We start from the raw sequence: 55,476 nt of genomic DNA on the forward strand, positions 1-55,476 counted from the left end.
GGCATCGTCAGCCGCCGCGACCTCATCGCGATCCTCGCCCGCGGCGACGCCCGCATCCGCGACGACGTGCTCGCCGCGATCGACGAGTACGGGCCGGGCGGGCGCCGCTGGGACGTCGCGGTCCGGGACGGCGCCGTCGAGCTGCGCGGCGGCGCGGACGAGCCCGCCCGCCGGATCGCCGGCATCCTCGCCCGGACCGTCCCCGGCGTCACCCACGTCTCGATCCAGGAAACCACCCGGGGGCAGTCCTGATGCGCGTCATATCCGAGTCGCACCTCGCCACCGTCCTCGGGAGCCTGCCGGGGCGGCCGCGCGTCGTGGCCGGCGGCAACTTCGCCACCCCCCGCCGCGCCCTCGCCGTCCTGGACGGGGCCGCCCCCGAGTACCGGCTGTTCATGCTCAACGCCCAGGGCGACCTGCCGGACCGCGACGGCGTGGAGCTGGAGACGCCGTTCGTCGGGGCGGGCATGCGGCGCCGGGCGCACCTGCGCTACTTCCCGTCGCGGCTGTCGCTCGTCCCGAACCTGCTGAAGGGGTCGCTGCCGCCCGACGTCGTGATCGTCCAGACGTCCGCGCCGCGGCACGGGACGGTGTCGCTCGGCATCGAGGTCAACATCCTGCCCGCCGCCGTCGAGGCGGTGCGCGCCCGCGGCGGGCTGGTGATCGCCCAGCTCAACCCGCGCATGCCGCACACCTTCGGGGACGCCGTCATGGCGGTGGACGAGATCGACTACGCGATCGAGTCCGACGAGCCGCTCGCGAGCCCCGTCCCGCGCCCGCCCGGGGACGTCGCCCGCGAGATCGGCGGCCGGGTCGCGGGGCTCGTCCCCGAACGGGCGACGCTGCAACTCGGCATCGGCGCCGTCCCCGACGCGGTGCTCGCCTCGCTGCTCGACCGGCGGGGCCTCGGCATCTGGTCGGAGATGTTCAGCGACGGGGTCCTCGCGCTGGAGAAGGCCGGGGTGCTCGACCCGGACACGCCGATCACCGCCTCGTTCGCGTTCGGCGGCGAGGAGCTCTACGACTGGGCCGACCGCAACGAGCGCGTCCGGATGCTGCGCACCGAGAAGACCAACGACCCGAGCCTGATCGCGCGGCGGCCCCGGCTGGTGTCGGTGAACTCCGCGCTCCAGATCGACCTCTACGCGCAGGCCAACGCCAGCCGCGTGCGCGGGGTGATCTACTCGGGGTTCGGCGGGCAGACCGACTTCGTGGTCGGCGCGCTGCACTCCCCCGGCGGCCGGGCGATCATCGCGCTGCCGTCCTGGCACCCGCGGGCGGACGTGTCGACGGTGATCCCGCGGCTGTCCGGGCCGGTCACCTCGTTCCAGCACAGCTTCATCGTCAGCGAACAGGGCACCGCCACGATCTGGGGCCGCGACTCGGCGTCGCAGGCCCAGCAGATCGTGGACCAGGTGGCGCACCCGTCCGCCCGCGACGACCTGCGCGTGCAGGGACGCGAACTGGGATTCCCGCTGCACTGACCCCGGCCGGGCCCGCCTACTTGGCGGCCTTGGCCCGGGCCTTCGCCTTCCCCGCCTTCTTCTTCCCGTTCTTCGGGCCCTTCGCGTCCTTGCCGCTCTTCACGCCCTTCACGCTCTTCACGGTCTTGGCGGCCTTCGCGGTCTTCGAGTCCTTCGCGGGCGGCGGCGCGGCGACCGCCTTCGCCTTCCCGGACGGCTTCTTCGCCGCGGCGTCCTTCTTGGGCTTCTTTCCGTTCTTGCCGTTCTTGGGCTTGTCCGGGGCGGGCGCTCCGGCCGGAACCGTCACCGCCGCCACGGCCTCGGCGGCGGCCTCGGCGGCGGGCTCGGCCGCCGCAGGGGCGCTTCCACCGACCCGGTTCCGGAACGTCTGCCCGGACCGGAACCGCGGCACCTGCGCGGCGGGCACCTCGACCGGCTGGCCGGTGCGCGGGTTGCGGGCGCTGCGGGCCGGGCGGGCGAAGCTGTCGAACGTCCCGAACCCGGTCACGATGACGCGCTCCCCGGCGGACACCCGGTCCATCACGGTGTCGAACACGGCGTCCACGTGCCGGCGGGCGTCGGACTCGTCGCTCCCCGCGCGTTCCGCCACGGTCCTGACCAGTTCACTGCGGTTCATGCGCCATGCCCTTCACTGTGGCGATAAGTGCTGCTCAGCGTAGTCCGGCACGGCCGCCGGGACCCGGCAATCGGCATGCCGCCCCGTGCTCCCTCCCCTCACTTGCCGATGAACCCCTTGGACTGGAGCCACGTCTCGGCGACTTCCGCCGGCTCCTTGCCCTTGATGTCGACCTCGCCGTTGAGTTCCTGGAGGACGGAGTCCGTCAGCGCCGCCGCGATCGGGTCGGCGATCTTCCCGATGGCGGGGTGGTCCCGGTAGACGGAGTCCCGGACGGTGAGGGCCGGGTTGTAGACGGGGAAGAACCTCTTGTCGTCCGGGACGGGCGTCAGGCCCAGCGCCCTGATGCGCCCGTCGGTGGTGGCGACCTCGCCGAAGTCGCACGGCTCGCCCTTGCCGACGGCGTCGTAGATCGCGCCTTCGGCCAGTGTCGCGACGGACGACTTGGGCAGCGTGAACCCGTAGGACTTCTGCAGGCCGGGCCACCCGTCGCTACGTCCGGCGAACTCGCTGGCGACGCACGTGGACGCCTTGGCCGGGTCGCGCTTCGCCAGGGCCGCGTAGCCGGAGAGGTCCTTGATCCCGAGTTCCCGCATGGTCGTCGTCTTCACCGCGATGGCGTAGGTGTTGTTCGCGGGCGCCGCCGCGAGCCATTTCACCTTGTTCTTCGCGAGGTCCTGCTCGGCGACCGCCTTGTACTGCGCGGCCGGGTCGCCGATCGGCTCCGTCTCCTTGAGGTAGTTGATCCAGGCCGTCCCCGTGTACTCCCAGTACATGTCGACGCTGCCGGACGTCAGCGCCGCGCGCGTGGTGTTGCTCCCCTGGAGGCCGCACTTCTCGCGGACGGTCGCGCCCGCCGAACGGAGCGCGAGCGCGGTGACCTGGCAGAGGACGAGCTGCTCGGTGAACTCCTTGGACCCGACGGTGAGGGTGGCGCCGTCCAGCGAGTTGCCCTCGGCCAGGCTGCCCGCCTCGGCGTCGGTGCCGGCGGAGCTGAAGCAGCCCGCGGTCAGCGCGGCGGCGGCGAGGCAGGCGGTGACGCGCGACGTGCCGGTGGGGGTCAGGCGCATGGTGACTCTCCTCAGGGTTCAGACGCCGCGGGGGCGCAGGACGTGGTCGACGAGTCCGATGAGCCAGTCGGCGGCCATGGCGAGCACCGCCGTCAGCACGCTGCCGGTGAGCAGGATCGGCGTCCGGTTCAGCGCGATGCCGGTGTTGATCAGCTCGCCGAGGCCGCCCGCGTTGGTGAACGCCGCGAGCGTCGCGCTGCCCACGTTGAGGATCACCGCGACGCGGACGCTGGCCAGGATCACCGGGACGGCGAGCGGCAGCTCGACGCGGAACAGCACCGCCGTCCGGGACAGCCCGATGCCGCGCCCGGCGTCGATCAGCGACCGGTCGACGCCCTGGAGCCCGACCATCGTGTTGCGCAGCACCGGCAGCGCGGACACGAGGATGAGCGCGATCACCGCCTTCTGGAACCCGATGCCGACCGTGACGGCGAGCAGGACCAGCACCCCGATGGACGGGACCGCCTGCCCCACGTTGGCGAGCGCGAGGAACGGGGCGGACAGCCCGCGCAGCCGCGGCCGGGTCAGCAGCACGCCGAGCGGGATCGCGATCGCGAGGACGAGCGCCGTGGACACCGCGACCAGGGCGATGTGCTCGCCGAACTGGCGGACGATCTCGGACCGGTCGATGGACCGGCGCTCGATCGGGTCCAGGTCCAGCCCGCGCAGGTAGGCGTACAGCGCCGCGCACACCGCGAGCAGGAAGACCGGTGTGACGAGGAGGCCGGTGCGGCCGCGGGCCTCCTCCCCCTGGCCGGCGCGTTCCGGCACGGCGGTGACGGTCACCGGCCACCGCCCGGCGCCGGGGTCTCCCGGACGATCGTGGACCACGAGACCGTGCCGGCGGGGCGTCCGTCGTCGTCCAGGACGGTCGCGGTCTCCGCACCGGCCCGCAGCATCGCGTCCAGCGCATCGTAGAGGGACTGGCCGGACCGGACGGTCGCGCCGCCCGCCCGGCCGGGTCCGGCGGGGGGCAGCGCGAGGGAGCCCACCTCGACCAGCCGGAGCCGGCGCATCGCCGCGCCCGTCCCGACGAACGACGCGACGAACTCGTCGGCCGGCTCGGCGAGGATCGCCGCGGGCGTGTCGTACTGGACGAGCCGCGCCCGCCGCCCGAGCATCGCGATCCGGTCGCCGAGCTTGAGCGCCTCGGTGAGGTCGTGGGTGACGAGCACGATCGTCTTGCCGATCCGGGCCTGGAGCTCCAGGAAGGCGTCCTGCAGCCGTTCCCGCGTGATGGGGTCGATGGCGCCGAACGGCTCGTCCATCAGCATCGCGGGCGGGTCGGCGGCGAGCGCGCGGGCCACGCCGACGCGCTGCTGCTCGCCGCCCGACAGCTCCTTCGGGTAGCGGCCCCGGTACGCGCCGGGGTCGAGCCCGATCATGTCGAGCAGTTCGTCGACGCGTTCCCGCACCTGATTCCTGGGCCGGCCGAGCGTCCGCGGGATGAGCCCGATGTTCGCGGCGACCGTCATGTGCGGGAAAAGCCCGACCTGCTGGATGACGTAGCCGATGCGGCGGCGCAGCTCGTCCGGGTCGGCCCGGGTGACGTCCTCGCCGCCGAGCAGGATGCGGCCCGCGGTCGGCTCGATCAGCCGGTTGATCAGCCGCAGCGTGGTGGTCTTGCCGCAGCCGGACGGCCCCAGCAGCACCACGATCTCCCCCTCGCGGACGCCGAGCGTGAGGTCGTCGACCGCCGGCGCGTCCTGACCGGGGTACCGCTTGCTCACCCCCTCCAGGCGGATCATCTCCCGGCGTTCCGGGACCTCGGCCTCGGTGGTGCCGGCGGCGGATTCGGTCATCGCAGCCCCTTGGCGGTGGTGAGACGAGACAGCACGACGAACAGCAGGTCCAGGACGAGGGCGAGGACGGCGACGCCGAGCGTCCCGGCGAGGGTGTCGTTCAGCGCGTTCGCCCCGCCCATCCGGGCCAGCCCGCCGAAGATCAGCTCGCCGAGGCCGGGCCCCGCGACGGCGGCGGCGATCGCCGCGATCGCGACCGTCATGATCGTGGCGACCCGGACGCCGGTGAGCACGACCGGCCAGGCCAGCGGCAGCCTGATCCGCAGCAGGCGGCCGAGCGGGCTCATCCCCATCCCGCGGGCCGCCTCCTCCACCGCGCCCGGCACACCGTCCAGCCCGGTGATCGTGTTGCGCAGGATCGGGAACACCGCGTACAGCACCAGCGCGGTGATCGTCGGCGCGAGGCCCAGCCCGAACAGCGGGATGAGCAGCCCGAACAGCGCCAGCGACGGGATGGTCAGCATGGTGCCCGTCACGCCGAGCGCGAGCCCCCGCGCCCGCGGGCGCCCCTCGACGGCGACGCCGAGCCCGATCCCGATCACGGCCGCGAGGGCGACGGCGATCAGGACGATCTCGGCGTGCTCGGCGGCCAGCCGGGCGATCGTGGGCCAGCGGTCGGACAGGTAGTCGGAGAAGCTCATGGCCGCCCCCCGCGCGGGACGGCCGGAGACCGGGCGAGGACGGTACGGCTCGCGTCTGCCATACCTCAGAATCTGCCTACGGATGATCAGTCTGGCAAGAACACCCGGCCCCCCGATCCATCCCCACCCCGAACCACCCGCCCCGCCACCCGCGACGCAACAGCCGAGAACTCCTCAGCCCGAGGCGCGCCAGTCCCGGACCCGTCAGCCCGAGGCGCACCAGGCCGGGGGCAGCCTTGGGAGTGTCAGTGCGGGGTGTCGCGGAGGTGGCGTAGGAGCAGTGCCAGGTCGAGGCGGCGCCGCCCGCCCGGGACGGAGAGCGAGAAGCCGAGCCGCTGCTCGGCGTGCGCGAGCCGCGCGGCGATCGTGCTGTGGTGGCGGTGGACCCGGGCGGCCGCCCGGCGGGCGGACCCCGTCGCGCAGAACGCGGCCAGGACGGCCAGCGTGCCGGCCCCGTTCGGTTCGGCGGCGAGCCCGTCGAGCGCGGCCACGTCCGCGACGCCGGCGATGTCCTCGTCCCGCATCCGTGCGGCGATCACCGCGAGCGCGCCGAGCCCGGTGTAGTGGACGACGTGCTCGCCGAGGCCGGTGAAGCGCAGCGCGGTGCGGGCGTTCCGCCATGACGTGGGCGCTTCGACGGCGGGCAGTGCGGGACCGACACCGGCCCGGAGCCCGGGCGGGAACCGCTCCGGCAGCGTCCCGGCGAGGACGGCGTGGACGCGTCCGAGCGACACCGTGTGCGCGCCCGTCTCCCTGACGACGTCGTCGGCCGTGTCGCCTTCGATGGCCAGGACGTGCACCCGGTCGACCGGTTCGACGCGCAGAAGGCGAAGCGCCCGGCACCGTTCGAGCTCTCCCGCGTCCGCGGAGAGGACCAGCTCGACGAGCCCGGCGCTCTCCGGCCGCGGCGCCGCCCCGAGGAGCAGCTCGGCGGCGATGGCGAACCGCTCCAGGACGATCTCGTCGAGCGGGAGCGGCTCGTCCCTGCCCAGCCACACGCGCCCCGTCCCCGAGATCTCCCTGACCATCCCGACCCCGGAACCGCTGGGAACGGGCGCGTCGCCGGGACCCGCGCGCAGGGACAGGCCGGACGCGGTGTCGGCGAGGCCGGCCGGGCATTCGGCGAGCCGCGCGGTCTCCCGGACGAGGGTCCGCGGGCTCACCTTCGCCGCGATCAGCGCGTCGAAGAAGCCGATCACCCGGACGGCGGTCTCCGCATCGGCGTCCAGCGCCGAGAGCCGCAGGAGCAGGCCCTTCATGAGGGCAGGGTACGGCACCCGACGATCGGCGGATTCCGGGACGTTCTCCCCGGCGGATGGCGGCTGGGCAGGGCGCCCGGGACGGCCGAGACTGGTGATCGCCGGCCGCGCGAGAGGAGCCCGTGGTGACCTACGCCTACGATCCCGAACTCGTCCCGTGGATCTCGATGATCCCGCACTTGCTGATCACCGACGTCGAGAAGGTCCGCCGGGAGGAGGCCGCGATGTTCGGGGCGGCGCCGGCGTACGAGCCGCCGGTCCCGGTCGAGATCCGCGACGTCACCGTGCCGGGCCCGCAGGACGCGCCCGGCGTCCCGGTCCGGGTCTTCAGGCCGGCGGAGCACGACGGCCTCCTGCCCGGTCTCGTCCACATCCATGGCGGCGGGTTCGCCCTCGGCGGCGTCGACCAGTACCAGGACGACGCGACCGGCATCGCGGCCGAGGTCGGCGCCGTGGTCGTGTCGGTCGAGTACCGGCTCGCCCCCGAACACCCCTTCCCCGCCGGCCTGGACGACTGCTACGCGGCGCTGACCTGGACCGCCTCGCACGCCGCCGAACTCGGCCTCGACCCGCGCCGGCTCGCCGTCGGCGGGGAGAGCGCCGGCGGCGGCCTGTCCGCGGCCGTCGCGCTGCTGGCCCGCGACCGCGGCGGCCCGGCGCTGTGCTTCCAGCTGCTCGGCATCCCGGAACTGGACGACCGGCTCGACACGCCGTCCATGCGCGCCTACACCGACACGCCGATCTGGCACCGCGGCAACGCGGAGCTGAGCTGGGACTACTACCTCGGCGCAGGGGTCCGCGGCACCGCCGGCGTCTCCCCGTACGCGGCGCCCGCCCGCGCCGGGGACCTGTCCGGGCTGCCGCCCGCCTACGTCACGACCTGCGAGTTCGACCCGCTGCGCGACGAGGGCCTCGGCTACGGCCAGCGGCTGGTCCAGGCGGGCGTCCCGACCGAGATCCACCACTATCCGGGCACCTTCCACGGCTCCACCCTCGTCACGGGCGCGGCCGTCACGAAGCGCATGAACGCCGACCGCCTCGGCGCCCTCCGCCGCGCCCTCCACCCCGCCGGCTAGAGCTCCAGGACGAGGCGGGGCCCGCGGGCCCGGGACACGCAGATCATCATGAACCCCCCGTCCGCGCGCTCCGCCTCGGTCAGCACCGAGTCGCGGTGCTCGGGCTCGCCGTCGAGGACGGGCGTCTCGCACGTCCCGCACGTCCCCTCCCGGCAGGACGACAGGACGCCGACCCCCGCCTTCTCCACCGTCTCCAGGATCGAGCGACCGGACTCGACCCGCAGCGTGCGGCCGCTCAGGCTCAACTCGACCTCGAACGCCTCGTCCGTCCCTTCGACCGGCTTCGGGGAGAAGCGCTCGGTGCGCAGCGCACCCGGCGGGCACCGCTCCTCGACCGCCGCGAGCATCGGCTCCGGCCCGCAGCAGTAGACGAGCGCGTCCGCCGCCTCCGCCAGAATGCCGTCGAGGTCGAGCAGGCCGCACTCGTCCTGCGGATGTACGCGGACCCGCTCGCCGTATCGCGACAGCTCGCCCAGGAACGCCATGGCGGGACGGCTCCGCCCCCCGTAGTGCAGCCGCCAGTCGGCGCCCGCGGCGTCGGCGGCGGCCACCATCGGCATGATCGGCGTGATGCCGATGCCGCCGGCGAGGAACACGTAGCGCGGCACGTCCTCCAGCACGAAGTTGTTGCGCGGCCCGCGCACGGTGAGCCGGTCCCCCACCCGCACCCGCTCGTGGACGACGCCGGACCCCGGCCCCTCCTTGAGGACGCCGATCCGCCACACGCGGGAATCACCGGGATCCCCGCACAGCGAGTACTGCCGCACGAGGCCGTCCCCGAGGACCACATCGACATGCGCCCCAGGCCGCCACGACGGCAGATCACCGCCGGCCGCCGCACGCAACGTCAACCCGACAACGCCCTCGGCAAGGACGGCCTTGTCCTCAACAACGACCTCGGTCACCGTCCCCACAGACACGCCCTTTCCCTCCGAACCCACGATCAGGACCCCGACTCACCCGCAAGGGCGACGTCCCTGCCGTCCGCAGACCGGCCACCGAGCACGACCGCCCGCACGGCTCACGATTAGCTCGCCCCTGGGGAGCCCGCCTCCCCCGTGCAGCACCGCTCGCCAGCGCCGCCGCAAAGGGCCTTCGTCCTCACGACCTTCGCCGCCGGAGCCGCCGCTGCACCAGTGGCCCTTCCACCGAACGGAAGCCCGCTCCGCCGGTCGCGTGCCTTCTCGATGTCCGACGCGCCGCTTACGATGCCGAGCAGGCTCGTCACGGGAAGGGAGCGCAGATGAGCGATGTGGACGTACCGACGAGGATCCGGGAGATCTGCCTGTCACTGCCGGAGGCGGCGGAGAAGCCGTTCGGCGGTCATACAGCGCCCTCCTTCCGTGTTCGCGACAAGCTGTTCGTGATGACCAGCGAGGACGGGCTCTCGATGATGTTCAAGGCCGGGCCCGGCGTGCAGGAGGCTCTCGTGGCGGAGAACCCCGAGGTCTTCTTCGTCCCGAAGTACGTGGGCGGCAAGGGCTGGGTCGGCGCCCGCCTCGACGTCGACCACGACTGGGACGAGATAGCGGAGCTCATCGAAGACAGCTACCGCCTCATCGCCCCGAAGCGCCTGGCGAAACTCCTCGACAACCCCTGAGGCGCCCACCGCCGCCCCGCAGATCTCCGGGTCCAGCAAGCCGGTGACACATCGCGGACGTGATCCGCTACGGAGGGCATTAGTACGGAGGGCATTAGTACGGTAAAGGTGGTCGGGGTTTAGCGGGGGCGGCGGTTCAGGGTTCTCAGGCGGGTGGCTATTTTGTCCATGGTCGCGTTGTCGGGGTTCCATCCTCGGTGGAGCAGGGCGGTCAGGAGGGCCTCCAGGTAGGGGGCCGGGCGGGTGAGGAAGGTCTTGGTCACCGGAATGATCTCCCAGTGCATCTCCTTGGCCAGCCAGCGGCGGCGCGAGGTGTCGTGGGCGCGGGCCCGGGGGCCGGCGTGGTGGCGTTCGCCGTCGTATTCGAGGCCGACCCGGAATTCGGGGTAGCCGAGGTCGATGTAGAGGTGCCCGTTCCGCGGGCCCATCACCGGTATCTGGGTACGGGGGCGCGGGAAGCCCGTGCTCACGACGGCGACGCGGATCCAGGTCTCGCCGGGGGAGGCCGCGCCGCGGTCGGCGAGGCGGATGATCTCGCGCAGCCGTTTGTTGCCGCGGTAGCCGGGCAGTGCGCGGCCCATCGTGGTGATCTCTTCGGCGCCGGCGCCCTGCCGGAGGAACTGGTCGAGTGCGGCGACCGCTTCGAAGCGGGGAAGCCAGCGGGCGCAGTCCAGGGCGGTGCGTGCCGGGGACGTGAGGCGTACATCGGACTTCTCCAAGACGTGGTCGGACGGAAGTTCCACGGTGTCGGCGGTGATCGGGTCGGAGTCGGACGTTCTGGGAGTGATGAGTTCGACGCCCCAGCCGGCCTCGTTCACTCCCGGGGGTAAGACGTCCAAGCCCCATATCCAGGCGGCGGTGCGGCGGGCCACGACCGCCTCACGCGGGAGGAGGCTGCTCAGCGCGGCGGCCCGGGAGGCGAGGGACGCGCCCTCGTCCGGGACGAAGTAGACGCCGGGGCCGACGGGGACGATCGAGTCGGCGGCCGTGCGCTTCCAGGTGAGGCTGAACCCGTCCATGAGGCGATGATGCCCGGCCCGCAAGGACCGCGGAGGCTCCCGCGAAAATGTGGATAACGTCGGGAAGGGCGACGCCGACGCCGCCCGTCTCGCCGAGGTCGGCCGCTACCTGGGCGGCCTCCCCGCAGACCGCTACCCGGACCTCGTCGACGTGGCGGACGAGCTGCTGGCGCCCCGCCTCACCGACCGGTTCGAATCCGGCCTGCACAGCCTCATCGAGGGCCTGGCCAGGACGGGCTCAGCCTGAGACCGCGCCGATCGCCCACTTCCCGATGCGGTCGATCAGTTCTGGTGTGGCGGCCACTTCGGCATGGCCGAACGCGGGCTCGATCCACAGTTCCCTCGGGTCGGACGCCGCCTCGTACAGCTGACGGGCATGCTCAAGCGGGAAGAACGCGTCCGCGTCGCCGTGGACGACCAGCAGCGGCGCGGGAGCGATGCGCCCGGCGACCTCGTGGGGCGCCGCCGGCACCGGGTCCCAGCCCGCCGGCGCAATGCGGGTGCCGCGCGCCATCCGGACGGCCAGCCGGCCGAGCCGCCGTTCGATCACCCAGTGCACGCGCCGCATCGGCACCGTCCCGCGGTAGTACCAGCGGGCGGGGGCGCTGACCGACACCACCGCGTCGACCCCGCCGTGCAGCGCCGCGTGCCGGACGGCGACGGCGCCGCCCATGGAGAAGCCCGCGACGACGACGCGCCGGTATCCCCTGCGGCGTGCGGCCGCGACGGCCGCCGCGACGTCAAGGACCTCGCGGTCGCCGACGGTGGAGTGCCCGCCCGACCGTCCGTGGCCGCGGAAGTCGAGGCCGATGACGCCGCCGTGCGGACGGAGGGCCCCGGCGATCCGGCGCAGCGCGGGCTGCCGCCAGGAGCAGGTGAACCCGTGCGCGAGGACGAAGCACGCGTCGCCCCCTCCCCGCAGGTGGCCCGCGTCGATCCGCACGCCGTCGGCGGTGTAGAGGGTGAGCGGTTCCGGAGGTGTCACGTCCTCCATGATCGGTCATCCCCGGGCCGCGCCCTCCGTTCGCCCCGGGCGGGGCTGAAGGGACGCGTTGCTGGGTAGGTAGTGGTCGTGTCTGGAGGGCTGGCTGGCCGGCGGGGTCGGGCGTCGGGCCGGCGGGTATGGGCAGCGAAGACCGCGCGCTCCAGGTGAGGGCGCGGGAGAACGGCCGGGAGGGCGGCAGCCGCCCGGCCGCGCGGCCGGACGTCCCGGAACCCGGCGGCGCGACCGCGGCGCGCAAGCGGGAGACCGACGATTACGCGTGCCAGGCGATGGTGTCCTCGGCGCGCGCGCACGAGCGGGCCGCGGCGCTGCTGGAGCGGATGGCCGCCGCCCATCCCGAGGAGGCGGAGCTGCATCTGCCGTCGGCCGCCCGGCACCGCAGGTGGGCCGCGAACGACCGCGACCTCGCGCGTAGGTACGCGCCTCCGGCCGGCGACCCGGACGCCGGGTGAGCTCGCCCGCCGTGCTGCGCGAACGCGCCCGCCGTGCGGGGGCGCACCTTACGGAGGTCGGGACATGACCGTCGATCCGCTGTGAAGGACCTCTACAAGGACGGCAGCGGGGCCGGTCTGGACGAGCCCTACGCGTACGCGAGCCCGTGGGAACCGCGCCAAGGGGCGTTCTGGAACGCCTCCTTCGGGGCCGCCCGGCCGCTGCGCGAGCTGCCCGGCACCACGGCGCTGTTCGGCTTCTTCACGGAGGCCGGGGACCGCGCCGCGCACGACCGCCCGCGGCGTCCCCGCTGAGACCCGTGCCGGGTCGCGGGGCTCACGCGGCACATGTGTAAAGATCGAATTACACGGATCTAGGAGGTCGCTGTGCGGATTGGTGTTCTGCTGAGCGAGCGCGCCGGAGTGGCTGCGCTCGGCAGGCTGGCGGACGACGTGCGGCGCGCCGCCGACGACGGGTTCCCCTCGGCCTGGCTCTCGCAGATCTTCGGGGTCGACGCGCTCACCGCGCTCGCCGTGGCGGGACGGGGAGTCCCGGGGATCGAGCTCGGCACCGCGGTGGTGCCGACGTACCCGCGCCATCCGGCGGTCCTGGCGCAGCAGGCGCGGACGACCGCGCTGGCCCTTGAGGGACGGCTGACGCTCGGCGTCGGCCTCTCCCACAAGATCGTCATCGAGGAGATGTACGGGTACGACTTCGGCCGGCCCGTCCGGCACATGGACGAGTACCTGTCCGTCCTGCTCCCGCTGCTGAACGGGGAGAACGCGTCCTTCAAGGGCGAGACGCTGCGGGGCGACATCGGGTTGAGCGTGCCGAACGAGGGCCGCGTGCCCCTGCTGCTGGCGGCGCTCGGCCCGAAGATGCTGAAACTGGCGGGCGAGAGGGCGGACGGCACCGTCCTGTGGATGACCGGCCCCAGGACCGTCCGGGAGCACATCGCTCCCACCATCGCGGCGGCGGCCAAGGCGGCCGGACGCAGCGAACCACGCGTGGTCTGCGTCCTGCCCACGTGCGTCACGAGTGACGCAGAGCGCGCGCGGGAGCAGGCGGCCGAGACGTTCGCGATGTACGGGAGCCTGCCGTCCTACCGGGCGATGATGGACCGGGAGGGCGTGGAAGGCCCCGCCGGCCTGGCCGTCATCGGCGACGAGGACACGGTCCAAGCCAAGCTGGAGGAGCTCGCCGAGGCGGGTGTCACCGACTTCATCGCCGCCGAGTACATGCCCGGCGACGACCGGGCGCGCACCCGGGCGTTCCTCAAGGGCGCGCTGGCGCGATGAGCTCGTAGAGGTTGCCGCTGGAGTCGGAGAAGTAGAGGCCCCGCCCGCCGAGCGGGTGGGCCTCGTCCACCCGCCCGCTGTCGGCGTGCGCGGGCTCGTCGCCGTACGGGATCTCGCGTGCGTCGAGGCGGTCGACGACCGCGTCGAACGTGTCGGCGTCCACGTCGAAGGCCAGGTGGTGGCCCTGCGGGTGCGCGACCGTCAGGAAGTCGAGGGTGAGGCCCTCGGTCACGCGGATCGGGACGAAGTGCCGCGCGTGCGGGTGCGGGCCGGTGCACTCCAGGCCCATGACGCTCGCGAAGAAGCGGGCGGCCTCGTCGTTGTCGGCGGCGGTCACGATCATGTGGTTGAGGCTGATCGTCATTCGGGGGGTCCTTCCTTGAGGGCTCCGTGCAGGAAGACGTCCAGGTACTCCGCCATGGACGGGCTGGACGCGGCGGGCCCGGCGGGCGGCCGGGCGCGGGTGAACGCCAGGCCCATGAACAGGCCCGCGATCTGCTCGGCGGGCAGGCGGAGCCGGTCGCGTTCGGGCTCGAGCAGTTCGGCGATGGCGTCGCGGGTCCGGTTCATGGCGGCGTCGCGGTCGGCTCCGCCTCCCGCGTGCCCGCCGCCCTCCGGCGCGCTCCCCTCGTCCCCGCCGCCGGGACCCCCGCCGCCGGGGCGCGGCATGCCGCGGCCGAGCCGGCGGCCGGTGGCCTGCAGCGCGCCGAGGACCATGCCCATCCGGACGAGGTAGGCCTCGATCGCGGCGCTCGCCTCGGCGAGCCGGTCGGCCAGCGGCTGGTCGAGCGGGATCTCGGCGATCACCGCCACGACGTGGTCGTTGCGCAGCGCCTCGGCGACGCACGCGTCGAGCAGTTCGTCCTTGTCGGCGAACACGCGGAAGATCGTCGCCTCGCCGATGCCGGCGGCGCGGGCGATCTGCCCGGTGGTCACGGCCGTCCCGTGCTCGGCGACGAGCGGCAGCGCGGTCCGCACGATCATCTCGCGGCGCCGCTGCGGGGTCATGCCCGGCGCGCGGCGGCGGTTCCCGGTCACCATGCCCGCCACCGTACGGAGTGAGGACTCACACCGTCAAGCCGGAGTGAGGACTCACACCGAACACCCGGACAGATCGGGATACCGCGGCTGATACCGTTGCGGTGCTGCGCGCCCAGGAGCGAAGTCCGGTGTGAATCCGGCGCTGTCCCGCAACTGTGATGCCCCTTCTCGAAGTGGCCGAGCCAGGTCGCCTCCTCGCGCGCCGACGATTCTCGACCTCGTGGAAGGGCGATCCGTCATGAGCGGGCCGTGGCTTCCCGGCAGCCTGGAGGCTCCTGTGAGACCCGTACGTACCTTCGGCGCGGTGATGGCGATCGGCATCGCCATGGTCACGGCCGCATGCGGCGGCGACGGCGGCAACGCCGAGAACGGGGCGAACGGCGCGGGGTCCGTCACCGTCCAGGCGGGGAACGGCGCGGTCACCGTTCCCGCCCGGCCGAAGCGGATCATCTCGCTCTCCCCCACCCACACCGAGACGCTGTTCGCCATCGGCGCCGGCCCGCAGGTGGTCGCGGTCAGCGACTACTCCAACCACCCGGCCGAGGCGCCGCGCACCAAACTGTCCGGCTTCAAGCCGAACGCCGAGGCGATCATCGCCTACAGGCCCGACCTCGTCGTCGTGTCCGACGACCTGAACGGCGTCGTCAAGGCGCTGGAGAAGGTGAAGATCCCCGTCCTGCTGGAGCCCGCGGCGGCCAGGCTGGACGACGCCTACGACGAGATCGACGACCTCGGCCGGGCCACCGGCCACGCCGCCGAGGCCGCGAAGCTCACCGACGGCATGAAGGCGGAGATCCAGAAGACGGTCGCCGCGTCGTCGGGCGCCGCGTCCAAGGGCAAGGGCCTCACCTACTACCACGAGCTCGACAACCAGCTGCACTCGGTGACGTCCACCACGTTCGTCGGCCAGGTGTACGGGCTGTTCGGCCTGCGGAACGTCGCCGACAAGGCCGACAAGGCGGCCGGCGGATACCCGCAGCTGTCCCGCGAGTACCTGCTCAAGCAGGACCCGGACCTCGTGTTCCTGGCCGACACCAAGTGCTGCGGCCAGAACACCGCCGCCCTGGCGAAGCGCCCCGGCTGGTCCGACCTGGACGCGGTGAAGAACGGGAACGTCGTCGAACTGGACGACGACATCGCCTCCCGCTGGGGGCCCCGCCTGCCCGAGTTCGTCAAGGCGATCGGCGCCGCCGTCCAGAAGGTGCAGTGACCGCGGCCGCCGGGGACGCCCGCTCATGAACGGAAGGCGCCGTCCCCGCTCCGGGACCGTTCCGGCCGGCCCCGCCGGGACGGCCCCGGACGTCCGCGTCCGGGAGACCGACCCGCCGGGGAAGGAGAAGGCGCCCCCCGAGGACGCCGCCGCGCCGAAGGGGCGCGCGGGACGTTCCCAGGCCAGGCTGCGGGCGCTGCCGCTCGCGGCGGCGGTCGCGCTGCTCGCCGCGACCCTGCTGGCCGGTGTGCTGGTGGGCGCCGCCGGGCTGCCCGCCGGAGGGGTGCTGAAGGCGCTCGCCGACAAGATCCCGTTCGTGCACGTCGACTCCGGGTTCGGGCCGATCGACGAGAGCGTCCTGTTCGAGCTGCGGGTCCCGCGCGCCCTGATGGCGGCGCTGGTCGGCGGGATGCTCGCCATGGCCGGGGCCGGCTACCAGGGCGTGTTCCGCAACCCGCTCGCCGACCCGTACCTGCTCGGCGCGGCGTCCGGGGCCGGGGTCGGCGCGACGCTGGTGATCGCCCTGGTGCCCGGCGACCCCGGCTACGGCGTCCCGCTCGCCGCCTTCGTCGGCGCCGTCTGCGGGGTCGCCCTGGCGTACGGGCTCGGCCGGTCGGCGGGCGGCAACGAGGCCGCGACGCTGGTGCTCGCGGGCGTCGCGGTGTCGCTGTTCCTCGCGGCGGTGCAGACGTTCATCCAGCAGATGAACGCCGAGGAGCTGCAGCGCATCTTCTCCTGGATCCTCGGCGGGGTCGGCTCGGCGGACTGGCGCCAGCTCGCGCTGGTCGCCCCGTACGCGGTCGTGTCCACCGTCGTCCTGCTGGCGCACGGCCGCCTGCTGGACGTGCTGAGCGTCGGCGACGAGGAGGCGGCGAGCCTCGGGCTGTCGGCGGCGCGGGTGCGGCTGACCGTGCTGGTCGCGGCGTCGCTGGCGACCGCGTCGGCGGTGGCGGTGAGCGGACTGATCGGGTTCGTCGGCATCGTCGTGCCGCACGTGGTGCGGCGGCTGGCGGGCGGCTCGTACCGGGTGGTCCTTCCGCTGTCGCTGCTCGGCGGGGCGGCGTTCCTGGAGGTGGTGGACCTGGTGGCGCGGACCGTCACCAGCCCCGGGGAGCTGCCGCTCGGCGTCGTGACGGCGTTCGTCGGCGGCCCGTTCTTCGTGGCGGTGCTGCGCGCGTCCCGCAGGCAGGTGGACGCGTGACCGTGCGGGTGCGGGACCTGGACGTGTCGCTCGGCGGCCGGCCGGTGCTGAAGGGCGTGTCGCTCGACGTCCCGGCCGGCTCCTGGACGGCGGTCATCGGCCCGAACGGCGCCGGGAAGTCGACGCTGCTGCGCGCCGTCCTGGGCCTCGTGGCCTCGGACGGCGAGATCCGCGTGGCGGGCGAGGACGTCCAGCGGCTCAAGCCGCGGCAGCGGGCCCGGATGGTCGCCTACGCGGCGCAGAGCCCGAACCTCCCCGCCGGGATGACGGTGTTCGACTACACCCTCCTCGGGCGCTCCCCGTACGTCCCGCATCTCGGACGCGAGAGCGCCCGCGACCGGGCCGTCACCGGGGAGGTCCTCGACCGCCTCGACCTCGCCTCGTTCGCGGCCCGCCCCCTGGACCACCTCTCCGGAGGGGAGCGGCAGCGAGTCGTGCTGGCGCGGGCGCTGGCGCAGCAGACGTCCGTCCTCCTGCTGGACGAGCCGACGACCGCGCTCGACATCGGCCACCAGCAGCAGGTGATGGAACTGGTCGACCAGCTGCGGCTGTCCGACGAGCTGACCGTCGTCACCACGATCCACGACCTGACCCTCGCCGGGCAGTACGCCGACGCCCTGGTCCTCATCTCCGAGGGGCGCGTCGCCGCGGCGGGGACGCCCGCGCAGGTCCTCACGCGGCCCGTCGTCGAGCGGCACTTCGACGCGCGCGTGCACGTCAGCACCGGCCCCGGCGGCCGGCCGATCCTGGCACTGGAGCGTCCGTGAACATCGAGACGGTGTGGCGCGAGGAGGACGGCAAGCGCCTGGCGGCGACGGTGTGGCGGGCCGGCGGCGGGCACCGGGCGATCTCGTCGGCGATGCTGGGCGGCGGCATCGGCCCGGCCCGGTGGGTGCTGAACGCGCAGGTCGCGGGCGCCTACTCGCGCACGGACCCGGCCGTCCACCTGGCCGAGCTGGCCGCCTCGTACGGGCTGGACGGGCCGGGCGTCGGGATGCTCACGGCCGCCTCCGTCTCCCGCACGGTCCGGCGCGGCGACGAGGGCGTGCACGTGTCGGCGACGGTCGGGCTGCGCGTCCCGACCTGGGCCGCGGCCCCCGCCGGGGCGCCGGACCCGGAGCTGGCGCCGCTCGACGGGACGTCCCGGGCCGCCTGGACGCCCGGCACCGTCAACATCGTCGTCGCCGTGCCCGTGCCGCTGGACGACGCGGCGCTGGTGAACGCCGTCGTCACCGCCACGGAGGCCAAGACGCAGGCGCTGCTGGAGGCGGGCTTCCCGTGCACGGGCACCGCGTCCGACGCGATCTGCGTGGCGGCCGCGGCCGGCGGGGAGCCGGAGGTCTTCGCGGGGCCCCGCTCGACCTGGGGCGCGCGGATCGCCCGCGCCGTCCACGCCGCCGTCCGCGCCGGAGCCCTCGACTACGCCCGCTACCTGGAGGCCCGCGACTAGTACCGGCCGCCGTACCACCCCGGTGCGGTACGGCGGCCGGTTCAGGGCCAGTGCAGTGTGGGGGTCGGCCTCACCTCCTACCGGTGCGTCGCTTCGCCGGCATGACGGTCAGCCGGCGTGGGGAAGGCGTTGTCCGTTGCGGTTCGGCGGCCCGTTGCGGTTCGGCGGCCCGTGCTGATCGAGCGGCCCGTTGCGGCTCAGCGGGCCGATCCGCGGGTCGGTCGCGAGCGGGTCGCCGCCGTCCAGCAGCGATCCGCCGCCCCGCGTCCCGTTCACCGGCGGCAGCGCGTGCAGCCCGGTCGGCGGCTCCCGGTCCGCGTGCGGGCGCGGGCCGGTGTCGTGGCGGTCGGTGAGCGCGGTGAGGGCGTCGACGCGGCGGCGCGCCCGGTCGGCCTCGGCGCGCGCGGCGTCGCGTTCGGCGGTGAGCGCCCGCACCGCCGCGCGCAGCTCCTCGGCCGTGCGCGCCAGCCCCCAGTTGTGCTGCTCCAGCTCGCGGGCCCGCGCCTGGATCTGGTCGCGGTCGGCGACGGCCTGCCCGCGCTTGGCCTCGGCGTCGCGGACGGCGGAGCGCAGGTCCCCGGCGGTGCGCTCGGCCGCGTCGGCCTCCAAGCGCCGGCTCTCGACCTGCGTCTCGGCCTGCGACACCCGCCCGTGCAGGGCGACGAGCTCGGACCGGGCGCTCTCCAGCGAGGCGAGCAGCTCGCCCTCGCGGGCCGCCACGCGGTCGCGCTCGCGCTCGGCGGCGAGCCGGGCGGCGCGCGCGCCCTCGGCCTCGTCCCGCGCCTCCGCCGACTCCCGCCGGGCGGTGTCCCGCTCGGCCTTCAGCCGCTTGACCTCGGCCTGCGCGGACGCGGCCTCCTGCTCGGCGGCCTCCGCGCGGGCGCGCGCGGTGGCGGTCTCCCGCCACGCCAGCTCGGCCTGCCGCTGGGAGGCGTCGCGCTCGCGCTGCGCGATCGCGATGTGCCCGGCGGCCTCGGCGCGCGCGTCGGCGGCCCGCCGCTCGACGCCCGCGACGCTCAGCTCCGACATCAGCGACCCGGCGAGCCGGTCGGTGACGCCCTCCAGCCGGTCCACCATCTCCCACGCCCAGGCGACCTGACCGGTGAGCCCCGGGGACTCCAGGCCGCGCTCGCGGCTCTCCCGCGCGGCCCGCTCGCACGCGCCGTCGCCGTCCTGGCAGTAGCGGACGGTGCGGGCGCCGCGCACCGGCTGCGGCACGGGCCGTCCGCAGCCGGCGCACGGCCAGACCGCGACCGGGTCACCGAGGCGTGCGATCCCGGCGCGGTCGTCATCGGCGGCCGCGGGCGCGCCGGGGCCGGGCGCGACCTCCTCGGCGGCGTAGGGGGCCGGGTCCGTGACGACGGGAAGGTCGGTCTTCGTCGGGGCGGCGGACGGGGCGGCGTCGTCGAGGGGGGCGACCTTCTGGTCCTTCATGTGCGGTGGTACGCACGGGCGCGCGGAGGCGTTCGACGATTCCGGCGGCGACTTGCGCGACGCCCGTCCGGGCGGGGTCAGCCCGGCTGCTCCCGCAGGTAGTCCTCGCGCACGCGGCGCCGGCTGAGTTTGCCGGACGGGGTGCGCGGCAGCGATGCGCGGAACTCCAGCCGCCGGGGGTGCTTCAGTTTCGCCAGCCGGGGCCCGCAGTGCGCGAGCAGCTCGGCGGCCAGGCCGTCGCCGGGCTCGCGGTCCCCGGCGGGCTCGACGAGGGCGACGACGCGCTGCCCCCAGTCGTCGTCGGGGACGCCGATCACGGCGACGTCGCCCACCGCCGGATGCTGCAGCAGCACCGACTCGATCTCGGCCGGGTAGATGTTGACGCCGCCGGAGATGATGAGGTCGGTGCGCCGGTCGCTCATGTAGAGCCAGCCGTCCGCGTCGAGGTGGCCGAGGTCGCCGGGCGTGTAGTAGTCGCCGCGCATCGAGGCGGCGGTCTTGTCCGGGTCGTCGTGGTACTCGAAGCCGGGCTGCCCGGTCGCGTAGATCAGGCCCGTCTCCCCCGGCGGCAGCTCCGCTCCCTCCGGGTCGAGGATCTTGATCTGGACGCCGTCGACCGCGCGCCCGACCGTCCCCGGGTGGGCGAGCCACTCCTGCGGGGCGGCGACCACGACGGGGCCGCTCTCGGTGGAGCCGTAGTACTCGTAGAGGACGGGCCCCCACCAGTCCATCATCCGCTGCTTGGTCTCCATCGGGACGGGCGCGGCGGTGTGGAACACCTGCCGCAGCGACGACAGGTCGTACCGCGCCTTGACGTCGTCCGGCAGTCCGAGCATGCGGTGGAACATGGTCGGCACCATGAGCGAGTTCGTGACGCGGTGCCGCTGGATCAGCTCAAGCGTCTCCTCCGGCTGGAAATGGGACGAGATGACGACACCGTGGCCGAGGCTGAGCGCCATCAGCGCGTGGACGCACGGCGCCGAGTGGTACAGCGGGCCGATGGCGAGGTGGACCTCGTCGTCGCCGGGTTCGAGGCTCAGGTGCCGCATCAGCGTCTGCCGCATGACGTCGAACAGCAGCTCGGGCGGGATGTCCATCAGCGGGCGCCGGACGCCCTTCGGCCGTCCCGTCGTCCCGGACGTGTAGAGCATGACCGACCCCATCTGCCGCTTCCCGGGCGGGTCGGCGCTGCCCGCGGCGCACAGCCCGGCCATCGAGCGGTGGCCGTCGGCCGGGTCGGCGCTCACCCGCCCCTCCGCCGGGATGCCGGCCTCGTCCGCCGCGGCCGACACGGCTCCGGCGAACCCGCTCTCGGTGACGACGGCCTTGGCGCCGGAGTCGGCGAGGATGTAGGCGATCTCGGGCGTGGTCAGGTGGCGGCTCACGGGGACGAGGTAGAGCCCCGACTGCATCGCGGCGAGCATCACGGTGAGGAACTCGCGCCGGTTGCCGAGGACGGTCGCCAGCGCGTCCCCGGGGCGCAGGCCGATGTCGCCGAGCGCGTGGGAGAAGCGGTTCACCTCGGCGTGCAGCTCGCCGTACGTCACCGGTCCGCCCGGGGCGAGCACGGCGGGGCGGTCCGGGTGGTTCTGCGCGATCTGGTAGAAGCCGACACCCTCGACACTCATGCGGCGCTCCTCTGTGCGGGTCTGGCGGCCGGACGACCTCGGGTCCCATCTGACCCGCCTTGCTGGCGGTCCGTCAAGACGCTCGGCCGCACGGCCGCCGGCACTCCTTGGCCCCCGGCTGCCTGGGCATCCACCGTCCCGGAAGATGGAAAAGGTAATTAAGGGTCGACCGCAATCCACCTCGACAGGATCGGCCTATCGAGGTCAACCGATTTCCTGTATCGCGCCCAGAGCCACGAATTATGATCAGAACTCTATTCCGAAGATCCGGCAAGTCGAGAGTTCCGCGTGACAACGAAGCCCCATATGAGTGAATCCGGCGACGGCGACCAGCCACCGGGCTCCGAGTCCGGCGGGCGGCGCAACGGCCCGATCGGCCCTGGCGACACCCCTGGCCTCAGCCCCGGGCCCGGCGAGATTCCGCCGAGTGTCATCATCGGCGTTTGTTCCGGTGTCATCGTGACGGTCTTGATGAAGCAGGTCTACGCCGTCGCCTGGCTGGGGACGCTCGTCACGGCCATCGTCACGGTGTCGGCCTTCGTCCTGGTGGGATGGCTGGCCACCCGCGATCCGGTGAAGTCGGTGCTGAAGCGGCTGTTCCCGAAGGTGCCGAGCGGCACCGCGACGGCCGTCGGCTGGGGCGCCGCCGGCGCCGCCGCGATGTTGCTGATCTTGACGTCGGTTTTCGGCGTCGGCCAGTTGCTGAAGTGGACGCGCCCCTGCGGGCAGCCCCTGGAGTTGCGGGTCCTCACCAGCCCTGCGACGATCAGGCCGCTGCGCAGCGCCGCCGCGGGGTTCGAGAACGCGAGCCAGGACCACGGCTGCAGCAAGTACAGCGTCAGCGTGGCGGCAGAACCGGGCCCTGTGCAATTGCGTACGGCTTTCAGGCAACAATGGCCGCGCAACGGGGCTGCCGGCGACCCGCCCCCGGACAACGATCGCCTGTTCGGCCCGCAGCCCGACATCTGGATTCCGTCCTCCAAGGCGGAACTCGAATATGTCAAAGGCGTCGGCGGGAACACGGGAGGACCCGCGTTCGATGAGAAGCCGTCTTCGCTGGGGCGCTCGCCGATGACGCTGGCTCTCTTCGGCGAAGACCATACGGTGGTCAACGATCTCCGGGCGCCGCCGGTGGCGACGGACATCAGCGATCTGCTGAGCCGCTTCGCGGGGGTGGGGCTGAAGCTGCGCGGCATCGCCCGTCCCGTCCCGGAGACGTCCGCGGTGGCGCTGGCGGTGACCCCCGCGCTCTATGCCAGGACGCAGGACACGGACAACCGGGAAGACGAGCGGTTCGCCGAACCCGCCGACCTGGTCGCCCCCGACGCCGTGTCGCTGCTGTGCCGCTTCCGGAAACAGGCCGAGGAGCACCCGCACCTGCGGCCTCCCAAGGACATCGCGGTGGCCGTCCCCGAACAACTGCTGAGCGACTACAACTTCGGCCAGCCCCTCGGCGACGACCAGTGCAAGAAGGGCCTCGACCTCACCTTGGCCAAATACGCAGCGTGGCGTCTGTACCCGCACTACTCGGCCGATCTCCCCACACTCGATCACCCGTTCGTCCCGGTGACGTGGCAGGGCCAGAGAACGAGCGAACGAAGCGACGCGGTGCGGGCGTTCCACGACTGGCTCATGCGCAATCCGCTGACCGCCCAGGGGTTTCGCGACGGTGAGGGCACGTACCCGGCGACGGATCCCGACGACCCGGCGTCCTACAGTCTGTCACGGCTCGTAGCGGACAGGCGCCTCAGCGTCACGCTGCCCGACAAGGTGCCGCCGAAGAGCCCCGGTGAGATGCAGAGCGCGCTCGCACTGATCAGCAAGGCGCGCCCCAAGGTGTCCCTCTCGCTGATGCTGGACGTGTCAGGTTCAATGGGCGGCACCGCCAAGGGCCGCGCCGGCACCCGCCTCGCACAGGGCGTGTCGTTCATGCAGAGCCTGATCACACAGCTCCAGGACAGCGACAACGCCGCACTGCGGGTATCGTCCTCCGAACTGGTACCGAAGGACGAGTCCGACGTCCCGCCGTTGGTGTCACGGGAGAACAAGAACGACATCCTGCGGCGTCTGCTGGACGCGACGCCCAAGGGTTCCGACCGGTCGCTGAGCACGATGCTCAAAGACGCCCACATCGGCTCGGAACGGACGAACCTGATTCTCGTCACCGATGGACAGGTCGGGTCGACCAAGAAGGACCTGTCGGCCGAGGCGCTGTCGGGCGAGTATCGCGAGAAGCATCGTGACATGCGGCTGGTCGTGGTGATAGCGGGCCCGGCGGGCTGCGGCGCGTCACCCGTCAAGGATTTCGTAGCGGCCCTCAGAGGTGGTGGCGGCGCCGAGTGCCTGGCGCTCAGCACGGACCCCAAGGCCCAGGAGCGCCAGGCCGCCGAACTCATGGTGAACCTGAGACTGGGCGGAGGCCACTGATGGCCCGCGACGGCCTGCGGCGGTTCCTGCCGCCGGACGCGACGGCGTGGGGGGCCGCCGCGGCGGGAGCCTGCCTGATCCTTGTCATCGCGGTCGTGGTCGCCCTGCGGCCCGGCCCGTCCCGTCCGCACTGCGACCGCGAGAACCTCGTCGTCGTCGGCGGCACCGACGTCAGCCTGAACTACCAGCGCCGCAAGCTCATACAGGATTGGAACAAAAAGAATCCCCTCCGGAAAGCCACACTCGTGGAGGTGGCGGATTCCACGGACCTGCAGCACAGCCAGATCAAGGCCGTCGAGGAGTCCGGCGGCTGCGACTACGACGTCCTCATCATGGACAACACCTGGACGGCGCAGTTCGCAAGCAGCGGCTATCTGCGCCCGTTGGACGACATCAATGAGGGGGAAGACTTCTTCGGTCTGGCCCTGCAGACCGGTGCCTGGGAAGGCGTGCAGTACGCCGTGCCGTTTAACGTGGACGTCGGGCTCCTCTACTTCCGTAAGGGCGCAAAGGTGCCGGCCGCCTGGCCGGACCTTCTCGATTCGGGTGTCGCGATGCAGTTCGGGGACTACGAGGGCCGGACGGTGAACGCGCTGGAGGCCGTGTGGAATGGCGGCGGCGCGGGCCTGCTCAGCGGCGACGGGCATCCGGGCAGGGCCGACCTCCGCAAGCGCGTGTTTCCTGCGCTCGTCTGGTTGGCGAAGAGGCTCGTCCGGTTGGCGAAGAGACAGCCACAGTTGGTGGCGGCGTCCCGGGAAGCAAAGGAACAGGACAGCATCCAGGCGTTCGTGTCCGGGACCTCGCGGATGCGCAACTGGCCCTACGCCTTCTCCGCGCTCGCCACCGACCCGAGGATGCGGAACGGCGACGAGCTCAACTTCGGTGTGCGGGAGCTACCGGGCGATGGAGTCCTCGGCGGCCAGAACCTCGCCGTCTCGGCGTACTCTCCGCACCCCGAAGACGCCGTGAAGCTGGTGAACTTCCTCAGCGACAAGGACAGCCAGATCAAGCTTTTCTCGTGCGGCGGTTTCGCGCCCGCCAGGCATTCCGCGCTGGGTCTGCGGCCCGGCGACCTGTCCCCGAGCGCGGTCTCTGTGGCGCCCTGCGACCTCGGCAGGGACAAGGGCGAGGCCGAGGAGTCCTTCCTTCCGAGCCAGGCGCAGCTCACCACGCTCGGGCGCGCCATCGTGGGGGCCCTGCCGCGCGCCCAGTCCCGGCCGGTGACGCCGCACTACAGCACGTTCAGCGCCACTTTCCGGGATTGTGTCGAGAAGATCTTCAGGGGCGAGGAGTCCAAACCGCAGAACGACGCGCGCGTCGATGCTGCGAGCTTCGCGAGGGCCGTCGACCAGTCCCTGGACGGGCGCACGGCGTCCTGCTAGCGGGCGCCCTCCAGGGCGGCGCGGGCCATGGCGTGCAGGAGGTCGCCCATGGCTTCGCGGTCGAGGCCGGCGGCGCTGCGCGGGGTGGAGTTCAGCAGGCCGAAGCACGCGTGGACGGCGGCGCGGGTCCGGTCGTCGCGCAGGCCGGGGTTCAGGCGGCGCAGGACGGCGACCCATTCCTCGACGTAGGCGCGCTGGAGCCGGCGGACGCGGTGCCGCTGCGGTTCGGGGACGTTGTCCAGTTCGCGCTCGTGCACGGTGATCAGCGCGGGGTTGTCGAGCGCGAACGCGATGTGCCAGCGCAGCAGGGCGTCGAGGGCGCGCCCGGGGTCGGGGCCCGCGGCGCGGCGGACGCCCTCGGCGAGCAGCCGTTCGCTGATGTCGAGGAGCATCTCGGCGAGGACGGCCTCCTTGCCGCTGAAGTGCCGGTACAGGGCGGGGCCGGTGAGCCCGACGGCGCGCCCGAGGTCGCCGATGGACGCCCCGTGGTAGCCGCGGCGCGCGAACAGCTCGGCGGCGGCGGCGAGGATCTCGGCGCGCCGCGGGTTCGGCGCGCCGGCCAGCGCCTCGGCCCGTGGGGAGGTCATGCGGGCAGTCTAGACTAGAGTTGTTAATGGCCGTTAACATCAGCCTGCAACGAACATTGTTAATGAGCGTTAACCGGGAAGGGGGGTCATGGGCGGACCCGAGATCGGCTCCCGCGCCGACGTCGCGGGCGAGGCGTTCAAGGCGAGCGCCGCGCGCAACGAGGCCCTGGTCGCCGAGCTGCGCGAGCGCGTCGACCGGGCGGGGCGCGGCGGTTCCGAGCGGGCCCGCGAGCGGCATGTCGCGCGCGGCAAGCTGCTCCCCCGCGACCGCGTCGACACGCTCCTCGACCCCGGCTCGCCCTTCCTGGAACTGTCGCCGCTGGCCGCGTACGGCATGTACGGGGACGAGGCGCCGGGCGCCGGGATCATCACCGGCGTCGGCCGCGTCTCCGGCCGCGAATGCGTGATCGTCGCCAACGACGCCACCGTCAAGGGCGGCACGTACTACCCGGTCACGGTGAAGAAGCACCTGCGGGCGCAGGAGGTGGCGCTGCACAACCGGCTCCCCTGCCTCTACCTGGTCGACTCCGGCGGCGCGTTCCTGCCCCGGCAGGACGAGGTGTTCCCCGACCGCGAGCACTTCGGCCGCATCTTCTACAACCAGGCCACGATGTCCGGGCGGGGCATCCCGCAGATCGCGGCGGTGCTGGGCTCCTGCACGGCGGGCGGCGCGTACGTCCCGGCGATGAGCGACGAGGCCGTCATCGTGCGCGGCCAGGGGACGATCTTCCTCGGCGGCCCGCCGCTGGTGAAGGCCGCGACCGGGGAGGTCGTGACGGCCGAGGAACTGGGCGGCGGCGAGCTGCACTCCCGGACGTCCGGGGTGACCGACCATCTCGCCGAGGACGACGCGCACGCGCTGCGGATCGTCCGGGACATCGTGTCCACGCTGGGCCCGCGCGAGCCGCGCCCGTGGGACGTCGGGCCGGCGGAGGAGCCCGCCGCCGACCCGTCGGAGCTGTACGGGATCGTCCCGCCCGACTCGCGCACCCCGTTCGACGTGCGCGAGGTCATCGCGCGGATCGTGGACGGCAGCCGCTTCCAGGAGTTCAAGAAGGAGTACGGCGCCACGCTCGTCACCGGTTTCGCCCGCGTCCACGGGCATCCGGTGGGGATCGTCGCCAACAACGGGATCCTGTTCGGCGAGTCGGCGCAGAAGGGCGCGCACTTCATCGAGCTGTGCGACCGGCGCAGCGTCCCGCTGGTGTTCCTGCAGAACATCACCGGGTTCATGGTCGGACGCGAGTACGAGGCGGGCGGCATCGCCAAGCACGGCGCGAAGATGGTCACCGCCGTGGCGTGCGCCCGCGTCCCCAAGTTCACCGTCGTCATCGGCGGCTCGTTCGGCGCCGGGAACTACGCGATGTGCGGGCGGGCCTACTCGCCGCGCTTCCTGTGGATGTGGCCGAACGCCCGCATCTCGGTCATGGGCGGCGAGCAGGCCGCGAGCGTCCTCGCGACCGTCCGCCGCGACCAGATGGAGGCGCGCGGCGAGGAGTGGCCCGCCGCGGACGAGGAAGGCTTCAAGGAGCCGATCCGCGAGCAGTACGAGGCGCAGGGCAATCCGTACTACTCGACGGCGCGGCTGTGGGACGACGGAGTGATCGACCCGCTGGACACCCGGCGCGTGCTGGGCCTCGGGCTGTCGGTGGCCGCCAACGCACCGCTGGAGCCGGTCGGCTACGGCGTCTTCCGGATGTGAGGGTGTTGATGTTCGACAGCGTCCTGGTCGCCAACCGCGGGGAGATCGCCGTCCGCGTGTTCCGGACCCTGCGGCGGCTCGGGGTCCGCTCCGTGGCGGTGCACACCGACGCCGACGCGCTGGCCCGGCACGTGCGGGAGGCCGACGAGGCCATCCGGATCCCGTCTTATCTGGACATCGGCGCGGTGATCGCGGCGGCGCGGGACTCCGGGGCGCCGGCCGTCCACCCGGGGTACGGGTTCCTCGCCGAGAACGCGGCGTTCGCGCGGGCGTGCGGCGAGGCGGGGCTGGTGTTCATCGGCCCGCCCGCCGCGGCGATCGAGGCGATGGGCGACAAGATCCGCGCGAAGCGGACCGTCGCCGCGGCCGGTGTCCCGGTCGTCCCCGGACGGGACGAGGCGGGCCTCTCCGACGCCGAGCTGGCGGACGCCGCGCTGGAGGTCGGGCTCCCGGTGCTGCTCAAGCCGTCCGCGGGGGGCGGCGGTAAGGGCATGCGGCTCGTCCGGGACGCGGCGGACCTCGCGGAGGCGATCGCGTCCGCCCGCCGCGAGGCGCGCGGCTCGTTCGGCGACGACACGCTGCTCGCCGAGCGGTTCGTGGAGAACCCCCGGCACATCGAGATCCAGGTCTTCGCGGACGGGCACGGCAACGCCGTCCACCTGGGCGAGCGCGAGTGCAGCCTGCAGCGCCGGCACCAGAAGATCGTCGAGGAGGCGCCGTCGCCGCTGCTGGACGAGGCGACCCGCGCGCGGATGGGCGCCGCCGCCGTCGCCGCCGCGCGGGCCGTCGGGTACGCGGGCGCCGGGACGGTCGAGTACATCGTCTCCGCCGACCGCCCGGACGAGTTCTTCTTCATGGAGATGAACACCCGGCTCCAGGTCGAGCACCCGGTCACCGAGCTGGTCACCGGCCTCGACCTGGTCGAGCTCCAGCTCCGGGTGGCGTCCGGGGAGCCGCTGCCGTTCGCGCAGGACGACGTCCGCCTGGCCGGGCACTCCATCGAGGCCCGCGTCTACGCGGAGGACCCGGCGCGCGGCTTCCTGCCGACCGGCGGGCGCGTGCTGGCGCTGACCGAGCCCGGCCATGCCCGCGTCGACTCCGGCCTCGACGCCGGCACCGAGGTCGGCGGCTCCTACGACCCGATGCTCGCCAAGGTGATCGTGCACGGCGCGGACCGCGCCGAGGCCCTGCACCGCCTCGACCGGGCGCTCGCCTCGTACACGCTGCTGGGCGTCCCGACGAACGTCGCGTTCCTGCGCGCGCTGCTGCGGCACCCGTCCGTGGCGGCGGGCGATCTCGACACCGGCCTGGTCGAGCGCGCCGTGGACGACCTGGTCGCGGACGGGTCCGTGCCGCCCGAGGTTCTCGCCGCCGCCGCGCTGGAGCGGATGCGGGCGCTCGAATCCGGGGACGACCCGTGGGACGTCCCGGACGGCTGGCGCCCCGGCGCGCACGCCTGGGCGCCGTGGATCATCACCCCGTCCGGCGGCGAGCCGGTGGAGGTCCGGGTCCAGGGCCGGGCCGCGTCCGCCCGCGTCGCGGTCGGCGGCGGCGAGCCGGTCGCCGCCGCGCTGAACGACCCGTTCGTCCTGACCTACGGTGGGAGGACGACCTCGTTCGAGGCCGTCCGCGACGGGCACACGCTGTGGCTCGGCCGGGACGGGCACGCGTGGGCGCTGAGCGAGCACGTCCGCGCCGAGGGCGCCGCCGCCGCGGCCGCGGGCGACGGCGTGCTGCGCAGCCCGATGCCGGGGACGGTCCTGGCCGTCAAGGCGGCCGAGGGCGACCGGGTCGGCGCCGGGCAGCCGCTCGTGGTCGTCGAGGCGATGAAGATGGAGCACACCGTCACCGCGCCGCTCGCCGGCGTGGTGGCGAAACTGCCGGTCCGCGCGGGGGCGCAGGTCGCCCTCGACGTGGTGCTGGCCGTCATCGAGGAGGCATGACGATGCGGGTACCTCTCTCCGGTCTTCCGGAGCGGGTCACGATCTACGAGGTCGGGCCGCGGGACGGGCTGCAGAACGAGCAGGCGGTCGTGCCGGCCGGCGTCAAGTCCGAGTTCGTGACCCGGCTGGCGGACGCGGGGCTGCGCACGATCGAGACGACCAGCTTCGTCCACCCGAAGTGGGTGCCGCAGCTCGCCGACGCCGAGGAGCTCCTGAACATCCTGCCGCGTTCGCCGGAGCTGCGCTATCCGGTCCTCGTGCCCAACGAGCGGGGCCTCGAACGGGCGCTGTCCAACGGCGTCACCGAGATCGCCGTGTTCGGCAGCGCGACCGAGACGTTCGCCCGCCGCAACCTCAACCGCACCGTGGACGAGTCCCTCGCGATGTTCGCCCCGGTCGTGGACCGCGCGCGCGCCGAGGGCCTCTGGGTGCGCGCCTACGTGTCGATGGTGTGCGGCGACCCGTGGGAGGGCGACGTCCCCATCTCGCAGGTGGTCTCCGTGGCGTCCCGCATGATGGACATGGGCTGCTCCCAGCTCAGTCTGGGCGACACCATCGGCGTCGGCACGCCGGGCCAGGTCACCGCGCTCATCGAGGCGCTGGGCGAGGCGGGCATCGGCACCGAGCGGCTCGCCGTCCACTTCCACGACACCTACGGGCAGGCCCTCGCCAACACCCTCGCCGCGCTCCGCGCCGGGGTCACCGTCGTGGACGCCTCCGCGGGCGGCCTCGGCGGCTGCCCGTACGCGGAGAGCGCCACCGGCAACCTGCCCACCGAGGACCTCGTCTGGATGCTCGACGGCCTCGGCATCGAGACGGGCGTCGACGTCGGCAAGCTCGCCGCCACCAGCCGCTGGATGGCCGCGCGTCTCGGGCGTCCCAGCCCCTCCCGCGTGGTCCAGGCCATGTCCCCGGAATCGGAGTAGTCCCAATGATCGACTTCACGCTCGGCGACGAGCAGGAGGAGCTGCGGCGGACGGTCGAGCGGTTCGCCCGCGAGAGCGTCGCGCCGGTGATCGGCGACCTGTACGAGCGCGGCGAGTTCCCGTACGAGATCGTCGCCGCGATGGGCAGGATGGGGCTGTTCGGGCTGCCGTTCCCCGAGGAGCACGGCGGCATGGGCGGCGACTACTTCACGCTCTGCCTCGCCCTCGAGGAACTGGCCCGCGTCGACTCGTCCGTGGCGATCACGCTGGAGGCGGGCGTCTCGCTGGGCGCGATGCCGATCTACCGGTTCGGGTCGGCGGAGCAGAAGAAGCGGTGGCTGCCGCTGCTCACGTCCGGCGAGCGGCTGGCCGGGTTCGGGCTGACCGAGCCGGGCGGCGGTTCGGACGTCCCGGGCGGCATGCGCACCACCGCCCGGCTGGACGGCGACTCCTGGGTGATCAACGGGTCGAAGGCGTTCATCACCAACTCCGGCACCGACATCACCGCGTTCGTCACCGTCACCGCGTTCACCGGCGAGGACGAGATCTCCACGATCATCGTCCCGAACGGGACCCCGGGCTTCACCGTCGGGCGCAAGTACTCCAAGGTGGGCTGGTCGTCGTCCGACACGCGCGAGTTGTCGTTCGACGACGTGCGCGTCCCCGCCGAGAACCTGGTCGGCGAGCGCGGGCGGGGGTACGCGCAGTTCCTCCGCATCCTGGACGAGGGCCGCATCGCGATCGCCGCCCTGTCGGTCGGCCTCGCCCAGGGCTGCGTGGACGAGTCGCTCCGCTACGTCCGGGAGCGGGAGGCGTTCGGCAAGGAGATCGGCCGCTACCAGGCCGTGCAGTTCAAGATCGCCGACATGGAGACGCGGGCGCACACCTCGCGCCTCGCCTACTACGCGGCGGCCGCGAAGCTGCTGCGCGGCGAGCCGTTCAAGAAGGAGGCCGCGATCGCCAAGCTGGTCGCGTCCAACGCCGCGATGGACAACGCCCGCGACGCCACGCAGATCTTCGGCGGCTACGGCTTCATGAACGAGTACGCCGTGGGCCGCTTCTACCGCGACGCCAAGATCCTCGAAGTGGGCGAGGGCACCTCCGAGGTCCAGCGCATGCTGATCGCCCGCGCGCTCGGCCTCCCGCCCTCCTGACCGCCCTGCCGCGCGGCACGCCGCCCGCCCCGCGAGCGCGGGACGGGCGGCGGCCGTGCCGGGCCGTCAGCCGATCTTCGAGAAGTCCAGCAGCGTCGTCCCGTCCTTGTTGGTGACGAAGAACTGCGGGTCGCGCGCGTTCGTGCGGGACCCCATCACCTCGTCGTACCGCCGGATGCCGGTGTCGAGCATCGTGCGGGTCTCGACGTCGTACAGCAGGTGGTCCTTCGCCCCGGGACCGTCCGGGTAGTACGGGAGGAACCGCTCGTGGAGGACGCCGGCCGCCGGCGGGACGGCGGTGGCGGGGTCCCCGGGCAGCGCCGTGCCGGCCTTCCCGTCCCTGCGCTGCACGGCGACCGGCCTCTCGCCGTCGTAGCGGACACCGGCCGCGGGACCGCCGACGCACCAGGTCACCCCGCACGACCAGGCTCCCTTGAACGGCGCGAGGCGGGCCCCGCGGCGCTCTCCGGTCCGCACGTTCTCGAGCGTCCGGTACCTGACGTACCCGAGCTCGTCCTCGTGGGACGCCGGTGAGCCGATCCAGGGCCAGGACACGATCCCGAAGCCCTCGGTGCCGGGGATCTTCGCGGGCGCGCCGCCCGAGAGCGGCGTCCTGTACACGCCGCCGCTCATGGCCCACACGGCGGCGTCCCCGTCGACGAGCAGCGCGGAGACCTCGGCCCCCGGCATCCCGGCGATCTTGTGCGCGGCGCCGCCGGCGACCGGCGCGCCCCAGATCTCGACCGTGTCGCGGCCGCCGGCCCGGTACGACAGCCACCAGACGACCTGGCCGCCGCCGACGCTGAAGTCGGACGCGAAGACCTTCGACCCGTGCGGGATCACGATGTCGGTGATCGCCTTGGCCCGGCGCGCGCCGAGGTCGTAGGACCACAGCCGGTCGGGGCGCTGCAGGGACGACTCGGTCGCCCCCACCAGCACGTCGCCGTCCAGCAGCGCGACGGGCCGCAGGAGGCTCCCGTTCGGCAGCCGGGCGGGAAGCTTCCGGACGGCGTCCGGCCACCGTTCGCGCACCTTGACCGGGGAGCCGAGGTCGCCGCGCGCCACCGGCTTCAGCGCGCCGGCCGCGGCGACGGGCACCGCGTCGCCGCCGGTCCCGAGCTGCGCGCCGAGCACGCCCGCCCCGCCGAGGACCACCGCGGTGGTGAGCGCGGCGGCCGACATCTTGCGGCGCCGCCTGCCGCGATGCACGGCCTCCACCCGGCCCAGCAGCTCGGGCCGGACGGACGGCGCCTCCTGCGCAGCGGTCGTCAGCGTGCCGCGCAGCGCGCGGTCCAGATCATCGGTCATCGGTGCCTCCCACCGTCTGCGCGGCGGCCGGGCGCCAGTCCGCACGAAGCTTGCCGAGCGCGCGGGCCGCCTGGCTGCGGACCGTTCCGCGCGAGATGCCGAGCGTCCGGGCGATCTCCTCGTCGGGCAGGTCCTCGTAGTAGCGCAGGACCAGCACCGCCCGCTGCCGCCGGGGCAGCGCCGCCAGCGCCTCCCACAACCGCGGGTCGTGCTCGGCCCGCTCCAGCCCCCGGTCGTCGTAGTGCCGCTCCGGGACGCTGCCCATCAGGTGCTCGCGCCTGCGCCGGCGCCACGCGCTGATGTGCTGCCGCGCCATGATCGTGCGGACGTACCCCTCGGGGTCGCGCTTGTCGACCACCCGCCCCCAGGCGCCGCGCAACCTGACCAGTCCCTCCTGCAGCAGGTCGGCCGCGTCATCGGCATTGCCGGTGAGGACGAAGCCGTACCGCAGCAGAGCCTGCGCGCGGCTCGCCACGAACTCCTCGTACCCCACGCCGTCGTCGTCGTCGTCCAAAGGCCCGTCCTTCCCATCGCCCCCAGGACGCCCGAGCTCCCGATTCTGTTGCACGCGGCGCTTCGCGGACGGGGCGCGGTAGGGTCGGCGGATGCTGCTGCGCGCCTACGGAATCGCCCGGTCGCTGGTCATGTACTACGGGGTTCCGGGCAAGCACCGGCGCGCGACGCGCCTCTACGGCGAGTTCCTCGGCTCCGGCGACGTGGCCTTCGACATCGGCGCCCATGTGGGCGGCCGGGTGCGGGTGTGGCGGCGGCTCGGGGCGCGCGTGGTGGCGGTCGAGCCCCAGCCCGACTGCCTGCGCGTGCTGCGGCTCTTCTTCGGCCGCGACCGGGACGTCGCGATCGTGCCGGGCGCGGCGGGCGCGAAGCCGGGGAAGGCGAAGCTGGCCCTGTCGTCCGCGACGCCCACGGTGTCCTCCATGTCGCCCGGCTGGATCGAGTCGGTGACGGCCGACAGCAGCTTCGCCCACGTCCGCTGGGACCGCTCCGTCGAGGTCGAGGTGACCACGCTGGACGACCTCATCGCGGCCCACGGCGTGCCGGCCTTCTGCAAGATCGACGTGGAGGGCTTCGAGGCGGACGTCCTCGCGGGGCTCTCCCAGCCGGTCCCCGCGCTGTCGTTCGAGTACATCCCGTCGGCGCATGACGCGTCCATGGACGTACTGGCCATCGTCGAGCGGCTCGGCCCGTACGAGTACAACTACTCCCCCGTCGAGACGATGCGGTTCGCCAGTCCGCGCTGGCTCGACGGCGACGCACTGCGGCGGCGACTCGAACGCATCCGGCCGCGCGGCCGCTCCGGCGACGTCTACGCCCGCCTCCGCTCGGGCTGACCCGCCCCGATCAGTCGGGGTCGGCGGGCAGCCAGTCCCGGTCCGGGTCGTACTCCAGCCAGCGGTGCCGCCGCCCGCGCTCGGCGAAGCCGCGCAGCAGCGCCGGGACCATCGGGTGCGGGGCCTGCCGGGGCCACACCAGGGACCAGGCGTAGAGCGGGGTCGGGTCCACGACGGGGACGGCCCGGATTCCCGGACGGCCCGGCAGCGGCGCGTCGGAGGGGAACAGCGTGACGCGTCCGGGCTCGTCCCGCAGGCCGGCCAGGAGGTGGTCGACGCCGAGGTTCGCGCCGCCCTGCACGGCGCGGACGCCGAACTCGTCGCAGAACCGCCTGAGGAAGTCGAGCCGGCCGGGCGCCGCCGGGAACCACAGTTCGCGGCCCGCGAGGTCGGACGGGCGGACGCAGGACGCCGACGCCATCGGATCCTCCGCGCTGACCAGCACGTCCACGGGTTCGAGCCGGACGACGCGGTGCGCCAGGCCGTCCGGCAGCGGCGGGTGGACGCGGCCGAACCCGGCGTCGGCGTCGCCGCGCAGCAGCGCCGCCGCCGCGGCGGGCAGGTCGCGGCTCATGCCCAGTTCGACGGTCAGTTCGGGCCGCTCGCCGATGACCGGGCCGACCGTCCGGGCGGGGCCGTAGAGGTGGCCCCACACGTCCAGGCGCAGCGGCCCGGCGCCCGCGTGGACCGCGCCGAGGGCGGCGTCGGCGGCGCGCAGCGCCTCCCGCGCCGGTTCGCGGAAGCGCCGCCCCGCCTCGGTGAGCCGCACGCCGCCCCGGGCGAAGAGCGCGACCCCGAGTGATCTCTCCAGCGCGGCCACGCGCTTCGACACCGCCTGCTGGCTGATCGCCAGGTCCTCGGCCGCGCGCCCGAAGTGCAGGTGGTCGGCGACGCCGAGGAACGCGCGCACCTGGCCGAGGTCGAGGTCCATGCCTCCCATCGTGGACGACAACCGACGGTTGTCAATCCGGCCCGCCGGTTGTTGGACCGGCCCCCGGCCGCGGCGCTTTCCTGTGGGTATGCCGGAGCTCGGCCGTCGCCGGCCGGCGCGAGAGCGCGGCCGTCCCGACCGATCTGCGTGAGCGCCGCATGCGCGGCAACGCCGTCCCGACTCTGGAGAACGACCGATGAGCGCCTTCTTCGACGAACCCGCCGGACCCTTCATCGACGCGAACCGCTCGCGCGCCATCGCGGCGGGCATCGACCCCTACCGGTACGACGCGGTCACCGGCGGGCTGGCGTCGCTGCCCGAGTGGCCGGACGCGTTCGCCCGGACGGCCCGGGAGCACTCCGCCCTGGCCGAGCGGGCGCGGCTGCCGCGTTCCGCCGGTGAGGCATACCGGGACGCCGCCCTCTGGTTCCACTTCGCGACCGTCCTGCCCAACCCGGACCTGGCCGCGCACGGACGGTTCGCCGCCGCGTCGGCCGACGCGCTGCGCCGCTCCCTCGCGCTGCTCGCCCCGGACGCCGAGCACCTCGCCGGGCCCGGCTTCACCGGCGTCCTGCGCCGCCCGTCCCCGGACGCGCCACTGATCGTCCTGGTGCCCGGCATGAACTCCGGCAAGGTCGAGTTCATGCCCGTCGCCGAGGCGCTCGTCCAGCGGGGGCTCGCGGTCCTCGCGATCGACGGTCCGGGCCAGGGGGAGCTGGCCGTCCGCGGCGCCTGGGAGCCGGAGTACCACCGGGTCGTCCGGCGGGCCCTCGACGCGGTCGCCTCGCCGCCCGACGCCATCGGCGTGATCGGGCTCAGCATGGGCGGTTTCCTCGCCTCCGTCGCCGCGCACCATGAGCCGCGGATCCGCGCGGCCGTCACCGTGAGCGGCCCGACCGCCCTGGCCTGGGACGAGCTCCCGCCGTACGTGACGGAGACGTTCGTCCTGCGGACGGGCGGCGAGACCGCCGCCCGCGAGTTCGCCCGCCGGGTGGGCGCGCCCGCCGTCCGGCAGCCGCTCCGCGTCCTGGACGGCGGCCTGGACGTGATCCCGGGCGTCGCGAACGGCGCGGAGCTGGCCCGCCGGTCCGGCGGCGAGTACGTGCTGGTCCCCGAGGGCGGCCACCTGCTGGAGAACACGCGCTGGACGTGGCTCCCCGAGACCCTCGACTGGCTCGCCGTGCGGCTGAGCCGCGACCCCGCGCTCGTCGTCACCCGCTACGTCGAGGCCGTCGCGGACGGCGACCTGGACACGATCACCGCGAGCTTCGCCGACGACGCCACCTGGACGTATCCGGGCGACCTGCCGCTCACCGGCACCTGGCGGGGCCGGGACGCGATCGTCGGCGACTTCCTCGGCGGCGCCGGACGGCTGTTCCGGCCCGGCGGGGAGCCCGAGGTCGTCCTCACGAACGTGATCGCCGACGGGGAGCGGGTCGTCGCCGAATGGACGTCCCGCGGCACGGCGCGGAACGGCCGCGCCTACGACAACGCGTGCCTGGGCGTCTTCACCGTGCGGGACGGCAGGATCACGTCGGTCCGCGAGTACACCGACACGCAGCACGTGGAGCGCACGCTCTTCGCCGCCGAGTAGCGGTCACCGGACGACTCCGCCGACGACCGCGGACACCATCTTCTGGACGGCGTCGCGCTCCGGGCGGGGGCCGGAGCGGTCGGCGAACAGGAGGTGCGCGGCGCCGATCAGGGTCGGGGCGAGCGTCTCGACGTCGGCGCCGGGCGCGAGGCGGCCGAGGTCGCGCTCGGCGGCGAGGTAGGACTCGATCACGCCCACCGCCTCCGTCAGGACGGGGACGCCGGCCGGCAGCGTCCGCCGGAGCAGGACGCGCAACTGGGTCCGGAAGGTGACGAGCGGGACGATCGCGACGGCGACCGACTCGAACAGCGCCGTCAGCGCGTCGGTGAGGTTGCCGCCGACCGTGCCGGTCCCGGCGGACTCGCGCAGCGCGGCGGCCTGCGGGTCCATCCGGTCGACGCGGTCGATGACGAAATCGGCGAGGAAGGCGTCGAAATCGGCGAAGTGCCGGTGCAGGACGCCTTTGGCGACGCCCGCTTCGTCGGTGACCGCGCGGCTGGTCAGCGCGCTCGGGCCGTCCCGCAGCAGGATCCGCTCGGCGGCGTCGAACAGCTGCTCGCGCACATCGCGGAGGGCCACTCCTGTCGGCACCGCGCATCCCTTCGCTCGACGAGTGGGCACGTGCCCACTATGGTGGGCGCATGCCCACTCTATCGAACGAGCCTCATCGCCAGCGGCAGATGGCCGAGTCGTTCGGCGCGGACGCCGACCGCTACGACCGGACCCGCCCCAGCTATCCCGACGCCCTCATCGCACGGCTCGCCGCCGCGGGCGCCGACGTCCTCGACGTCGGCTGCGGGACCGGCATCGCCGCCCGGCAGTTCCAGGCGGCCGGCTGCCGTGTGCTCGGCGTCGAGCCCGACGCGCGGATGGCCGAGCTGGCCCGGCGCACCGGGATCGAGACCGAGATCGCGACGTTCGAGACCTGGGACCCGGCCGGACGGACGTTCGACACGGTCGCCGCCGGGCAGGCGTGGCACTGGGTGGACCCGGACGCCGGCGCGGCCAAGGCGGCGCGGGCCCTGCGCCCCGGCGGCCGCCTGGCCGTGTTCTGGAACGCGTTCCGGCTGCCGTCCGGCCTCGACGAGGCCGTCGCCTCCGTCTACCGCCGGGCCGCGCCCGACTCGCCGATCGTGATGCGCGCGATGTCGGCCGCCCCGAACGCGTACACGCCGCTGAACGCCGCGGCGGCCGACGGCATGCGGCGGGCGGGCGCGTTCGGCGAGCCCGAGGAGTGGCGGTTCGAGTGGGAGCGCCACTACACCCGCGACGAATGGCTGGAGCAGGTGCCGACGTCCGGCATCCACGGCCGGCTCTCACCGGAGCAGCAGGAGGAGGTGCTGGCCGGCATCGCCGCCGCCATCGACGCGGCGGGCGGCGATTTCACGATGGGTTACACCACCGTGGCGGCCGTGGCGTCCCGCGTCCGGTGAGGTCGCTCGGCCGGCGGGGCGCCCGGCCGGGCCGGGCGCCCCGTCAGCCCCTCTCCTTCGCGACCGCCTCGCGCACGGCCGGGGCGATCTCCTGCGCCCAGCGCGCCAGGGCGCCGGGGTCCTGCGTCCCGCCGCCGGGCGAGAAGAGCGTGAAGCCCGCCGCGCCGTGGTCGAGGACGGCCTCGGTCAGCTCGTCGGCCCACTGGGCGGCGGAGCCGCCGGTCCAGCGTCCGCCGCGGTCGCGCGTGGCGGCCGCGGGCCGGTCGGTGATGCGGCCCGGGAGGTTGAAGATCGTGCGGACCTCGCGCGGGTCGCGGCCGGCGGCCCGCGCCGCCTCGTCGATGACCGGCCGCGACGTCCGGTACCGCTCGCTGCGCCAGTCCGCGGCGTGGCCGGGGATCCAGCCGTCGGCCACCCGGCCGGTGGCGGCCAGGGACTTCGGGCCGACCGATCCCGTCCACACGGGCGGCGCGTCGACCGGGGCGGGCTCGATCTCGTCCACCCGGTAGTGGCGGCCGCGGTGGGTGACCGGCGGGCCGCCGCCCGACAGCTTCCTGACCAGGACGATCGCCTCCTCGAACGCGTCCACGGCGTCGCCGGGCGACAGGCGCGGCACCCCCATGTCGGCGATCCGGTCCCACAGCCCGCCCGCGCCGATGCCGAGGATGACGCGGCCGCCGGACAGCGCCGACAGGGACGTCACCGTCCGCGCCAGCATGGGAGCCGGGCGGGTCGGCAGGTTGGTGACGTTGGCGAAGCCCGCGATCCGCCGCGTGCCTCCGAGGAGGAAGGCGAGCGAGGCGTAGGCGTCCAGGCGCTCGCCGATGTAGGGGTGGTCCGACAGCGAGAAGTGGTCGAGGCCGTCGCGGTCCGCCTGGCGGACCAGGTCCAGGAGTTCGGCGAGGTCGCCGAAACCGGAGTGCGCGCCGAAGCCGAAGACGACGTCTTGTGCGGACATTTTCATCCCTCTTCCTCGCGACCATGAATGAGTTCGCACTACGAACCATATTAGTTCGTAGTGCGAACTGCAACCCGTCCGGTCGGCGGAGCCGCGGCCTCAGGGCTCGCGAGCGGTCCCTTCGGGCGGTTCCGCGAAGACGATCGGGACCTCGTTGTCCAGCACGACGCGGCCGAGCAGACCGGCGAGCGCGTCGCGTTCGGCGGGGCCGAGCCCCGCCGGAAGCCGGTCGACCCGCCGGCAGGTCTCGGCGTAGAACTCCTCGACCAGACCGGCGCCCTTGGCCGTCAGCGCGACCCGGACGGCGCGCATGTCCTGCGGATCCGGTTCGCGCCGGACGAGGCCGTTCCGCTCGGTACGGTCCACCAGGCCGGTGAGACTCGACTTGGCGAGCCCCAGCATCGCCCCCAGTTCGCCCATTCCCCGCGGCTGCGCCATCAGGACGCACATCAACTGCCCCTGCTGCGACGTGATGCCGTACTCCCGCGCCGACTCGGCGTAGACCGCGTTCACCAGGAACGCGCCCCGCACGAGCGCCGAAACGACGCCGATCCGCCCCTCACCCTGCTTGCCCACCCGGCCAGCGTACTCCCCATAGTTCGTGCGGCGAACTACCGCGTGGCCGCGCCCGCCGCCCCGGCGGCCGGCCGGGTTCACCTCTGCATAGCTTGACAGCTAATGATATTAGCTTTACGTTGGCTAACGAGCTTGGCCAACGCCTCGGAGGTCATCGACATGAGCACCGCCACCGCCGCCGGCGGGTACTCCGCCACCCGGATCGCCCGCCGCGCCGCCTGGTCCCTCAACGCACTGTTCTGGGCGGCCTTCGCCGTGCTCGAAGGCGTCAACCACGGCTGGCTCGCCGCGCTCCTCGCCGCCGCGTTCTTCATCGCCCCCGACCTGACCTTCCTCGCGGGACTGCGGGACGCGCACAAGACCGAGCACGGCCGGCTCCCGCCGCGCGCCGTCCCGTACTACAACGCCGCCCACCGGGCGCTCGTCCCGCTCGCGCTCATGGCGATCTACACCTTCACTCCCCTGGCCTGGGCGCCGCTGTTCGCCGCGCTGTGCGGCTGGATGGCCCACATCTCCCTCGACCGCGCCCTCGGCTACGGTCTCCGCACGAAGGAAGGCTTCCAGCGCACCTGACCGCCCGCCGGACCCGGTGAAGAACCCCACAGGGCGCGTGTCCAGCGCAACGACGCGACGACAGCGCGGGCGACCTGCCGGACGTCGCGACCCGCAGTGGCTTCGTCCAGCCCGGCGGTTGGACGGGGCATGCCGTGCGTCACAGTGCGGGGGGAACGGCGTCGAAGAGACATTTGTGTCTGCTAGACATTCCCCGTACGCGTCCCGACCCACGACGGGTGAGACATGGAGCCCCTGCATCCCGGCGATCCCCGGCGGATCGGCCCCTACGAGCTCGAGGCCCGGCTGGGCGCGGGCGGCATGGGGCAGGTGTTCCTCGGCGAGTCGCCCGGCGGCCGCCGCGTCGCCGTCAAGGTCGTCCGCGCCGAGTACGCCGAGGACGAGCGGTTCCGGCGGCGGTTCGCCCGGGAGGTGGAGGCGGCCCGCCGGGTCGGCGGGTTCCACACCGCGCAGGTCGTGGACGCCGATCCCGAGGCCGAGTCGCCGTGGCTGGTGACCGCGTTCATCCCCGGTCCGTCCCTGCGGGAGGTGGTCGCCGAGCGCGGGCCGCTCGATCCGGACGCGGTGCGGGCGCTCGCGGCGGGGCTGGCGGAGGGGCTGGCCGCGATCCACGCGTGCGGGCTGGTGCACCGCGACCTCAAGCCGGGCAACGTCATCATGGCGGCGGACGGGCCCCGCATCATCGACTTCGGCATCGCCCTCGCAGCCGACGCGACCGTGCTGACCTCGCACAACGTGGTCGTCGGCACCTACGCGTACATGTCGCCGGAACAGGTGCTCGGCGATGTCCCCGGGCCGCCCGGCGACGTGTTCTCCCTCGGCTGCGTCCTCGCCTACGCGGCGACCGGCGGCGGCCCCTTCGACGCGACGTCCATCCCGGCGATCGTCCACCGCGTCCTGCACGAGGAGCCGGACCTTTCGGCGCTCCCCGAGGACCTGCGCAATCTGATCGCCGCCTGCCTCGCCAAGGAACCTGAGCGGCGGCCGACGCTGGACGCGCTCATCAGCACGCCGCACAGCATCGAAGCCCCGGCACCGCATCCGGCGTCCTCGCCGGACGACGCGGTCAGCACGCACGCGAACGCGACGCGCGTCGCGACCCGGGAGCAGGACGCCCCGGCCGTCGCGCCCGCCGGCCCGGCGCCCGTGGGCCGGCGAGCGCTGCTCATCGGTGGGGGCGTGGTCGCGGCGGCCGCCACCGCAGGCGTCCCGGCCGCGCTGTTCCTGACCCGGGGCGACGGGACGGGCAGAGCCGCACCCCCCGCCCCCGCACCCCGTCCGAAGGGCCTGGTCTCGCCCAGCGGTTCGCTCACCGTCAGCGACGTCAAGTCCCTCAGCGAGGTCGCCGTCACCGCCGACGGCCGGACCATCGCCGCCGGGGGCCTGGACTCCACGATCACGCTGTGGGACGTCGCCACCGGACGCGTCCTGCGGACGATCAAGAAGACGGGCTGGGTGAGCGCGCTGGCGTTCAGCCCGGACGGCCGGTCCCTGGCCAGCTCCTGCAGCACCCCCGGCCTCCTGCTCATCTGGGACGCGGCCACCGGCCGCCTCAAGGTGAACGTGCGGAGCGGGGAGTTCGGGCTGAACTCGCTGGCCTACAGCCCGGACGGCCGCACGATCGCGGGCGCCAACCCCGACGCCCAGCTCTTCGACTCCGACTCCGGCCGAAGGCTGGCGTCGTACGACCTCCGCCACAGCGGCGTCAACGCGATCGACTGCAGCCCGGACGGCCGGCTCGTCGCGGCAGGCGTGGACGGGTACTACAGGAAGCCGCCCGGCAACACCGTCCAGCTCCTCGACGGCCGGACGCTCCGCAAGCGCGGCCAGCTGGTCGGCCACACCGCGAACCTGACCGGCGTGGCGTTCAGCTCCGACGGGAGGCTGCTGGCCAGCAGCGCCGCCGACAAGACCGTCCGGATCTGGGACGTCGCCACCCGGCGCGCCGTCCGCGTGATCAAGGCGGGCGAGGCGACGGTGCGGGACACGAAGTTCTCCCCGGACGGCTCGTCCGTCCTCGCCGCCTGCTCCGACCGGACCATCCGGATCTGGAACGCCGCCACCGGGGTCCTCACCTCGACGCTCGTCGGCCACGCCCAGCCCGTCGAGAGGATGGTCCTCACACCTGACGGCCGGACCGTGGCCGGGGTGGGCGGCACCAAGGCCGACAACACCGTGACCCTCTGGAAGGTCTGACCCCTTGGATCCGCTCCGCAGCGACGACCTCCGCCAGGTCGGCCCCTACCGGCTGGACGGACGGCTGGGCGCCGGCGGCATGGGCGAGGTGTTCCTCGGCTCCTCGCCGAGCGGGCGCAAGGTCGCGGTGAAGGTCGTCCGCGCCGAGTACGCCGCCGATCCGGGGTTCCGCAAGCGGTTCGCCCGCGAGATCGAGGCGGCCCGCAAGGTCGGCGGGTTCCACACCGCGCAGGTCGTCGACGCCGACCCGGAGGCGGCGTCGCCCTGGATGGTGACCGCGTTCGTGCCCGGCCCGTCGCTGCGGCAGGTCGTGCTGCGCCAGGGGCCGCTCGCGCCGTCCGAGGTCCGCGCCCTGGGCCGGGGCCTCGCCGAAGGTCTGGCCGCGATCCACGCGTGCGGGCTGGTGCACCGCGACCTCAAGCCCGGCAACGTCATCATGGCCCCGGACGGTCCCCGGATCATCGACTTCGGCATCGCCCGCGCGTCCGACGCGACCGCGCTGACCTCGGCCGGCGCGGTCGTCGGCACGTTCTCGTTCATGTCGCCCGAGCAGGTGCGCGCCGACGCCACCGGCCCGGCGAGCGACGTGTTCGCGCTCGGCTGCGTGCTCGCTTACGCGGCGCTCGGCCGCGGCCCGTTCGACGCGCCGACCATCCCGGCGATCGTCCACAAGATCGTCGGCTCGCCGCCGGACATGGCCGGCCTCACCGACCCGCCGCTCCGCGACCTGGTCGTCCGCTGCCTGGAGAAGGACCCCGCGCGGCGGCCGTCCGTCCAGGAGGTCCTGACGGGGCTCGCCGCCGGACCGCCGCGCCGGGTGCCCCGCCGCGCGTTCCTCCTCGGCGGCGCGGCCGTGGCCGCGACCGCCGCCGTGGCCGTCCCGGCCGTCCTGCTGTGGCCCTCGGACGCGCCCGGGGCCGGGCGGAACGTCCCGAAGACCCCGGTCGGCGTGCCCACCGGCGTCGTCCTGCCGAGCTCGGAGGTCGCGCTCTTCGACGTGGCGTTCTCCCCCGACGGCAGGTCCCTGTGGGGCGCGGGCTTCTCCTCGATCCTGCGCTGGGACCTGGCCACCGCGCAGGTCGCCGCCCGCAAGATCGAGGACTCCGACAAGACCTACCGGCGTCCCATGGTCTTCAGCCCCGACGCCGAGACCCTCGCGACCGGCGGCGACGACGGGGCCGTCCACCTCTGGGACGTGGCGTCCGGGCGGGTCCGCAAGACCTTCACCGAATCACGGAGCGTCCAGGCGCTCGCGTTCGGCCCGGACGGACGGTCACTCGCCGTCAGCAGCGGAAACGGCCCCAAATACGTGCAGATCTGGGACACCGTCACCGGACGGGCCGTCCAGATGAAGACCGACTACCACGCCAAGGCCCTCGCCTTCTCCCCGGACGGCGGGACGCTCGCCGGCGACCGCTCCTACTCCGGGCGCTTCACCCTCTGGAGCGCCTCGGACGGCGACGGCACCGAGATCTCCCCCCGCAACGCGACCGAGGTCCCGTGCCTCGCCTTCAGCCCGGCGGGGAACGTCGTCGCGGCCTCCACCGGCGGCTACTACGGCTACGAGCTGCACGACGCGGACGGCGGCGAGCTCAAGACGGCCGTCAAGGACCTCGGCGGCGAGGTCCGGGCCCTCGCCTTCAGCCCGGACGGCGACACCCTCGTCACCGCCGACAAGAAGAACATCCGCCTGTGGCACCTCCCGTCGGGCCGCAACACGGCGACGCTCCCCGGAGACTCCGACAACGACCAGTCCGTCGCCTTCTCCCCCGATGGCCAGAGCTTCGCCACCACCAGCGGCGCCGGCACCACCCACCTCTGGACGTTCGGCTCCGCCTGACACCCGGAAGCGCGTCCCTTCGCGCACGGCGATGCGCCCGGGGTGCGGTCACAGCCGGGTCACAGCTTCTGGCGCCGTGCTGTGACCGTCCGCCGGATAGGAATTGCGGCGGAAGGTGATCCCGGAATGCGGCCGCCTCGCGCGAGTTCCCTTCAGCGGAGGCCGGTTCGTCGATCAGGAAAAGGGTGTGGTCATGGACGCGGATTCCGTACGCGGTGTCGACCGGCGGCGGTTGCTGGGGTGGGGCGGGCTCGCGGCGGGCGCGGCGTTTGTGGGCGCCCGGCCCGCGCACGCCGACCCGGCTCCGCCCCGGCCCGACGTCCCGCCGGACGCCCGGCCCGGCGGGGCCTACGACCGGTACGTGGCGAAGCTGGCCGCCGAGGACAGGTTCTCCGGCGTGGTGCTGCTGTCGCACCGGGGCCGGACGGTCCTGTCCCGCAGCTACGGAATGGCGGACAAGGAGAAGGGGATCCGCAACCACGAGGGCGTCGCGGTCAACCTCTCCTCGGGGATCCAGCCGTTCCTCTCGGTGGCCGTCCTGCAATTGGTGCAGCAGGGCAAGATGGGACTGGCGGACACGGTGGGCGCCCATTTGACGGGCTTCGCCGAGGACGTCGCCGAGCAGGTGACCGTCCACCATCTGCTCACCACCACGTCCGGGCTGAACGCCCCGAAGCTGGACCTGCAACGCGTCTTCCGCAGCAAGGAGGAAGTGCGCGAGTTCAACCGGCGGTGGACCCGGCAGGCGGAGCTTGCGGTCCCTCCCGGCTCGGGCGACCAGGCCCACACCAACGGCGCGGGCGCGGGCCTCGCCATCGCCGCGCAGATCGTGGAGGCCGTGACCGGCACGACGTACTGGGACTACGTGCACGAGCACATTTTCCAGCGCTGCGGCATGACCGGCTCGGCGTTCTACACCAGGCCGCAGTGGCTCGCCGACGAGCACATCGCGCACTCGTACATGCGGCAGGCCGACGGCAGCCGGGTGGACGCCGTCCGCAACCTGGACAAGGGCAGCATGAACCCGCCCATCCTCGGCAAGAACCCGGGCCGCGCGTTCATCGGCTACGCCACGGACGACGGCTTCGCCACCGCGCCGGACCTGGTCCGGTTCGCGCACGCGCTACGCGACGGCACGGTGCTGGACAAGCCCTTCGCCGACCTGCTGACCGGCGCCAAGTTCCCCCGCGCGGCGGGCCGCGACGGCTCCCCGCTCGCCCAACCGTCGTTCACGGGGTACACGGGCCCGATCAAGATCATCGACGGCCAGTGGCTGTTCGGCCGCGGCGGCGGCACCGGCGGCAGCTCCGCCAACTGGAACGTCTACCCGGACACCGGCTGGGTCGGCGTCGTCCTCAGCAACTACGACGACGTGCCGATCCAGGACATCCTCCAGCAGGAAATGCGAGCGATCACCGGCCGACACTGACGCACGGCCGGCGATCGAAGAAGTCATAGACCGGCGAGCGGACGCCGGGGGCGGATGAAAGCGGGGAAGCGTGATCTTCAGGAGCTGGCACGGCCTGGTCGGCACATTCACCGGCGTCGTGTTCATCACGGTGGCCGTGCTCCCGCTGGTCGCGCTGGGGGCGTGGGCCCTGGCGCGCCGCCGGAGCGCGGCCGGCGCCCGGAGGGCGGCGTGGCGGACGTCGCTGGCCGACGTCGGCATCCTCTACGGGACGGTCCCCTGGGTGTGGATGATCATGCTGCCGGGCGGCCGCGCCGGAACCGTCCCCGGCCGGGTGAGCCTGGTACCGCTGCGGGACCTGGTCACGATGTCCACGGGCCAGATCATCGGCAACCTGCTGGTGTTCGCGGCGCTGGGCCTCCTCGTCCCGCTGCGGTTCCCTGCGCTGGCATCCGTGCCGCGGATCCTGGCGCTCGCGGCGGCTTGCTCGGCCCTGGTCGAGACCGCGCAGTACGTCCTGCAACTGGACCGGGTGTCCTCGGTGGACGACGTCCTGCTCAACGCCGCAGGCGCCGGGCTGGCCGCGCTGGCGTCCCGCCGCTGGTGGCGCACCACGGCCACATCGGCAGACCGGCCTCACACGGCGGGGCGTCGCGAGGGAACTCAAGACGGCGAAGCTCCGGGCCGCACCCAGTCCGGCGGCGAGCCGTTCACAGCGTCGGGAGGCCAGTGAGCAGCAGTGCGTCGCCTCGCCCGCCGGCGCGCTCTACAGTTCCACCAAGGGCGCCGCCCCCGCCCGCTCGCAGGCCGCCGCGGAGGAGTCCGCCTTCGTCCACGGCATCACCCTGGACGTGGACGGCGGCCGGACCGCCACGGCCGTCATCGCCGCCAGACCGTCCGAAGGGATCTTCTGGATGGACGTCCGAACCCGAGATCCGCAGCCGACCGGGCCCATGGAATACGTCGGCCGGGTGCCCGCCCCGCCGCTCGACCTGTTCATCGACGATATCTACTGCCTGACCGGGGTGCCGCGCCACCGCCGGATGAACGTCCCGCCGATGCCGTCGGCGCACTTGTTCGTCAACCTGGGCGAACCCGCCCGCCTGTGGGATTCCGATCCTTCGGTGCCTTCGGCGGCGTTCCCCGACGGATGGTTCATGGGTACGTGGACCAGGCGTTTCCTCTACGAGTACCCCGCCCGGGTGCGGCTCGTCGGAGTCCATTTCAAGCCTTGGGGGATCTCGCCGTTCATCGACATGCCCGCGAGCGAGTTGCGGAACCGGTGGGCGCCGGTCGACGCCGTCTGGCGGCGGTCTCTGGACCGGATCCGCAACCAGGTCGGCGACACCGCGTCGGCCGCCGAGGCACTCCGGGTTCTGGAGGAGGAGTTGCGGTCGCGGCTGGCCGAAGCGCCGTCGCGCGGTCTCGGCCTCGTCCGGCACACGGGCAGGCGGCTGGAGGCGTCCCACGGCGCGATCCCGGTCGCCGCACTGGCCGCTGCCGCCGGCGTGAGCGGCAACCATCTGGCCGAGCAGTTCAAATGCCATGTCGGGGTCACCCCGAAGCGGGTGGCGCGGATCTACCGGTTCGCACGGCTGATCCTGTCGGTGGACGCCCTGCGCCCGGTCGACTGGTCGGAGCTCGCCCACACGGCGGGCTACTTCGACCGGGCCCACTTCACCAGGGAGTTCAAGGATTTCACCGGCCATACACCGACGGATTACCTGGACCTGCGGCGCCGGTTCCCCGCCGATCGGGGATTCCCGCCGGACAATGGCCCGATGCCCGCCGATTGATTTTTTACATGCCCGGTCGCGCCCTCGGGCGGCAGGATCGGCGGCGAACGCGCAGCGGACTTCGAGGAGGACCCCATGGGCACCGTGATCATGCACAGCGTGGTGTCGGTGGACGGCTTCATCGCGGACGGGAACGACGACGTGGGGCCGCTCCACGAGTGGTACTTCAGCGGGGACGTCCCGCTCACCGGGGGCGGGGACGAGGAGTACGACCATTCCGGCTCCGGGAGCGCCATCAAGGTGTCGCGCGCCTCGGCGGAGTACGTTCGGCCCATGTGGGAGTCGATCGGGGCGATCGTGATGGGCCGCCACCTGTTCGACCTGGTCAACGGCTGGGAGGGCCGGCCCCCGGCGGGCGACCACGTGGTCGTGGTATCGCACCGGCCCAAGCCGGACGGCTGGCACCCCGAGGCGTCCTACCACTTCGTCGACGACGTGACGGCCGCGATCCGCAAGGCCCAGGAGCTCGCCGGGGACCGGGTCGTCAGCGTGAACGCCGGCGAGGTCGGCGGCCAGATCTTCGTGGCCGGCCTCGTGGACGAGGTGGCGATGGACGTCGTGCCGGTGGTATTCGGATCGGGCAAACGCTACTTCGGCGGCATCAGCGGGCAGCACCTGCTGGAGGAACCCGACGTGCTCGTCCAGGGCGACCGAGTCCTCCACCTCAAGTACAAAGTGCGCCGCCAGGCAACCGGCCGCCGCCTCAAGGACACGTGATCACCGTGGACGACCTGGACGCACACGCCCGCTCGCTCATCGACGCCAACCTGTACCTGACGCTCGGCACCGCCGACGCGAACGGCCGGCCGTGGGTCTCGCCCGTGTACTTCGCGACGGCCGACTACGCCGAGTTCTACTGGGTGTCCGCCCGCGACGCCGACCACTCGCGCAACATCGCGCGGCGTCCGCAGGTGAGCATGGTCATCTTCGACTCGCAGGTGCCGGCCTACCACGGCCGCGCGGTCTACCTCTCGGCCACGGCCACGGAACTCTCCGGCCGCGACCTCGACCGCGGCATAGCCGTCTACCCCGGTCCGGCGACGCGAGGCGCGACCGGGATAACCCTTGACGACGTCATCGCCCCATCGCCCTACCGCCTCTATCGCGCCGACGTCACCCAAGCGTCCGTCCTCTGCCCACGAGAACCCCGGCGACCCTGCCCCCTGCACGCGATCAACGCCGACCACCGAACCCCCGTCCACCCGTGACGACGCGCGGACCAGCGGCCATGGCACCACCCGATCGGACGGCTCTCACTCACCGCGGACGCCGCTTCGATGACGTGAGCGCATCCTGATCTTGATGTCGCCGTCACCGTGCCGCGCCACTTCATGCAGGCCGAGCCGTTCGTAGAGGCCAGGGCACGATGGTTGACCGCCAGCACGTCCAGAACGGCGGTGACGATCTGCCAACGTCCGGAATCGAAGGCACGCGAGTGAAAGTCGCGCTGAGCCCGCTCATCCCAGGCCTTGTGCAGCAGAAAGCAGAACTCGTCATCGGCAGGCGTCGCCGCCCGCAGCCCAACGACAGCCACACCGTCTCCCCACCCCGCCACGACGTCAGCCGGGCGGCCGGCCACGCGCGGGGGTGGCTGCGGGACGTGCTGGGCGACCACCCCGTGCTGGACGACGCCTCGCTCTGCCTGAGTGAGCTGGTCACCAACGCACTGCGGTACACCGAGTCCGGGAAGGACGGTCAGATCCGTGTTGAGGTGACCCACTCGGACGAACTCGTCCGCGTCGAGGTCATCGACGACGGCGGCTCCAACACCGTCCCGCATCTGGCCACGGTGGACGAGATGGACGTCTGCGGACGCGGCCTGCGCATCGTCGCCTTCCTGGCAACCGACTGGGGCGTCAGCGAGCGCGACGAGGGCCACGCGGTGTGGTTCGAGATGCGATGTGTCGTAGGCCGATCGCGGCCGTGAGTCCGGCTATCGTCGCCGCCCCTGCCAGGACGCGCCATTGGTGCTTCGCGCGGCGTTCTACCTGCGCGTAGGGCTTGGTGGAGAACGAGACGAGTTCGTAGCGGGACGTCCACACTCCGGGGAGGGCCTTCTGCAGTGCGTTCTCGGTCTTGCGGGTGGCTTTGAAGAACGGCGAGGCGACCTTGTCGCGCATCTCGGTGAAGTTCTCCAGCGCCATCCGTGCGATGGCGTCGGCGTTGGCCTTGCGCCGATTCTCGTACAGCGGGAGGGCGAGTTCCCAGGTGTCGGCGGTTTCGGTGAGGCAGTGGTCGAGTTCTACGACGTCCTCGAAGGCGCAGTTCGCGCCCTGCCCGTAGAACGGGACGATCGCGTGGGCGGCGTCGCCGATCAGCGCCGTCCGTCCGCCCGGCACGTGCCATGTGTCGCACCGGACGGTGCCGAGCCTGCCGATGGGATTGCCGAGATAGTCGTCCACCAGGCCGGGAGAGAGCGGCGGCAGGTCCGGGTAGTGGGCTTCGAAATGCTCCTGCACGGCGGACGGGCTGTCGAACGCCGCGAATCCCGATGGGCCATCTCCGGGCCAGAACAGCGTGCAGGTGAACGACCGGTCGGGGTTCGGGAGGGCGATCATCATCGCGTTCCCGCGCGGCCAGATGTGCAGCGCTTCGGGGTTCAGTGCGAACTCGCCGTCCACCGCGGGAATGGTCAGTTCCTTGTATCCGTGGTCGAGGAATTCGACGTCCTCCCGGATCACGCCTGCCGCCACCAGTTGTGCGCGGGCGGCCGATCCGGCGCCGTCGGCGCCGAGCACGACCGACGCGGTGACGCGCACCGCGCCTTCGGGGGTCTCGAATTCGAGTGAACGCGTGGCGGGGTCGAGGGCGGTGAGGCGGTGGCCGAAGTGCAGCGTCACGCCGTCCGCGGCCTCGGCGGCGTCGATCAGCGCGTTGTTGAGCGCGCCCCGGCTGATCGAGTTGATCGCCTTGTCGCCGTCCCGGCTGTACGGCTGGAAGTCCCGGGGACCGGCCACCGGGTGGATCATCCGGCCGCGCATCGGCAGGGCGTCCGCCATGACCCGCCGCTCCAGGCCGATGCGGCGGAGGGCGTCCAAGCCGCGTTCGGACAGGGCGAGGTTGATGGAGCGTCCGCGCTCGCCGTCGCCCGCGCGCGGGTCGGGCCTGCGCTCGTACACGGTGACCCGGTGGCCGCGCCCGGCGAGGTAGCAGGCGAGGAGGGAGCCGGTGAGGCCGGCTCCGACCACGGCGATGTCGACCTTCGTCATCCTCGGCTCTCCTACATGTAGGTGCGGGCGGACCACAGTTCCGGGAAGACCTCCCTGGCCATGCTGCGCTGGAGCCAGTGGAGCCCGTTCGAGCCGCCGGTGCCCGCCTTGGCGCCCATCGAGCGGCGGACGGACATCAGATGCTGGTAGCGCCAGTCGCCGAACCGCTCGGCGACGTCGGTCAGCGCCTCGCCGAGCATGCGGAGATGGTTGTCGGGGCCGGTGTCGGTGTAGACCTCCACCCAGGCGGCCTCGACCGCCGAGTGCGGCTGGTGTTCCAGGGAGAGGTCCCGGCCGAGCAGGTCGGCCGGGATGTCGTGGCCCTTCCGGGCGAGCAGGGCGATGGCGTCGTCCCAGAGGCTGGGCGCGCGCAGCGCCTCCGCCAGTTCCGCGTGGACGTCGGGCTGCCGCCGGAACGGCCGGACGAGCGACGCCGTCTTGAGCCCCAGCAGGAACTCCAGGTGCCGGTACATCGCGGACTGGAATCCCGAGCCCTCGCCCAGCTTGTCGCGGAAGCGGTTGAAGTCGGTCGGCGTCATCCAGCGCAGGCCGCGCCAGCCGGCGTTGAGCCCCTCCAGGTGCAGGGACGCCCTGCGCAGCGGCGGCAGGGCGCCCCACACGTCGTCCTCCCTGATCAGGCGCTGCCCCTCGCGCAGCTCATGGCGGACGAGCCCGAAGTACAGCTCCATCACCTGGCTGATCACCAGGAACGACATCTCTCCGGGGTCGTCGCTCAACGTCTGCTGCAGGGTGTGCAGCGTGCTGGCGTGGACGTAGGCGTCGTACGGCACGCGGCCGGTGAACGCCAGCGTGGGCTCTCCCCCGCCGGCGGCGGCGCGGTCGGCGCGCTCCCGCTCCGTCACCGGGCAGATCGACGGTTCGAGGTCGGTGTTCACCGGCGTCCTTTCTGCGAGTGTCATCGGTCAGCGACCTGGGCGGCGGCGGGCTGCGGGTCGCGCAGCGGGAAGTGGCACGCCGCCGTGTGGCCCGGGTCGAAGCCGCGCAGCACCGGTTCCTCCGCGGCGCACAGGGCCTGCGCGCGGGGGCAGCGGGTGCGGAAGCGGCAGCCGGACGGCGGGTCGAACGGGCTGGGCATCTCGGCGTCCATGCCGTCCTGGTCGCCGGGCGGCCCGGCGGCCGGGTCCGGCTCGGGGATCGCGGCGATCAGCCCGGCGGTGTACGGGTGCGCGGCGCGCAGGTAGATGTCGTCCGGGGAGCCGACCTCGACCAGCTTGCCCAGGTACATCACCCCGACCGTGTCCGCCAGGTAGCGGACGACGGTCAGGTCGTGGGAGATCACCACGTAGGTGAGCCCGTGCTTGGCCTGGAGCCGCCTCATCAGGTTGAGCACCTGCGAGCGGATCGAGACGTCGAGGGCGCTCACCGGCTCGTCGGCCACGATCACGTGCGGGTTGAGCGCCAGTGCGCGGGCCAGCGCGATGCGCTGCCGCTGGCCGCCGGAGAACTCGTGCGGGTAGCGCTCCAGCACGCTGTGCGGCAGGCCGACCTCGTCGAGGAGGCCGCGGATCGCGTCCAGCTGCTCCTTCGCCGACCCGATCCCCTGCGCGGCGAACGGCTCGCGCAGGATGGCGCCGATCCGCATGCGAGGGTCGAGCGCGTCGAACGGGTCCTGGAACATCATCTGGAGGTCGCGGCGGTGGCGGCGCAACTCCCGTCCGCGCAGCCCGCCGAGTTCGGCGCCGAGGGCGGTGACGCCGCCGGACGACGGCTTCTCCAGTGCGACGATCATCCGCGCGAGGGTGCTCTTGCCGCAGCCCGACTCCCCGACCAGGCCGAACGTCCGGCCCTGCGCGACCTCGAACGACACCCCGGACACGGCCTTGACGCCGCGCCGCCCGCCGCGCAGCGGCGACCTGCCCGCCGCGTACTCCCTGGCCAGGTCGCGGACGGCGAGCACCGGCCCGGCCGCCCGTTCCGGCGGCTCCGGCGCGGCCGGATCGGCCGCGGCGGCCGGGGCGGCCGGGGCCGGCGGCGCGGTCGCGGCGAGCGGGCCGTCGACCGGGTTCCAGCAGGCCAGCGTGTGCCCCGGCCGGTCCTCGGCGAGCACCGGCTCCTCGCTGCGGCAGCGGTCGGTGGCGTGCGCGCACCGGGCGGCGAAGCGGCAGCCCGCGGGCGGGCGGGCCAGGTCGGGCGGGGAGCCGGGAATGGAGTAGAGGGCCTGCCCGCGCGGCTGGGTCAGCCGCGGCGTGCAGGCGAGCAGGGCCTGCGCGTACGGGTGCCGCATGCCCGTGAACAGGTCGCCGGTGCGGGCGCTCTCGACGATGCCGCCGGCGTACATGACGCTGACCCGGTCGGCCCACTGCGCGATCACGCCCATGTCGTGGGTGATCAGCAGCATGGCCATGCCGAGCCGGTCCTTGAGGTCGTGCAGCAGCCGGAGGACCTGGGCCTGGACGGTCACGTCGAGCGCCGTCGTCGGCTCGTCCGCGATCAGCACCTTCGGCTCGCAGGACAGCGCCATCGCGATCATGACCCGCTGGCGCAGGCCGCCGGACAGCTCGTGCGGGTACTGGCCGAGCCGTTCGGCGGGCCGGGCGATGCCGACCAGCGCGAGCATCTCCGACGCCCGGTCGCGGGCCTCCTTCGGGCTCGCGCCGCGGTGCAGCCGGACCGGCTCGGCGACCTGGTCGCCGATGGTCTTGGTGGGGTTCAGCGACGTCATCGGGTCCTGGAAGACCATGGCGATCTCGTTGCCGCGGATCCGCTGGTAGTGCTTCTCCGGGAGGCCGACCAGCTCCCGTCCGGCGAGCTTGACCGACCCGGCCGTGACGCGTCCGCCGGGCGGGAGCAGGCCCATGACCGAGAGCCCGGTCATCGACTTCCCGCACCCGGACTCCCCCACCAGCCCGAGGGTCTCGCCCCGGCGCAGGCGCAGGTCGACGCCGCCGACCACGCCCGCGTCCGACTTGCGGAGCCGGATGCCGACGGACAGGCCCTCGATCGCCAGGACGCTGTCGTCGTCCGGTGCCGGGTGGGCGTCGGGGTTCATGTGCGACCTTCCTGCGCGGGCGGGCATCAGCGCCGCCTCAGCCGTACGTCGATCGAGTCGCGCAGCGCGTCCCCGACGAAGTTGAACGCCATGACCACCAGGACCAGGCAGCCGCCGACCGGGTAGATCAGCCACCAGGAGCCCGCCAGCAGGTAGGACACCCCCGCCGACAGCTGCGTCCCCCACTCGACGTCCGGGTAGTTGAGCCCGAAGCCGAGGAAGCCCAGCAGCGACACCGCGATGATCGCGTCGGCGACCTGGAAGGTGATGTTGACGATCACCACGCCGAGCGCGTTCGGGATCAGGTGCCGGGCGACGATCCGCGCCTTGGTCGCCCCCATCACCGTCGCCGCCGCGACGAACCCGCGCGAGCGCAGCGTCAGCACCTCGGCCCGGACGAGGCGGGCCGGCGCGAGCCACGAGAACGCGCCCAGGATCAGGCTCAGCGACAGCACCGTGGAGCTGAACCGGGTGGCGACGATCAGCACGATGAACAGGAACGGGATCGACAGCAGCGTGTCGACCACGCGCATCATGAACCCGTCCACCGCACCGCCGGCGAGACCGGCGACGGTGCCGTACAGGGTGCCGATCCCGGTGGCGATCAGCGCCGCGAACAGCCCGATCTGGAGCGACGCCCGGCCGCCCAGCATGATCCGGCCGAGCACGTCGAAGCCCTGCGCGTCGGTGCCGAGCGGGTGCCCGCCGCCGGGCGCCAGGAGGCTGCTCACGGGGTCGACGGTCACCTGGTCGGTCGCGTACAGGTACGGCCCGGCGAAGCAGAACAGGACGAAGAAGACGATGATGCCGAGGCCGACGACGGCGAGCCGGTTCTGGACGAACTCCCGCGCGGTGAGCCGCCATCCGCTCATGGTGTCCGGCAGGCGGACGCCGCGGACGTCCGGCGCGGTCAGCGTCGCCGCCCCGCCGGCCTTGCCGGTCCTGTCGGGCTTGTCGGTCGGGGATTCGGTCATGCGCGCCGCGTCCTCGGGTCGGTGGCCGCCACGAGCACGTCCGCCACGAGGTTCCCGAGGACGGTCAGCGTCGCGGCGACCAGCGTGTAGCCCAGCAGGACGGGATAGTCCTGGTTGTTCAGGCCGTTGAAGAAGAGCAGCCCCAGCCCCGGGTAGTTGAAGACGGACTCGACCACCAGGTTCCCCGCCAGCAGGAGCGGGATCGACATGCCGATCAGGGTCACCAGCGGCACGCAGGCGTTGCGCAGCAGGTGCCGGGTGAGCACCAGGCGCATGGACAGGCCCTTCGCCCGCGCCACCCTGATGTAGTCCTGCGCGAGCTGGTCGAGCGCCGCGGACCGCTGGTATCTGGAGTACATCGCGACCGTGACCCCGGTCAGCGTCAGCACCGGGAGCAGCATGGCGCGCGGCTCGGTGAAGACGACGAAGTCGGAACTGGACTGCGCCGCCTGCGCGGGCAGCACGCCCAGCCCCATCGCGAAGAACTGGATCAGCAGCATCGCGAGCAGGAACACGGGCATCGAGTAGGTGACGAAGGTGAGCGCGGTCAGCACGTTGTCGCCGACGCTGTTGCGCCGCACCGCCTGGAACACCCCGAGCGGGACGGCCACGGCGATCGCGAGGACGAGCGCGACCGCCGACAGCATCGCCGTCCGGCCCGCGTTCTCCGCCAGCAGCGCGTTCACGCTCTGGTTCAGCTTGTAGGAGTGGCCGAGGTCGCCGTGGAGCAACCCGCCCAGGTAGTCGAGGTACTGGACGACGAGCGACCGGTCGTAGCCGTGCTCCCGGTCGAAGGCGGCCACCGCCTCCGCGCTCGCCTGGACGCCGAGGATCGCCCGGCCCGGGGACCCGGACATCCCGTGCAGCAGCAGGAAGGTGATCAGTGAGACGCCCAGGATCACGATCGCCGACGTTCCCAGCCGCCGCAGCACATAC

General features: G+C 73.2%; 55 protein-coding genes and 1 riboswitch (2 of these 56 only partly in view). Of the genes, 30 read left to right on the forward strand and 25 right to left on the reverse strand.

Annotated elements, in window-relative coordinates; all coding sequences use genetic code 11:
* Positions 1-252, forward strand: partial view of a CBS domain-containing protein gene (locus ACA511_RS15165; protein ID WP_375025590.1) — the 3' portion only. Its footprint begins 363 nt before the window's first position; 252 of the gene's 615 nt are visible here — the last part of the coding sequence; its start codon lies beyond the left edge, outside the window; its stop codon occupies positions 250-252.
* Complete coding sequence (locus ACA511_RS15170; protein ID WP_375025591.1) at positions 252-1,484, forward strand: acetyl-CoA hydrolase/transferase family protein; 1,233 nt, start codon at positions 252-254, stop codon at positions 1,482-1,484. Before ACA511_RS15165 ends, ACA511_RS15170 begins: the two co-directional genes overlap by 1 nt.
* 16 nt (positions 1,485-1,500) lie before the next feature.
* Here ACA511_RS15170 and ACA511_RS15175 read toward each other — a convergent pair whose 3' ends face one another.
* The 6 genes from ACA511_RS15175 to ACA511_RS15200 all read right to left on the reverse strand — a co-directional run bounded on the left by ACA511_RS15175 (position 1,501) and on the right by ACA511_RS15200 (position 6,872).
* On the reverse strand, positions 1,501-2,100 hold the full coding sequence (locus ACA511_RS15175) for an HU family DNA-binding protein (RefSeq protein ID WP_375024940.1): 600 nt from the start codon (positions 2,098-2,100) through the stop codon (positions 1,501-1,503).
* Between the two features lie 98 nt (positions 2,101-2,198).
* Positions 2,199-3,170 carry a glycine betaine ABC transporter substrate-binding protein gene (locus ACA511_RS15180; protein WP_375024941.1) on the reverse strand — a complete coding sequence of 324 codons (972 nt, stop codon included), beginning with the start codon at positions 3,168-3,170 and terminating at the stop codon, positions 2,199-2,201.
* An 18-nt stretch (positions 3,171-3,188) separates the two neighbouring features.
* Entirely contained in the window at positions 3,189-3,956 is a 768-nt protein-coding gene (locus ACA511_RS15185; protein ID WP_375024942.1) for an ABC transporter permease, read from the reverse strand.
* Entirely contained in the window at positions 3,953-4,972 is a 1,020-nt protein-coding gene (locus tag ACA511_RS15190; protein ID WP_375024943.1) for an ABC transporter ATP-binding protein, read from the reverse strand. Before ACA511_RS15190 ends, ACA511_RS15185 begins: the two co-directional genes overlap by 4 nt.
* Entirely contained in the window at positions 4,969-5,613 is a 645-nt protein-coding gene (locus tag ACA511_RS15195; RefSeq protein WP_375024944.1) for an ABC transporter permease, read from the reverse strand. Before ACA511_RS15195 ends, ACA511_RS15190 begins: the two co-directional genes overlap by 4 nt.
* A gap of 245 nt (positions 5,614-5,858) precedes the next feature.
* A complete protein-coding gene (locus ACA511_RS15200; protein WP_375024945.1) occupies positions 5,859-6,872 on the reverse strand; it encodes a helix-turn-helix domain-containing protein in 1,014 nt (337 codons plus the stop codon).
* A gap of 125 nt (positions 6,873-6,997) precedes the next feature.
* Here ACA511_RS15200 and ACA511_RS15205 point away from each other — a divergent pair, with 125 nt between their 5' ends.
* Complete coding sequence (locus ACA511_RS15205; RefSeq protein WP_375024946.1) at positions 6,998-7,948, forward strand: alpha/beta hydrolase; 951 nt, start codon at positions 6,998-7,000, stop codon at positions 7,946-7,948.
* Here ACA511_RS15205 and ACA511_RS15210 read toward each other — a convergent pair.
* Positions 7,945-8,868 (reverse strand): PDR/VanB family oxidoreductase, encoded by a 924-nt coding sequence (locus ACA511_RS15210; RefSeq protein ID WP_375024947.1) that lies wholly within the window; start codon positions 8,866-8,868, stop codon positions 7,945-7,947. The two genes, ACA511_RS15205 and ACA511_RS15210, sit on opposite strands and share 4 nt — an antisense overlap.
* Before the next feature lie 323 nt (positions 8,869-9,191).
* On the opposite strand from ACA511_RS15210, the gene ACA511_RS15215 reads away from it, so the two are divergent.
* A complete protein-coding gene (locus tag ACA511_RS15215; RefSeq protein WP_375024948.1) occupies positions 9,192-9,548 on the forward strand; it encodes an MmcQ/YjbR family DNA-binding protein in 357 nt (118 codons plus the stop codon).
* 119 nt (positions 9,549-9,667) lie between these two features.
* Here the strand turns inward: ACA511_RS15215 and ACA511_RS15220 are convergent, their stop codons facing one another.
* Entirely contained in the window at positions 9,668-10,567 is a 900-nt protein-coding gene (locus ACA511_RS15220) for a hypothetical protein (RefSeq protein WP_375024949.1), read from the reverse strand.
* Between the two features lie 49 nt (positions 10,568-10,616).
* Between ACA511_RS15220 and ACA511_RS15225 the strand changes: the two genes are divergently transcribed.
* On the forward strand, positions 10,617-10,814 hold the full coding sequence (locus tag ACA511_RS15225; protein ID WP_375024950.1) for a hypothetical protein: 198 nt from the start codon (positions 10,617-10,619) through the stop codon (positions 10,812-10,814).
* Here ACA511_RS15225 and ACA511_RS15230 read toward each other — a convergent pair.
* Positions 10,806-11,561 (reverse strand): alpha/beta hydrolase, encoded by a 756-nt coding sequence (locus ACA511_RS15230; RefSeq protein ID WP_375024951.1) that lies wholly within the window; start codon positions 11,559-11,561, stop codon positions 10,806-10,808. The two genes, ACA511_RS15225 and ACA511_RS15230, sit on opposite strands and share 9 nt — an antisense overlap.
* Before the next feature lie 128 nt (positions 11,562-11,689).
* Here ACA511_RS15230 and ACA511_RS15235 point away from each other — a divergent pair, with 128 nt between their 5' ends.
* From ACA511_RS15235 to ACA511_RS15245, 3 genes are all read left to right on the forward strand, one after another.
* The gene (locus ACA511_RS15235; protein WP_375024952.1) at positions 11,690-12,022 is read left to right on the forward strand and encodes a hypothetical protein; all 333 of its coding nucleotides are present in this window, start codon (positions 11,690-11,692) and stop codon (positions 12,020-12,022) included.
* A gap of 81 nt (positions 12,023-12,103) precedes the next feature.
* Positions 12,104-12,316 (forward strand): hypothetical protein, encoded by a 213-nt coding sequence (locus tag ACA511_RS15240; RefSeq protein ID WP_375024953.1) that lies wholly within the window; start codon positions 12,104-12,106, stop codon positions 12,314-12,316.
* Between the two features lie 72 nt (positions 12,317-12,388).
* Positions 12,389-13,300: an LLM class F420-dependent oxidoreductase gene (locus ACA511_RS15245; protein WP_375024954.1), complete on the forward strand. Its 912-nt coding sequence runs from the start codon at positions 12,389-12,391 to the stop codon at positions 13,298-13,300.
* Here the strand turns inward: ACA511_RS15245 and ACA511_RS15250 are convergent.
* Entirely contained in the window at positions 13,278-13,664 is a 387-nt protein-coding gene (locus ACA511_RS15250; protein ID WP_375024955.1) for a VOC family protein, read from the reverse strand. The two genes, ACA511_RS15245 and ACA511_RS15250, sit on opposite strands and share 23 nt — an antisense overlap.
* The gene (locus ACA511_RS15255; RefSeq protein WP_375024957.1) at positions 13,661-14,341 is read right to left on the reverse strand and encodes a TetR/AcrR family transcriptional regulator; all 681 of its coding nucleotides are present in this window, start codon (positions 14,339-14,341) and stop codon (positions 13,661-13,663) included. Before ACA511_RS15255 ends, ACA511_RS15250 begins: the two co-directional genes overlap by 4 nt.
* 82 nt (positions 14,342-14,423) lie before the next feature.
* Positions 14,424-14,551, forward strand: a riboswitch (cobalamin riboswitch).
* A 67-nt stretch (positions 14,552-14,618) separates the two neighbouring features.
* Here ACA511_RS15255 and ACA511_RS15260 point away from each other — a divergent pair.
* Genes ACA511_RS15260 through ACA511_RS15275 form a run of 4 tightly spaced genes read left to right on the forward strand, consistent with a single transcriptional unit; the run spans position 14,619 to position 18,202 of the window.
* Positions 14,619-15,551: an ABC transporter substrate-binding protein gene (locus ACA511_RS15260; RefSeq protein WP_375024958.1), complete on the forward strand. Its 933-nt coding sequence runs from the start codon at positions 14,619-14,621 to the stop codon at positions 15,549-15,551.
* A 25-nt stretch (positions 15,552-15,576) separates the two neighbouring features.
* Positions 15,577-16,752 carry a FecCD family ABC transporter permease gene (locus tag ACA511_RS15265; RefSeq protein WP_375024959.1) on the forward strand — a complete coding sequence of 392 codons (1,176 nt, stop codon included), beginning with the start codon at positions 15,577-15,579 and terminating at the stop codon, positions 16,750-16,752.
* Entirely contained in the window at positions 16,749-17,519 is a 771-nt protein-coding gene (locus tag ACA511_RS15270; RefSeq protein ID WP_375024960.1) for an ABC transporter ATP-binding protein, read from the forward strand. Before ACA511_RS15265 ends, ACA511_RS15270 begins: the two co-directional genes overlap by 4 nt.
* 2 nt (positions 17,520-17,521) lie before the next feature.
* The gene (locus tag ACA511_RS15275; RefSeq protein ID WP_375025592.1) at positions 17,522-18,202 is read left to right on the forward strand and encodes an adenosylcobinamide amidohydrolase; all 681 of its coding nucleotides are present in this window, start codon (positions 17,522-17,524) and stop codon (positions 18,200-18,202) included.
* Between the two features lie 108 nt (positions 18,203-18,310).
* Here the strand turns inward: ACA511_RS15275 and ACA511_RS15280 are convergent, their stop codons facing one another.
* Positions 18,311-19,636 carry a chromosome segregation ATPase gene (locus ACA511_RS15280; RefSeq protein ID WP_375024961.1) on the reverse strand — a complete coding sequence of 442 codons (1,326 nt, stop codon included), beginning with the start codon at positions 19,634-19,636 and terminating at the stop codon, positions 18,311-18,313.
* A 77-nt stretch (positions 19,637-19,713) separates the two neighbouring features.
* On the reverse strand, positions 19,714-21,264 hold the full coding sequence (locus ACA511_RS15285; RefSeq protein ID WP_375024962.1) for an AMP-binding protein: 1,551 nt from the start codon (positions 21,262-21,264) through the stop codon (positions 19,714-19,716).
* A gap of 306 nt (positions 21,265-21,570) precedes the next feature.
* Between ACA511_RS15285 and ACA511_RS15290 the strand changes: the two genes are divergently transcribed.
* Complete coding sequence (locus tag ACA511_RS15290; protein WP_375024963.1) at positions 21,571-23,691, forward strand: hypothetical protein; 2,121 nt, start codon at positions 21,571-21,573, stop codon at positions 23,689-23,691.
* Entirely contained in the window at positions 23,691-25,073 is a 1,383-nt protein-coding gene (locus ACA511_RS15295; protein WP_375024964.1) for an extracellular solute-binding protein, read from the forward strand. Before ACA511_RS15290 ends, ACA511_RS15295 begins: the two co-directional genes overlap by 1 nt.
* Here ACA511_RS15295 and ACA511_RS15300 read toward each other — a convergent pair.
* Entirely contained in the window at positions 25,070-25,660 is a 591-nt protein-coding gene (locus tag ACA511_RS15300; protein ID WP_375024965.1) for a TetR/AcrR family transcriptional regulator, read from the reverse strand. The genes ACA511_RS15295 and ACA511_RS15300 overlap by 4 nt on opposite strands.
* An 88-nt stretch (positions 25,661-25,748) precedes the next feature.
* Here ACA511_RS15300 and ACA511_RS15305 point away from each other — a divergent pair, with 88 nt between their 5' ends.
* The 4 genes from ACA511_RS15305 to ACA511_RS15320 are packed head-to-tail and all read left to right on the forward strand — an operon-like array spanning position 25,749 to position 31,385.
* Entirely contained in the window at positions 25,749-27,362 is a 1,614-nt protein-coding gene (locus ACA511_RS15305) for a carboxyl transferase domain-containing protein (RefSeq protein ID WP_375024966.1), read from the forward strand.
* Between the two features lie 8 nt (positions 27,363-27,370).
* Positions 27,371-29,305 (forward strand): acetyl/propionyl/methylcrotonyl-CoA carboxylase subunit alpha, encoded by a 1,935-nt coding sequence (locus ACA511_RS15310; protein ID WP_375024968.1) that lies wholly within the window; start codon positions 27,371-27,373, stop codon positions 29,303-29,305.
* 2 nt (positions 29,306-29,307) lie between these two features.
* A complete protein-coding gene (locus ACA511_RS15315) occupies positions 29,308-30,231 on the forward strand; it encodes a hydroxymethylglutaryl-CoA lyase (protein ID WP_375024969.1) in 924 nt (307 codons plus the stop codon).
* A gap of 5 nt (positions 30,232-30,236) precedes the next feature.
* A complete protein-coding gene (locus ACA511_RS15320) occupies positions 30,237-31,385 on the forward strand; it encodes an acyl-CoA dehydrogenase family protein (RefSeq protein WP_375024970.1) in 1,149 nt (382 codons plus the stop codon).
* Positions 31,386-31,451: 66 nt separating this feature from the next.
* Here ACA511_RS15320 and ACA511_RS15325 read toward each other — a convergent pair whose 3' ends face one another.
* Both ACA511_RS15325 and ACA511_RS15330 read right to left on the reverse strand, forming a co-directional pair.
* Positions 31,452-32,693 (reverse strand): hypothetical protein, encoded by a 1,242-nt coding sequence (locus tag ACA511_RS15325; protein WP_375024971.1) that lies wholly within the window; start codon positions 32,691-32,693, stop codon positions 31,452-31,454.
* Positions 32,683-33,207 carry a SigE family RNA polymerase sigma factor gene (locus ACA511_RS15330; RefSeq protein WP_375024972.1) on the reverse strand — a complete coding sequence of 175 codons (525 nt, stop codon included), beginning with the start codon at positions 33,205-33,207 and terminating at the stop codon, positions 32,683-32,685. Before ACA511_RS15330 ends, ACA511_RS15325 begins: the two co-directional genes overlap by 11 nt.
* Before the next feature lie 91 nt (positions 33,208-33,298).
* Between ACA511_RS15330 and ACA511_RS15335 the strand changes: the two genes are divergently transcribed.
* A complete protein-coding gene (locus ACA511_RS15335; RefSeq protein WP_375024973.1) occupies positions 33,299-34,042 on the forward strand; it encodes an FkbM family methyltransferase in 744 nt (247 codons plus the stop codon).
* 10 nt (positions 34,043-34,052) lie between these two features.
* Here the strand turns inward: ACA511_RS15335 and ACA511_RS15340 are convergent, their stop codons facing one another.
* The gene (locus tag ACA511_RS15340; protein WP_375024974.1) at positions 34,053-34,973 is read right to left on the reverse strand and encodes a LysR family transcriptional regulator; all 921 of its coding nucleotides are present in this window, start codon (positions 34,971-34,973) and stop codon (positions 34,053-34,055) included.
* Positions 34,974-35,169: 196 nt separating this feature from the next.
* On the opposite strand from ACA511_RS15340, the gene ACA511_RS15345 reads away from it, so the two are divergent.
* A complete protein-coding gene (locus ACA511_RS15345; protein WP_375024975.1) occupies positions 35,170-36,567 on the forward strand; it encodes an alpha/beta fold hydrolase in 1,398 nt (465 codons plus the stop codon).
* A gap of 3 nt (positions 36,568-36,570) precedes the next feature.
* On the opposite strand, the gene ACA511_RS15350 is transcribed toward ACA511_RS15345, so the two are convergent.
* The gene (locus tag ACA511_RS15350) at positions 36,571-37,158 is read right to left on the reverse strand and encodes a TetR/AcrR family transcriptional regulator (protein WP_375024976.1); all 588 of its coding nucleotides are present in this window, start codon (positions 37,156-37,158) and stop codon (positions 36,571-36,573) included.
* Positions 37,159-37,208: 50 nt separating this feature from the next.
* Between ACA511_RS15350 and ACA511_RS15355 the strand changes: the two genes are divergently transcribed.
* Complete coding sequence (locus tag ACA511_RS15355) at positions 37,209-38,000, forward strand: class I SAM-dependent methyltransferase (RefSeq protein WP_375024977.1); 792 nt, start codon at positions 37,209-37,211, stop codon at positions 37,998-38,000.
* Positions 38,001-38,043: 43 nt separating this feature from the next.
* On the opposite strand, the gene ACA511_RS15360 is transcribed toward ACA511_RS15355, so the two are convergent.
* Both ACA511_RS15360 and ACA511_RS15365 read right to left on the reverse strand, forming a co-directional pair.
* Entirely contained in the window at positions 38,044-38,958 is a 915-nt protein-coding gene (locus tag ACA511_RS15360; RefSeq protein ID WP_375024978.1) for an LLM class flavin-dependent oxidoreductase, read from the reverse strand.
* A 99-nt stretch (positions 38,959-39,057) separates the two neighbouring features.
* Entirely contained in the window at positions 39,058-39,534 is a 477-nt protein-coding gene (locus ACA511_RS15365) for a MarR family winged helix-turn-helix transcriptional regulator (protein ID WP_375024980.1), read from the reverse strand.
* A 132-nt stretch (positions 39,535-39,666) separates the two neighbouring features.
* On the opposite strand from ACA511_RS15365, the gene ACA511_RS15370 reads away from it, so the two are divergent.
* From ACA511_RS15370 to ACA511_RS15410, 9 genes are all read left to right on the forward strand, one after another.
* Entirely contained in the window at positions 39,667-40,107 is a 441-nt protein-coding gene (locus tag ACA511_RS15370; RefSeq protein ID WP_375024981.1) for a DUF4260 family protein, read from the forward strand.
* A 225-nt stretch (positions 40,108-40,332) separates the two neighbouring features.
* A complete protein-coding gene (locus ACA511_RS15375; RefSeq protein WP_375024982.1) occupies positions 40,333-42,303 on the forward strand; it encodes a WD40 repeat domain-containing serine/threonine protein kinase in 1,971 nt (656 codons plus the stop codon).
* Between the two features lie 4 nt (positions 42,304-42,307).
* Entirely contained in the window at positions 42,308-44,143 is a 1,836-nt protein-coding gene (locus ACA511_RS15380; RefSeq protein ID WP_375024983.1) for a WD40 repeat domain-containing serine/threonine protein kinase, read from the forward strand.
* A gap of 193 nt (positions 44,144-44,336) precedes the next feature.
* Positions 44,337-45,572: a serine hydrolase domain-containing protein gene (locus tag ACA511_RS15385; protein WP_375024984.1), complete on the forward strand. Its 1,236-nt coding sequence runs from the start codon at positions 44,337-44,339 to the stop codon at positions 45,570-45,572.
* A 70-nt stretch (positions 45,573-45,642) separates the two neighbouring features.
* Positions 45,643-46,284, forward strand: a complete 642-nt coding sequence (locus ACA511_RS15390; protein WP_375024985.1) for a VanZ family protein — start codon at positions 45,643-45,645, stop codon at positions 46,282-46,284.
* A gap of 181 nt (positions 46,285-46,465) precedes the next feature.
* On the forward strand, positions 46,466-47,347 hold the full coding sequence (locus ACA511_RS15395; RefSeq protein WP_375024986.1) for a DUF6597 domain-containing transcriptional factor: 882 nt from the start codon (positions 46,466-46,468) through the stop codon (positions 47,345-47,347).
* Positions 47,348-47,422: 75 nt separating this feature from the next.
* The gene (locus tag ACA511_RS15400; RefSeq protein WP_375024987.1) at positions 47,423-48,064 is read left to right on the forward strand and encodes a dihydrofolate reductase family protein; all 642 of its coding nucleotides are present in this window, start codon (positions 47,423-47,425) and stop codon (positions 48,062-48,064) included.
* Positions 48,061-48,555 (forward strand): pyridoxamine 5'-phosphate oxidase family protein, encoded by a 495-nt coding sequence (locus ACA511_RS15405; protein WP_375024988.1) that lies wholly within the window; start codon positions 48,061-48,063, stop codon positions 48,553-48,555. The genes ACA511_RS15400 and ACA511_RS15405 overlap by 4 nt, the downstream gene beginning before the upstream one ends.
* Positions 48,556-48,818: 263 nt before the next feature.
* On the forward strand, positions 48,819-49,274 hold the full coding sequence (locus ACA511_RS15410; RefSeq protein WP_375024989.1) for an ATP-binding protein: 456 nt from the start codon (positions 48,819-48,821) through the stop codon (positions 49,272-49,274).
* Here ACA511_RS15410 and ACA511_RS15415 read toward each other — a convergent pair.
* The 5 genes in view from ACA511_RS15415 to ACA511_RS15435 are tightly spaced (at most 26 nt apart) and all read right to left on the reverse strand, a layout consistent with a single transcriptional unit that may run on beyond the window.
* Entirely contained in the window at positions 49,204-50,556 is a 1,353-nt protein-coding gene (locus ACA511_RS15415; RefSeq protein ID WP_375024990.1) for an FAD-dependent oxidoreductase, read from the reverse strand. The two genes, ACA511_RS15410 and ACA511_RS15415, sit on opposite strands and share 71 nt — an antisense overlap.
* 11 nt (positions 50,557-50,567) lie before the next feature.
* Positions 50,568-51,476 (reverse strand): tryptophan 2,3-dioxygenase, encoded by a 909-nt coding sequence (locus tag ACA511_RS15420; protein ID WP_375024991.1) that lies wholly within the window; start codon positions 51,474-51,476, stop codon positions 50,568-50,570.
* Positions 51,473-53,566 (reverse strand): dipeptide ABC transporter ATP-binding protein, encoded by a 2,094-nt coding sequence (locus ACA511_RS15425; RefSeq protein ID WP_375024992.1) that lies wholly within the window; start codon positions 53,564-53,566, stop codon positions 51,473-51,475. Before ACA511_RS15425 ends, ACA511_RS15420 begins: the two co-directional genes overlap by 4 nt.
* Positions 53,567-53,592: 26 nt before the next feature.
* Positions 53,593-54,540 (reverse strand): ABC transporter permease, encoded by a 948-nt coding sequence (locus ACA511_RS15430; protein WP_375024993.1) that lies wholly within the window; start codon positions 54,538-54,540, stop codon positions 53,593-53,595.
* A protein-coding gene (locus ACA511_RS15435) for an ABC transporter permease (protein ID WP_375024994.1) crosses the window boundary here: on the reverse strand, positions 54,537-55,476 show its 3' portion. 8 nt of this gene lie beyond the right edge of the window; 940 of the gene's 948 nt are visible here — the last part of the coding sequence; the start codon falls outside the window, past its right edge; its stop codon occupies positions 54,537-54,539. The genes ACA511_RS15430 and ACA511_RS15435 overlap by 4 nt, the downstream gene beginning before the upstream one ends.

It is taken from the genome of Actinomadura sp. GTD37 (assembly GCF_041951365.1).
GTDB lineage: Bacteria > Actinomycetota > Actinomycetes > Streptosporangiales > Streptosporangiaceae > Spirillospora.

Coding starts and splice junctions, on each gene's coding strand:
- ACA511_RS15170 (WP_375025591.1), top strand. CDS start 252: ATGCGCGTCATATCCGAGTCGCACCTCGCCACCGTCCTCGGGAGCCTG.
- ACA511_RS15175 (WP_375024940.1), bottom strand. CDS start 2,100: ATGAACCGCAGTGAACTGGTCAGGACCGTGGCGGAACGCGCGGGGAGC.
- ACA511_RS15180 (WP_375024941.1), bottom strand. CDS start 3,170: ATGCGCCTGACCCCCACCGGCACGTCGCGCGTCACCGCCTGCCTCGCC.
- ACA511_RS15190 (WP_375024943.1), bottom strand. CDS start 4,972: ATGACCGAATCCGCCGCCGGCACCACCGAGGCCGAGGTCCCGGAACGC.
- ACA511_RS15195 (WP_375024944.1), bottom strand. CDS start 5,613: ATGAGCTTCTCCGACTACCTGTCCGACCGCTGGCCCACGATCGCCCGG.
- ACA511_RS15200 (WP_375024945.1), bottom strand. CDS start 6,872: ATGAAGGGCCTGCTCCTGCGGCTCTCGGCGCTGGACGCCGATGCGGAG.
- ACA511_RS15215 (WP_375024948.1), top strand. CDS start 9,192: ATGAGCGATGTGGACGTACCGACGAGGATCCGGGAGATCTGCCTGTCA.
- ACA511_RS15220 (WP_375024949.1), bottom strand. CDS start 10,567: ATGGACGGGTTCAGCCTCACCTGGAAGCGCACGGCCGCCGACTCGATC.
- ACA511_RS15230 (WP_375024951.1), bottom strand. CDS start 11,561: ATGGAGGACGTGACACCTCCGGAACCGCTCACCCTCTACACCGCCGAC.
- ACA511_RS15235 (WP_375024952.1), top strand. CDS start 11,690: ATGGGCAGCGAAGACCGCGCGCTCCAGGTGAGGGCGCGGGAGAACGGC.
- ACA511_RS15250 (WP_375024955.1), bottom strand. CDS start 13,664: ATGACGATCAGCCTCAACCACATGATCGTGACCGCCGCCGACAACGAC.
- ACA511_RS15255 (WP_375024957.1), bottom strand. CDS start 14,341: ATGGTGACCGGGAACCGCCGCCGCGCGCCGGGCATGACCCCGCAGCGG.
- ACA511_RS15265 (WP_375024959.1), top strand. CDS start 15,577: ATGAACGGAAGGCGCCGTCCCCGCTCCGGGACCGTTCCGGCCGGCCCC.
- ACA511_RS15280 (WP_375024961.1), bottom strand. CDS start 19,636: ATGAAGGACCAGAAGGTCGCCCCCCTCGACGACGCCGCCCCGTCCGCC.
- ACA511_RS15285 (WP_375024962.1), bottom strand. CDS start 21,264: ATGAGTGTCGAGGGTGTCGGCTTCTACCAGATCGCGCAGAACCACCCG.
- ACA511_RS15290 (WP_375024963.1), top strand. CDS start 21,571: ATGAGTGAATCCGGCGACGGCGACCAGCCACCGGGCTCCGAGTCCGGC.
- ACA511_RS15295 (WP_375024964.1), top strand. CDS start 23,691: ATGGCCCGCGACGGCCTGCGGCGGTTCCTGCCGCCGGACGCGACGGCG.
- ACA511_RS15300 (WP_375024965.1), bottom strand. CDS start 25,660: ATGACCTCCCCACGGGCCGAGGCGCTGGCCGGCGCGCCGAACCCGCGG.
- ACA511_RS15305 (WP_375024966.1), top strand. CDS start 25,749: ATGGGCGGACCCGAGATCGGCTCCCGCGCCGACGTCGCGGGCGAGGCG.
- ACA511_RS15310 (WP_375024968.1), top strand. CDS start 27,371: ATGTTCGACAGCGTCCTGGTCGCCAACCGCGGGGAGATCGCCGTCCGC.
- ACA511_RS15315 (WP_375024969.1), top strand. CDS start 29,308: ATGCGGGTACCTCTCTCCGGTCTTCCGGAGCGGGTCACGATCTACGAG.
- ACA511_RS15320 (WP_375024970.1), top strand. CDS start 30,237: ATGATCGACTTCACGCTCGGCGACGAGCAGGAGGAGCTGCGGCGGACG.
- ACA511_RS15325 (WP_375024971.1), bottom strand. CDS start 32,693: ATGACCGATGATCTGGACCGCGCGCTGCGCGGCACGCTGACGACCGCT.
- ACA511_RS15335 (WP_375024973.1), top strand. CDS start 33,299: ATGCTGCTGCGCGCCTACGGAATCGCCCGGTCGCTGGTCATGTACTAC.
- ACA511_RS15340 (WP_375024974.1), bottom strand. CDS start 34,973: ATGGACCTCGACCTCGGCCAGGTGCGCGCGTTCCTCGGCGTCGCCGAC.
- ACA511_RS15345 (WP_375024975.1), top strand. CDS start 35,170: ATGAGCGCCTTCTTCGACGAACCCGCCGGACCCTTCATCGACGCGAAC.
- ACA511_RS15355 (WP_375024977.1), top strand. CDS start 37,209: ATGCCCACTCTATCGAACGAGCCTCATCGCCAGCGGCAGATGGCCGAG.
- ACA511_RS15360 (WP_375024978.1), bottom strand. CDS start 38,958: ATGTCCGCACAAGACGTCGTCTTCGGCTTCGGCGCGCACTCCGGTTTC.
- ACA511_RS15375 (WP_375024982.1), top strand. CDS start 40,333: ATGGAGCCCCTGCATCCCGGCGATCCCCGGCGGATCGGCCCCTACGAG.
- ACA511_RS15385 (WP_375024984.1), top strand. CDS start 44,337: ATGGACGCGGATTCCGTACGCGGTGTCGACCGGCGGCGGTTGCTGGGG.
- ACA511_RS15395 (WP_375024986.1), top strand. CDS start 46,466: ATGGACGTCCGAACCCGAGATCCGCAGCCGACCGGGCCCATGGAATAC.
- ACA511_RS15400 (WP_375024987.1), top strand. CDS start 47,423: ATGGGCACCGTGATCATGCACAGCGTGGTGTCGGTGGACGGCTTCATC.
- ACA511_RS15415 (WP_375024990.1), bottom strand. CDS start 50,556: ATGACGAAGGTCGACATCGCCGTGGTCGGAGCCGGCCTCACCGGCTCC.
- ACA511_RS15420 (WP_375024991.1), bottom strand. CDS start 51,476: ATGACACTCGCAGAAAGGACGCCGGTGAACACCGACCTCGAACCGTCG.
- ACA511_RS15425 (WP_375024992.1), bottom strand. CDS start 53,566: ATGAACCCCGACGCCCACCCGGCACCGGACGACGACAGCGTCCTGGCG.
- ACA511_RS15430 (WP_375024993.1), bottom strand. CDS start 54,540: ATGACCGAATCCCCGACCGACAAGCCCGACAGGACCGGCAAGGCCGGC.